Annotated in this window: 45 protein-coding genes; 24 read left to right on the top strand and 21 right to left on the bottom strand. The window is 71.6% G+C overall.

Features of this window, described 5'->3' with window-relative positions:
• Nucleotides 1–118 precede the first annotated feature (118 nt).
• The 5 genes from TSO221_RS01785 to TSO221_RS01765 form a co-directional block, all read right to left on the bottom strand.
• Entirely contained in the window at nucleotides 119–3295 is a 3177-nt protein-coding gene (locus TSO221_RS01785) for a multidrug efflux RND transporter permease subunit (protein WP_109116770.1), read from the bottom strand.
• A 159-nt stretch (nucleotides 3296–3454) separates the two neighbouring features.
• The gene (locus TSO221_RS01780) at nucleotides 3455–4624 is read right to left on the bottom strand and encodes an efflux RND transporter periplasmic adaptor subunit (protein ID WP_109116769.1); all 1170 of its coding nucleotides are present in this window, start codon (nucleotides 4622–4624) and stop codon (nucleotides 3455–3457) included.
• Between the two features lie 4 nt (nucleotides 4625–4628).
• Entirely contained in the window at nucleotides 4629–5390 is a 762-nt protein-coding gene (locus TSO221_RS01775; protein ID WP_109116768.1) for an alpha/beta hydrolase, read from the bottom strand.
• A gap of 143 nt (nucleotides 5391–5533) precedes the next feature.
• Complete coding sequence (locus TSO221_RS01770) at nucleotides 5534–6517, bottom strand: LysR family transcriptional regulator (RefSeq protein ID WP_109116767.1); 984 nt, start codon at nucleotides 6515–6517, stop codon at nucleotides 5534–5536.
• Between the two features lie 73 nt (nucleotides 6518–6590).
• Nucleotides 6591–7367, bottom strand: coding sequence for an NAD(+)/NADH kinase (locus TSO221_RS01765; RefSeq protein ID WP_109116766.1), 777 nt, complete (start codon nucleotides 7365–7367; stop codon nucleotides 6591–6593).
• 189 nt (nucleotides 7368–7556) lie between these two features.
• Here TSO221_RS01765 and TSO221_RS01760 point away from each other — a divergent pair, with 189 nt between their 5' ends.
• From TSO221_RS01760 to TSO221_RS01745, 4 genes are all read left to right on the top strand, one after another.
• Nucleotides 7557–7913, top strand: coding sequence for a Lin0512 family protein (locus TSO221_RS01760; RefSeq protein ID WP_109116765.1), 357 nt, complete (start codon nucleotides 7557–7559; stop codon nucleotides 7911–7913).
• A gap of 87 nt (nucleotides 7914–8000) precedes the next feature.
• Nucleotides 8001–8666, top strand: a complete 666-nt coding sequence (locus TSO221_RS01755; RefSeq protein WP_109116764.1) for a dienelactone hydrolase family protein — start codon at nucleotides 8001–8003, stop codon at nucleotides 8664–8666.
• A 174-nt stretch (nucleotides 8667–8840) separates the two neighbouring features.
• Complete coding sequence (locus tag TSO221_RS01750; protein WP_109116763.1) at nucleotides 8841–10553, top strand: alpha/beta fold hydrolase; 1713 nt, start codon at nucleotides 8841–8843, stop codon at nucleotides 10551–10553.
• 34 nt (nucleotides 10554–10587) lie between these two features.
• On the top strand, nucleotides 10588–11631 hold the full coding sequence (locus tag TSO221_RS01745; protein ID WP_109116762.1) for a putative zinc-binding peptidase: 1044 nt from the start codon (nucleotides 10588–10590) through the stop codon (nucleotides 11629–11631).
• A 27-nt stretch (nucleotides 11632–11658) separates the two neighbouring features.
• Here TSO221_RS01745 and TSO221_RS01740 read toward each other — a convergent pair whose 3' ends face one another.
• Entirely contained in the window at nucleotides 11659–14988 is a 3330-nt protein-coding gene (locus TSO221_RS01740; RefSeq protein WP_109116761.1) for a transglutaminase family protein, read from the bottom strand.
• Nucleotides 14989–15328: 340 nt separating this feature from the next.
• Here TSO221_RS01740 and TSO221_RS01735 point away from each other — a divergent pair, with 340 nt between their 5' ends.
• The 7 genes from TSO221_RS01735 (at nucleotide 15329) to TSO221_RS01705 (ending at nucleotide 21833) form a co-directional block, all read left to right on the top strand.
• The gene (locus TSO221_RS01735) at nucleotides 15329–16312 is read left to right on the top strand and encodes a zinc-dependent alcohol dehydrogenase family protein (protein ID WP_109116760.1); all 984 of its coding nucleotides are present in this window, start codon (nucleotides 15329–15331) and stop codon (nucleotides 16310–16312) included.
• A gap of 13 nt (nucleotides 16313–16325) precedes the next feature.
• Nucleotides 16326–17000: an ABC transporter ATP-binding protein gene (locus TSO221_RS01730; RefSeq protein WP_109116759.1), complete on the top strand. Its 675-nt coding sequence runs from the start codon at nucleotides 16326–16328 to the stop codon at nucleotides 16998–17000.
• Nucleotides 17000–17599: an energy-coupling factor transporter transmembrane protein EcfT gene (locus TSO221_RS01725; RefSeq protein ID WP_109116758.1), complete on the top strand. Its 600-nt coding sequence runs from the start codon at nucleotides 17000–17002 to the stop codon at nucleotides 17597–17599. Before TSO221_RS01730 ends, TSO221_RS01725 begins: the two co-directional genes overlap by 1 nt.
• A gap of 13 nt (nucleotides 17600–17612) precedes the next feature.
• The gene (locus tag TSO221_RS01720) at nucleotides 17613–18167 is read left to right on the top strand and encodes a biotin transporter BioY (RefSeq protein ID WP_348770246.1); all 555 of its coding nucleotides are present in this window, start codon (nucleotides 17613–17615) and stop codon (nucleotides 18165–18167) included.
• On the top strand, nucleotides 18167–19606 hold the full coding sequence (locus TSO221_RS01715; protein WP_109116756.1) for an AMP-binding protein: 1440 nt from the start codon (nucleotides 18167–18169) through the stop codon (nucleotides 19604–19606). Before TSO221_RS01720 ends, TSO221_RS01715 begins: the two co-directional genes overlap by 1 nt.
• Nucleotides 19603–20760, top strand: a complete 1158-nt coding sequence (locus TSO221_RS01710; protein WP_109116755.1) for a thiolase family protein — start codon at nucleotides 19603–19605, stop codon at nucleotides 20758–20760. The genes TSO221_RS01715 and TSO221_RS01710 overlap by 4 nt, the downstream gene beginning before the upstream one ends.
• Nucleotides 20761–20960: 200 nt before the next feature.
• Entirely contained in the window at nucleotides 20961–21833 is an 873-nt protein-coding gene (locus TSO221_RS01705) for a heme-binding protein (RefSeq protein ID WP_109116754.1), read from the top strand.
• Between the two features lie 36 nt (nucleotides 21834–21869).
• Here the strand turns inward: TSO221_RS01705 and TSO221_RS01700 are convergent, their stop codons facing one another.
• The 8 genes from TSO221_RS01700 to TSO221_RS01665 all read right to left on the bottom strand — a co-directional run bounded on the left by TSO221_RS01700 (nucleotide 21870) and on the right by TSO221_RS01665 (nucleotide 32296).
• Nucleotides 21870–23003 carry a tryptophan 7-halogenase gene (locus tag TSO221_RS01700; RefSeq protein ID WP_109116753.1) on the bottom strand — a complete coding sequence of 378 codons (1134 nt, stop codon included), beginning with the start codon at nucleotides 23001–23003 and terminating at the stop codon, nucleotides 21870–21872.
• The gene (locus tag TSO221_RS01695; protein ID WP_109116752.1) at nucleotides 23003–25039 is read right to left on the bottom strand and encodes a LodA/GoxA family CTQ-dependent oxidase; all 2037 of its coding nucleotides are present in this window, start codon (nucleotides 25037–25039) and stop codon (nucleotides 23003–23005) included. The genes TSO221_RS01700 and TSO221_RS01695 overlap by 1 nt, the downstream gene beginning before the upstream one ends.
• A 108-nt stretch (nucleotides 25040–25147) precedes the next feature.
• Nucleotides 25148–26263: a ferritin-like domain-containing protein gene (locus tag TSO221_RS01690; protein WP_109116751.1), complete on the bottom strand. Its 1116-nt coding sequence runs from the start codon at nucleotides 26261–26263 to the stop codon at nucleotides 25148–25150.
• A 338-nt stretch (nucleotides 26264–26601) separates the two neighbouring features.
• Nucleotides 26602–27915: a diguanylate cyclase gene (locus TSO221_RS01685; RefSeq protein ID WP_109116750.1), complete on the bottom strand. Its 1314-nt coding sequence runs from the start codon at nucleotides 27913–27915 to the stop codon at nucleotides 26602–26604.
• A 21-nt stretch (nucleotides 27916–27936) separates the two neighbouring features.
• Complete coding sequence (locus TSO221_RS01680; RefSeq protein ID WP_109116749.1) at nucleotides 27937–28380, bottom strand: response regulator; 444 nt, start codon at nucleotides 28378–28380, stop codon at nucleotides 27937–27939.
• Complete coding sequence (locus TSO221_RS01675; protein WP_146208673.1) at nucleotides 28274–30043, bottom strand: sensor histidine kinase; 1770 nt, start codon at nucleotides 30041–30043, stop codon at nucleotides 28274–28276. The genes TSO221_RS01680 and TSO221_RS01675 overlap by 107 nt, the downstream gene beginning before the upstream one ends.
• Before the next feature lie 8 nt (nucleotides 30044–30051).
• Entirely contained in the window at nucleotides 30052–30495 is a 444-nt protein-coding gene (locus tag TSO221_RS01670) for a response regulator (protein WP_109116747.1), read from the bottom strand.
• A gap of 34 nt (nucleotides 30496–30529) precedes the next feature.
• Nucleotides 30530–32296, bottom strand: coding sequence for a sensor histidine kinase (locus TSO221_RS01665; RefSeq protein ID WP_199229359.1), 1767 nt, complete (start codon nucleotides 32294–32296; stop codon nucleotides 30530–30532).
• A gap of 340 nt (nucleotides 32297–32636) precedes the next feature.
• Here TSO221_RS01665 and TSO221_RS01660 point away from each other — a divergent pair, with 340 nt between their 5' ends.
• The 3 genes from TSO221_RS01660 to TSO221_RS01650 all read left to right on the top strand — a co-directional run bounded on the left by TSO221_RS01660 (nucleotide 32637) and on the right by TSO221_RS01650 (nucleotide 36302).
• Nucleotides 32637–34169, top strand: a complete 1533-nt coding sequence (locus TSO221_RS01660) for a DegQ family serine endoprotease (RefSeq protein WP_109116746.1) — start codon at nucleotides 32637–32639, stop codon at nucleotides 34167–34169.
• A 76-nt stretch (nucleotides 34170–34245) separates the two neighbouring features.
• The gene (locus tag TSO221_RS01655) at nucleotides 34246–34923 is read left to right on the top strand and encodes a response regulator transcription factor (protein ID WP_109116779.1); all 678 of its coding nucleotides are present in this window, start codon (nucleotides 34246–34248) and stop codon (nucleotides 34921–34923) included.
• A gap of 2 nt (nucleotides 34924–34925) precedes the next feature.
• Nucleotides 34926–36302: a HAMP domain-containing sensor histidine kinase gene (locus TSO221_RS01650; RefSeq protein ID WP_247877880.1), complete on the top strand. Its 1377-nt coding sequence runs from the start codon at nucleotides 34926–34928 to the stop codon at nucleotides 36300–36302.
• A 146-nt stretch (nucleotides 36303–36448) separates the two neighbouring features.
• Here the strand turns inward: TSO221_RS01650 and TSO221_RS01645 are convergent, their stop codons facing one another.
• From TSO221_RS01645 to TSO221_RS01625, 5 genes are read right to left on the bottom strand one after another with little or no spacing between them, the layout of a single operon-like run.
• Complete coding sequence (locus tag TSO221_RS01645) at nucleotides 36449–37399, bottom strand: aldo/keto reductase (protein WP_109116745.1); 951 nt, start codon at nucleotides 37397–37399, stop codon at nucleotides 36449–36451.
• A 30-nt stretch (nucleotides 37400–37429) separates the two neighbouring features.
• Complete coding sequence (gene mbfA / locus TSO221_RS01640; protein WP_109116744.1) at nucleotides 37430–38386, bottom strand: iron exporter MbfA; 957 nt, start codon at nucleotides 38384–38386, stop codon at nucleotides 37430–37432.
• 34 nt (nucleotides 38387–38420) lie between these two features.
• The gene (locus TSO221_RS01635) at nucleotides 38421–38990 is read right to left on the bottom strand and encodes an NADPH-dependent FMN reductase (protein WP_109116743.1); all 570 of its coding nucleotides are present in this window, start codon (nucleotides 38988–38990) and stop codon (nucleotides 38421–38423) included.
• A gap of 60 nt (nucleotides 38991–39050) precedes the next feature.
• Nucleotides 39051–39962, bottom strand: coding sequence for a hypothetical protein (locus tag TSO221_RS01630; RefSeq protein ID WP_109116742.1), 912 nt, complete (start codon nucleotides 39960–39962; stop codon nucleotides 39051–39053).
• On the bottom strand, nucleotides 39959–40891 hold the full coding sequence (locus TSO221_RS01625; RefSeq protein ID WP_146208672.1) for a DUF2061 domain-containing protein: 933 nt from the start codon (nucleotides 40889–40891) through the stop codon (nucleotides 39959–39961). Before TSO221_RS01625 ends, TSO221_RS01630 begins: the two co-directional genes overlap by 4 nt.
• Before the next feature lie 169 nt (nucleotides 40892–41060).
• Here TSO221_RS01625 and TSO221_RS01620 point away from each other — a divergent pair, with 169 nt between their 5' ends.
• Together TSO221_RS01620 and TSO221_RS01615 are read left to right on the top strand one after the other, a co-directional pair.
• Nucleotides 41061–41585, top strand: a complete 525-nt coding sequence (locus TSO221_RS01620) for an SRPBCC family protein (protein WP_109116740.1) — start codon at nucleotides 41061–41063, stop codon at nucleotides 41583–41585.
• Between the two features lies 1 nt (nucleotide 41586).
• Nucleotides 41587–42522: a YncE family protein gene (locus TSO221_RS01615; RefSeq protein WP_109116739.1), complete on the top strand. Its 936-nt coding sequence runs from the start codon at nucleotides 41587–41589 to the stop codon at nucleotides 42520–42522.
• Between the two features lies 1 nt (nucleotide 42523).
• Here TSO221_RS01615 and TSO221_RS01610 read toward each other — a convergent pair whose 3' ends face one another.
• A complete protein-coding gene (locus TSO221_RS01610) occupies nucleotides 42524–43303 on the bottom strand; it encodes an SDR family oxidoreductase (RefSeq protein WP_109116738.1) in 780 nt (259 codons plus the stop codon).
• Nucleotides 43304–43411: 108 nt separating this feature from the next.
• Between TSO221_RS01610 and TSO221_RS01605 the strand changes: the two genes are divergently transcribed.
• Both TSO221_RS01605 and TSO221_RS01600 read left to right on the top strand, forming a co-directional pair.
• A complete protein-coding gene (locus TSO221_RS01605) occupies nucleotides 43412–44362 on the top strand; it encodes a GlxA family transcriptional regulator (protein ID WP_109116737.1) in 951 nt (316 codons plus the stop codon).
• Nucleotides 44363–44611: 249 nt separating this feature from the next.
• Nucleotides 44612–45358, top strand: coding sequence for a beta-ketoacyl-ACP reductase (locus TSO221_RS01600; RefSeq protein ID WP_348770245.1), 747 nt, complete (start codon nucleotides 44612–44614; stop codon nucleotides 45356–45358).
• 76 nt (nucleotides 45359–45434) lie between these two features.
• Here the strand turns inward: TSO221_RS01600 and TSO221_RS01595 are convergent, their stop codons facing one another.
• Nucleotides 45435–45917, bottom strand: a complete 483-nt coding sequence (locus TSO221_RS01595; protein WP_109116735.1) for an Lrp/AsnC family transcriptional regulator — start codon at nucleotides 45915–45917, stop codon at nucleotides 45435–45437.
• Between the two features lie 136 nt (nucleotides 45918–46053).
• Here TSO221_RS01595 and TSO221_RS01590 point away from each other — a divergent pair, with 136 nt between their 5' ends.
• From TSO221_RS01590 to TSO221_RS01565, 6 genes are all read left to right on the top strand, one after another.
• Nucleotides 46054–48462, top strand: coding sequence for a transketolase (locus TSO221_RS01590; protein WP_109116734.1), 2409 nt, complete (start codon nucleotides 46054–46056; stop codon nucleotides 48460–48462).
• 792 nt (nucleotides 48463–49254) lie between these two features.
• The gene (locus tag TSO221_RS01585; RefSeq protein ID WP_247877879.1) at nucleotides 49255–50946 is read left to right on the top strand and encodes a type I secretion system permease/ATPase; all 1692 of its coding nucleotides are present in this window, start codon (nucleotides 49255–49257) and stop codon (nucleotides 50944–50946) included.
• A gap of 29 nt (nucleotides 50947–50975) precedes the next feature.
• Nucleotides 50976–52313, top strand: coding sequence for an HlyD family type I secretion periplasmic adaptor subunit (locus TSO221_RS01580; protein WP_158283965.1), 1338 nt, complete (start codon nucleotides 50976–50978; stop codon nucleotides 52311–52313).
• A 238-nt stretch (nucleotides 52314–52551) separates the two neighbouring features.
• Nucleotides 52552–54039 (top strand): matrixin family metalloprotease, encoded by a 1488-nt coding sequence (locus tag TSO221_RS01575; RefSeq protein ID WP_158283964.1) that lies wholly within the window; start codon nucleotides 52552–52554, stop codon nucleotides 54037–54039.
• Nucleotides 54040–54082: 43 nt separating this feature from the next.
• A complete protein-coding gene (locus TSO221_RS01570; protein ID WP_109116730.1) occupies nucleotides 54083–55681 on the top strand; it encodes a calcium-binding protein in 1599 nt (532 codons plus the stop codon).
• A gap of 55 nt (nucleotides 55682–55736) precedes the next feature.
• The gene (locus TSO221_RS01565) at nucleotides 55737–57353 is read left to right on the top strand and encodes a calcium-binding protein (protein ID WP_109116729.1); all 1617 of its coding nucleotides are present in this window, start codon (nucleotides 55737–55739) and stop codon (nucleotides 57351–57353) included.
• Nucleotides 57354–57394: the final 41 nt, after the last annotated feature.

The raw sequence follows: 57394 nt of genomic DNA, 5'->3' as shown, positions 1-57394 counted from the left end.
GGGAGAGGGTGGCGCCGCGAAGCGGCCAAGAACTTTTCTGCGGCTTCCGCCGCCATTCCCCCTCTCCCCAACCCCTCCCCCGCAAGGGGGGAGGGGCTTTATGCCCTACGGGAAGATTTCACTCCGCCGGATGCGCCGCCGCGTGGGCGGGAACCTCAGCCCGCCGGCCGGCTCCGGCCAGATGGCGCAGCAGCACGTAGAACACCGGCGTCAGCACCAGACCGAACAGCGTCACGCCGATCATGCCGGAGAACACCGCGACACCCATGGCGTGCCGCATCTCCGCGCCGGCGCCGGTGGAGGTGACCAGCGGCACCACGCCCATGATGAAGGCGATGGAGGTCATCAGGATCGGCCGCAGGCGCAGCCGGCTGGCCTCGATGGCCGCCTGCACGGACGTGCGGCCGTGGTGCTCCAGCTCGCGGGCGAACTCGACGATCAGGATGGCGTTCTTCGCCGACAGCCCGACCAGCACCATGAAGCCGATCTGCGTGAAGATGTTGTTGTCGCCCCCGGTCAGCCACACGCCGGTCAGCGCCGACAGCACGCTCATCGGCACGATCAGCAGGATGGCCAGCGGCAGCGTCAGGCTCTCGTACTGCGCGGCCAGCACCAGGAAGACCAGCAGCACGCTGATCGGGAACACCCACAGCCCGGCGTTGCCGACCAGGATCTTCTGGTAGGTGAGGTCGGTCCACTCCAGCTTGACGCCGCGCGGCAGCACCTCGGCGGCGATGCGCTCGGCCGCCGCCTCGGCCTGCCCCGACGAATAGCCGGGCGCCGGCCCGCCGTTGACGTCGGCGGCGGTGAAGCCGTTGTAGCGCACCACCATCTCCGGCCCGTAGCCCGGGTGCACGGTGACCAGCGAGGACAGCGGCACCATGGTCCCCGCGGCGTTGCGGGTCTTCAAGAGGCCGATGTCGTCGGCGTGCGCGCGGAACGGCGCGTCGGCCTGCACCCGCACTTGGTAGACGCGGCCGAAGGCGTTGAAGTCGTTGACGTACAGCGAGCCCAGGTAGATCTGCATGGTGTCGAACACGTCGTTCACCGACACGCCGAGCTGCTTGGCCTTCACCCGGTCCAGATCGACGTCGAGCTGCGGCACGTTGATCTGGTAGGCGGAGAAGGTCGGCCCCAGCTCCGGCGTCTGCGCGGCGCGCTTGACGAAGGCGGTCACCGCCCCGCTCAGCGCCTCGTAGCCGAGGTTGCCGCGGTCCTCCAGCTGCATCTTGAAGCCGCCGAGCTGGCCCAGCCCCATCACCGGCGGCGGCGGGAAGATGGCGACGAACGCCTCCTTCAGGCCGGCGTAGCGCTTCTGCAGGTCCATGGCGATGGCGCCGGCCGACAGGTGGGGGTCGCCGCGCTCGGCGAACGGCTTCAGGGTGACGAAGACGATGCCGGCGCTGGACGAGTTGGTGAAGCCGTTGACCGACAGGCCCGGGAAGGCCACCGCGCTCTGCACGCCGGGGCGCTGCAGGGCGATGTCGGTCATCTCGCGGATCACCGCCTCGGTGCGGTCGAGCGAGGCGCCGTTGGGCAACTGCGCGAAGCTGATCAGGTACTCCTTGTCCTGCATCGGCACGAAGCCCGAGGGCACCGTGCGGCCGAGGATCACCGTGGCGCCGATCAGCAGCGCGTAGACCGCCAGGATGGCGCCCTTGTGCCGCACCACCCCGCCGACGCCCCGGCCGTAGCCGTCGCTGGAGCGCTGGAAGACGCGGTTGAACACCCGGAAGAAGCCGCCGAACACCCGGTTCATGGCGCGGGTCAGCCAGTCCTGCGGCTGGTCGTGGCCGCGCAGCAGCACCGCCGACAGCGCTGGCGACAGGGTCAGCGAGTTGAAGGCGGAGATGACGGTGGAGATCGCGATGGTCATCGCGAACTGCTTGTAGAACTCGCCGGTCAGGCCGGTCATGGCGGCCAGCGGCACGAAGACGGCGACCAGCGTCAGCGCGATGGCGATGATCGGGCCGCTGACCTCCTGCATGGCGCGGATGGTGGCGTCGCGGGCCGACAGGCCGGAGGCGATGTTGCGCTCGACGTTCTCGACCACGACGATGGCGTCGTCGACCACGATGCCGATGGCCAGCACCATGCCGAACAGCGAGAGCGCGTTGATCGAGAAGCCGAAGGCCAGCATCAGCGAGAAGGTGCCGACGATGGAGATCGGCACCGCCAGCAGCGGGATGATCGAGGCGCGCCACGTCTGCAGGAAGACGATGACCACCAGCACCACCAGCGCCACGGCTTCCAGCAGCGTGTGCACCACCGCCTCGATGGAGGAGCGGACGAACTGCGTCGGGTCGTAGACGATGGAGTAATCGACGCCGTCCGGCATGTCGGCCTTCAGCTCGGCCATCACCTTGCGCACCTCGTCGGAGATGGCGAGCGCGTTGGCGTCCGGCGTCTGGTTGATGCCGAGCGCCACCGCCGGCTTGTTGTCGAGCAGCGAGCGCAGCCCGTACTGCGCCGCCGCCAGCTCGACCCGCGCCACGTCGCGCAGGCGGGTGACGCCGCCGTCGGCGCCGGTCTTCAGCACGATGTCGCCGAACTCCTCGGCGGTCTTCAGCCGGCCGCGGGCGTTGATCGACAATTGCAGCGGCACATCGGGCAGGCTGGGCGAGGCGCCGATGACGCCGGCCGCCACCTGGACGTTCTGCTCGCGGATGGCGTTCACCACGTCGGTGGCGGTCAGCCCGCGCTGCGCCACCTTGGTGGGGTCGAGCCAGACCCGCATGGCGTAGTCGCCGGCACCCCACACCTGCACCTCGCCAACGCCGGCGATGCGGGTCAGCCGGTCGCGGACGTTGAGCAGCGCGTAGTTGCGCAGGTAGGTCATGTCGTAGCGGTCGCTGGGCGAGAGCAGGTGCACGACCATGGTGAGCGTGGGGGAACTCTTCACCGTGGTGACGCCCAGGCGCTGCACGTCGGCCGGCAGCCGCGGCATGGCCTGCGCCACGCGGTTCTGCACCAGCTGCTGCGCCTTGTCGGCGTCGGTGCCCAGCTTGAAGGTCACCGTCAGCGCCATGTTGCCGTCGCTGTTCGCCTGCGACTGCATGTACAGCATGTTCTCGACGCCGTTGATCTGCTCCTCCAGCGGGGAGGCGACGGTCTCGGCGATGACCTTGGGGTTGGCGCCGGGGAACTGCGCGCGCACCACGACGGACGGCGGCACCACCTCCGGGTATTCGGAGATCGGCAGGCGGAACAGCGCGATCGCCCCCGCCAGGAACAGCGCCACCGACAGCACGCCGGCGAAGATCGGCCGGTCGATGAAGAACTTGGAGATGTTCATGTGGGGTCTCCGTAAACGAATCCCTCTCCCGCCTCGGGAGAGGGTGGCGCCGCAGGCGCCGGGTGAGGGTCATCGCGAGGATCCTTGCAGGCACCCTCACCCTCCCGCCCTGCGGGCGGGCCCCTCCCTCTCCCGGGACGGGAGAGGGTTTTGTTTTGCTTACCGCGCCGCCGTCTGGGTCTTTTCCTCGCCCATGGCAACCATCTTCGGCGTGATCGGCATGCCCGGCCGGGCGCGCTGGATGCCGTTGACGACCACGCGCTCGCCGGCCGACAGACCCGCCGTCACCACGCGCAGCCCGTTCTGCAGGGCGCCGAGCTTCACCGGCCGGTACTCGACCGTGTTCTCCGGCGTCACCACCAGGACGAACTTCTTGTCCTGGTCGGTGCCGATGGCGCGGTCGTCCACCAGCAGCGCGTCGTAGGGCGCGGTGCCGCCCACCTTCACCCGGGCGTACAGGCCGGGCACCAGCAGGCCGTCGGGGTTGTCGAACTTGGCGCGCACGCGGATGGTGCCGGACACGCTGTCCAACCGGTTGTCCACGTGCTCCACCGTGCCGGCGCGCGGGGTGCCGTCCTCGTTGGCGAGGCCGAGGCGCACCGGGATCCCGCCGGAATCCTTCACCGGGGCGATGTGGCGCAGGTAGGTCTGCTCGTCCACGTCGAAGGACGCGTAGATCGGCGACACCGAGACCAGCGTGGTCAGTGCCTCCGCCGCCGCACCGGCGGCGACCACGTTGCCGACCGTGCGCTCCGCCCGCGACACCCGCCCCGCCACCGGGGCGGTTACCTGCGTGTAGCCGAGGTTGAGGCGCGCCAGCTCCAGCGCCGCCTGCGCCGCCTTCAGGTTGGCGGCGGCCTCGCGGGCGGCGTTTTCTTTCTGGTCCATGGTGCTGCGCGAGATGGTGTCGTCGCGCACCAGCTTCTGCGCGCGGTCGAGGTCGGACGCCGTGAAGCGCACCCGCGCCTGCGCCGCGGCGACCTGCGCCTCGGCGCGCGCCACCTCCGCCTCGTAGGGGCGCGGGTCGATGGTGAACAGCACGTCGCCCTGACGGACGAGCGCGCCGTTGCGGAAGTGCACGGCGACGATGGTGCCGGGGACCTGCGGGCGGACGTCGACGCGGTCCACCGCCTCCAGCCGGCCGGAGTAGGACTGCCAGTCCACCACCGGGCGGGCGAGCACGGAGGCGACGTCCACCTCGGCCGGGGGCGGCGCGGGGGCGGCGGTTTGGGCCTCGGCCGGGCTGCGCAGGGTGGCGACGCCGGTGACGGCGGCCACCGACACGCCGGCCGCGAGGAGAAGGGCGAAGGATGTGCGGGACGTGGTCATGGCTTTACCTGTGGCTCGGATGGTTGGGACGGGCGCCGGACAGGCGGCGCCGGAAGAAATCGGCGACGGCCGCGAGGGCCGGCGCGTGACGGGGAAGGCCCGCATGGGAGATTCCGGCGAAGCGCGTGACCTCGGTCGGCACCCCGGCGTCAATCAGCCGGGCGGCGTAGCTCTCGGCCTCCGGCCGCAGCATGTCGTCCTGCGCCGTGGCGACGAGGATCGGCGGCAGCCGGCCGAGCCGGCGCGATTCCAGCGGGGCAGCGTACGGGTGCAGGCGCAGCGCCGCCTCGGGCAGGTAGGCGCGGTAGCACTTCGCGCACTCCGCCACGCCGGCGTCGCCGTCGCGGATCCGCGTCAGGCTGGGGTCGAGCATCGGGCCGAGCAGCGCCTGCGCGGCGATCTCCGGCCCGCCGCGGTCGCGGGCGAGCAGGGTGAGCGACACGGCGACGTGCCCGCCGGCGTCGTGCCCGGCCACACCCAGCGGGCCGGCCCGTTCGGCCAGCCAGCGGGCGGCGGCGTGCGCGTCCTCGATCGCGGCGGGGAAGGGGTGGGCGGGGGCGAGCGCGTAGCCGACCGCCACCACCAGCGCCGGGATGCTCTCGGCCAGCGCCGTGGCCGGCGCCTCGGCCTCGCCCAGCGAGCCGGAGGTGAAGCCGCCGCCGTGGAAGTACAGCACGCCGGGCAGCGGCCCGGTCGCCGCCGGCCGGTACAGACGCAGCGGGACCTCGCGGCCCTCCACCATCAGCGATGCGTGCGAACGATCCATTCCAACCCGGCGCCGAGCGCCCCTCCCGCAATGCAGCGAGAGGGATATTGGTCGAGCCCCCGGGTGGGATAAAGCCGCCGCGGTCGGGAACAGAATTCAGCTGGGATGAACAATCGGGGCGAGGCGGAGGCTTTTGGCCTGCCTCACACCACGCACTCGCACGCGCCCTCGCGTTCGACCGGCGCCGCGCGCTCCACGCACGCGTCCTCCGGCAGGTCCTCGCCCTGGAGCAGCGGGCAGCGCTCGAACAGCTCGGCCACCCAGTCGACGAACACCCGCACCTTCGGCGACAGGTGCCGGTTGTGCGGGTACACCGCGGAGATCGGGATGCGCGCCGGCCGCCAGTCGCGCAGGATCTCGCGCAGGGCGCCGCTGCGCAGGTGCGGCAGCACCATGAAGCGTCCGGGCTGCAGCAGGCCCAGCCCCTCCAGGCCGCAGGTCACGTAGGCGTCGGCGTCGTTGACGGAGACGACGCCCTGCATGGCGATCTCCTCCTCCCGGCCGTCGCGCTGGAAGCACAGCTCGAAATTCCGCCCGGTGCGGCTGCCGAAATAGTTCACCGCCACGTGGCGCTCCAGGTCCTCGAGGGTCCGGGGCTCGCCGTGCTCGGCCAGATAGGCGGGGCTGGCGCAGGTGACCTGCTGCATGGCGCCGATGCGGCGCGCCACCAGGGTGGAATCCGACAGCTCGCCGACGCGGATGACGCAGTCCACCCCCTCCTGGATCAGGTCGATGGGGCGGTCGCCCAGTCCGAGCATCAGGTCGATGTCCGGGTACTTGGCGTGGAACTCGTGGATCGAGGGGATGATGACCAGCCGGCCGATGGAGCCCGGCATGTCCACCCGCAGCCGGCCGCGCGGCGTCTTGCGCGCGCTGGTGAAGGTGGATTCGATCTCGTCGATCTCCGACAGGATGCGGGTGGCGCCCTCCAGGTACGCCGCGCCGTCCAGCGTCAGACTGAGCTTGCGCGTGGTGCGCTGGAGCAGGCGCACGCCCAGCGATGCCTCCAGGTTCTGGATCGTCGTCGTCACCGAGGCGCGCGGCAGGCCCAGCGTGTCGGCGGCCTTCGAGAAGCTGTTCGCCTCGACGACGCGGACGAAGACGCGCATCGCGTGCAGCTTGTCCATGCGGATCCCATCCCTTCCAACGACGGCTTGCGCGAGCAGAGATGGTGTCGCGGACGCCGGGCGGAAAGAAGGCCTATTTCCGCTTGCCCTTGAGGAGGTCGATGCGCCGGCGCGAGAACTCGCCGTCGTTGACGAAGGTCAGCTCCATCCAGCGCGTCTCGTCGCGGCGGATGCGCACGACGCCGGAGCAGTCGAGGTGCCGCGTCTTGTGCGCGTCGAGGAACACCGTGACCCCGCGCCGCGAGGCGAAGCGGATCGACAGGTCGCTGCCGGCGAAGATCTCGCTGAGGTCGCGGTTGGAGACGATGCCGGTGACCGACAGCAGCGGTACGTCGAGCGGCAGCACGACGCCGCGGTTGTTGGCGTTGAACGCGGTGGAGCCGAGCGGCGTGGCGACGCAGACGCCGGTGCCGCGCAGCTCGTACCCCTCGAACTCGCCGTCCGTGCTGTCGAGGTGGAACTGGTGGCAGTCGGCCACCCCGGCGCCGATCACCACGTCGTTGTAGGCGGCGCCGATCAGCTCGCCGTTCGCCTGGACCCACAGGGGGTGGACGCGGTGGCAGGGCATCGCTGCCGGGTCCAGCTCGGCCAGTTGGTCGGCGACCGAGCTGGGGTTCATCAGGAAGTTCAGGTTGCCCCGCCCGACGCCGAGGAAGCGGATCGGCCGCGCCGGCTGGTCCGGCGGCGGGGTGCGGCGGTGCAGCGCGCGCAGCATGGCGCCGTCGCCGCCGACGACGACCACAATGTCCGGGTGGTCGTTGTCGATGAAGCGGGCGTAGCGCTCCTTGAGCGCGGCGATGAAGCCGGACTGCCGGGGATCGTCCGGTTCGTACTCGAAGGTCAGGCGCATGGACTCATACCCCTGCTGGCGGCCAGACGGCAGTCAGGATAGCGCCGCGCCGCCGGGTCTCGTCCAGCGGCACCCCCGGGTTTTCCGCATGCCGGAAGTGCTTCCGGAGGATGAAAATCCGGTGGCGGGGCGGTTGGTGCCGTGCAAGCTGGATGCGAGGCCGCCCTCGAAGCACCAGAGGAGAGCACCATGAAGCAAGTGATGTTCGTCGAACTCGGCATGGGCGTCGACCTGCACGGGCAGGACGTCACCAAGGCCGCCGTCCGCGCTGTGCGCAACGCCATCGAGCGCAACTCCATGCCCGGCATGCGCGCGCTGGTGGACGGCGACACCAGCCGCATGCAGGTGCGCGTCCACCTCGCCGTCCCCGCCGACGCTGACCAGCTGGACGTCGAGGCGGTGCGCGCCGTCTTCCCCTACGGGCAGGTCAGCGTGCAGGTCGGCCCCGGCGGCATGCTGGCGCCGAGTGGAATCTTCCTCGCCGACAAGAACGACCGGAACGAGATGATCTACGTCGTCAACGCGGCGATCGAGGTCGGGGTCTGACGACGCGGCTTTGATCCCGGCGCCGTTGCGCTTAGCTTTACCGGGCGACGGCCCAAGGCCGGGCGGACACACGGGGAGAGAAACGACATGGCAGGCGAACTCATCACCTTGCAGGCCGAGGACGGCCACGACTTCGGCGGCTATCTGGCGCGGCCGGACGGCGCGGCGCGCGGAGCGGTGGTGGTGGTGCAGGAGATCTTCGGGGTCAACCACCACATCCGCTCGGTCTGCGACCGCTACGCCGCCGCCGGCTGGACGGCGCTGGCCCCGGCGCTGTTCGACCGCGTCGAGCGCGGGGTGGAGCTGGCCTACGACCAGCCGGGCATCGACCGCGGCCGGGCGATCATGGGGCAGGTGAGCATGGACGCGGCGCTCTCCGACGTCGGGGCCGCGCTGGGGCATCTGGGTACGCCGGGCTCGGCGGCGGTGGTCGGCTTCTGCTGGGGCGGCACGCTGGCGTGGTTGGCCGCGGCCCGCCTGCCGGTGCGCGCCGCCGTCGGCTATTACGGCGGCCAGATCGCCAAGCACGTCCATCTGACGCTGCGCGCCCCGGTGCTGCTGCACTTCGGCGAGAAGGACACGGCGATTCCGCTGTCCGTCTCCGAGGAGGTGCGCGCCGCCCGCCCCGAGGTGATGGTCCACCTCTACCCCGCCGGGCACGGTTTCAGCTGCGACGAGCGGGCGAGCTATGACGCCGACAGCGCCCGACGCGCCTGGACGCGCACCCAGGGGCTGCTGGAGGCGGCGTTCTAGCGGGGCGTGCATTCCCTCCGATGCCCCGGCCCCCAACTTGGACGGGGCGCCGGAGCATTGGAGGTATCCTGCTCGTGGTGAGAGACGGGGCAAAAGGATAATCGCTGCGGGCTGCCGTCCCATCGCCGCGCAAAAGCGTTATTACAAGGATTCGTTGCAATCCTTGAGTGGCGCATGAGACCGGTCGTCTTCGATGAGTGCTTCGGCTGGCTGCATCCGGCGGCCGGTCGCCGTGGCGTGGTGCTGTGCAGTCCCATGGGGCTCGAGGCGTACTGCACCCACCGCGCTTGGCGGGCGTTGGCTAAACGCCTTGCCGCAGCCGGGCTTCCGACGCTGCGCTTCGATTACCCGGGCACCGGGGACTCGCGCGGTGGCGACGACGATCCTGGCCGGGTGCGGGCCTGGATCGATGGCGTGCACGCCGCCGTGCGCTGGATAACCAACACGCTGGAGTTGCAGGAGGTGGCGCTGGTCGGCGCGCGCCTCGGCGCCGCGCTGGCCGCCGCAGCGGCGGCCGAGCGGGGCGGGGTGGACCGGCTGGTGCTGCTGGCGCCGTGCTCCGGCGCCGCCTTCGCCGCCGAGGTCCGGGCCATGGCCCGGCTGGCCGGCGCGCCGCAGCTGGATCCGGACGCGCTGGAGTTCAATGGCTTCCGCCTCACCGCGCAGACGCTGGCCGACCTGACGGCGCTCGATCCTGCGCGACTGGCCGCCGCCCCGGCGGCGCGCACGCTGCTGCTGGCCCGCACCGACGTGCGCGGCGCCGCCTCGCTGGCCGGGCGCCTGTCGGGGCTGGGCGCGGCGGTGGAGGAGGAGCCCTTCGCCGACTACGCCGCGCTGATGCGCAGCGTGGAGCGCGGTGTGGTGCCCGTGGCGCCGCTGGAACGCGTCGCCGCGTGGCTGGCCGCCGACGCGCCCACCGCCCGCGCCGAACCTGCACCGCGCCCCGCCGAGCCGGCGCGGCTCGCGCTGCCTTCGGCGGTCGAGACGCCGGTGCTGTTCGGCCCCGGCGGCGGGCTGGCCGGGGTGTGGAGCGAGCCGGCGGGCTTCGCCCCGGCGGACCGGCCGGCACTGCTGCTGCTGCCGAGCGGCGCGTGGCACCACGTCGGTTTCGCCCGTCTGTCGGTGGAGATTGCCCGTCGGCTGGCGGCGCATGGCTACGCCTCACTGCGCATGGACTTGGCGGGCCTGGGCGACAGCGCGTCGGCGGCGGGGCAGCCGGACGGGCTGATCTACCGCCGCGGTTCGATCGCCGACACGCGCGCCGCGCTCGACTGGCTGGAAGCGCGCGGGCGGCGGCGTTGCGTCGTGCTGGGGGTGTGCGCCGGTGCGGCGCTGGCGCTGCACACGGCGCTGGAGGACGAGCGGGTGGCCGGGCAGGTGATGATCAATCCCGGCCTCTTCACGCTCGGCGACGGCGCCACCGCGGAGGCGCTCGGCCGCGACGAGAGCCACCCCGCCGCCTTCTATCTGGCGCAGCTCGGTGACCCCGCCAACTGGCCGCGCGTCGTCCGCGAGGCCGCCCGGCGGCCGGGGCGCCTCCTCGACGTTCCCGTGGCGCTGCTGCGCCGCGTTCGACGCCGCTTCGGCGGATCGGCGCCGCACGCGGCGTTCCGCCGGCTGGGCGCGCGCGGCGTGCGGACGCTGCTGGTCTACAGCGCCCACGACGTCTCGCTGGGCGAGCTGGAGGCGCATTTCGGGCCCGGCGGCGCGTGGTTCGCCGGCCAGCCCGGCGTGCGGCTGGAGACGCTGCCCGACGCCGACCACAACCTGACCGGGGGTGCGGCGCGCGACGCCTTCCACCGCCTGCTCGACGCCTATCTCGCCGGCGATCCGGACGGCGACGCCGTCGGGGCGATCGACGGCACACCCTGCGCCGAGCGGGCGTGAGGAACCGCGCGCGGCGGGGGGCGTTGGGAACGGCATGAGGATCTTCACCTGCCAGCGGTGCGGCCAGCGCGTCTATTTCGAGAACGTCCGCTGCGAGCGCTGCGGCGCCGACCTCGCCTACCTGCCCGACCGGATGGTGGTCGCCGCCGTGACCGTCGCGGCGGACGGCACCGTCACGCCCATGGACTCGGAGACGGGCGGTTACCGGCTGTGTGGCAACGCGCAGCACGGCGCTTGCAACTGGCTGCTGGAGCCGGGCGACGGCCAGCCGCTGTGCCGCGCCTGCCGGCTCAACCGCGTCATCCCCGACCTGTCGGTGCCGGACAACCTGCGGCGCTGGCAGAGGATCGAGCTGGCCAAGCACCGCGCCGTGCACAACCTGCTGCGCTTCGGCCTGCCGGTGGAGCCCAAGGCCGGCGCTGCGCCCGAGGGCATCGCCTTCGAGTTCCTCGCTCCCGAGGCGGCACCCGCGCCGGTGATGACCGGGCACGCGGGCGGCGTCATCACCCTCAGCATCGCCGAGGCCGACGACGCCGAACGCGAGGCCCGGCGGGTGGCGATGGGCGAGCCCTACCGCACGCTGCTCGGCCATTTCCGGCACGAGCTGGGGCATTACTACTGGGAGCGGCTGGTCGAGGGCACGCCGCTGATCGACGGATTCCGCGAACTGTTCGGTGACGAGCGGCAGGACTACGCCCAGGCGCTGCAGTGCCATTACGGCCAGGGGCCGCCGGCGGACTGGAACGGGCACTTCATCAGCGCCTACGCCTCGTCCCACCCCTGGGAGGACTGGGCGGAGTGCTGGGCGCACACCATGCACATGGTCGGCACGCTGGACACCGCGGCCAACCTGAAGCTCGTGGTGATCGGCGTCGACGCCAAGCGCGAGATCGGCGGCGACGCCTACCGCTGCACCGACTTCGAGGCGCTGCTCGACACCTGGTACCCGCTGACCGAGGCGCTGAACGCGCTGAACCGCAGCATGGGCGTGAACGACCCGTACCCGTTCGTGGTGAACGCCCCGACCACGGGGAAGCTGGCGTTCATCCACCGGGTGATCCATGGGAAGCGCCCATAAAGCCCCTCCCCCCTCGCGGGGGAGGGACTATGCCCCCCACCGCAGGTCCAGGCACAGCGGCAGGTCGGGGTTGCCGGCATCCAACGGCGCCGCCAGACGCCCGTGGCTGTGCCCGTGGTTGAAGAAGCGCGCCCGGCGCCGCGCCTCCGCCTCGAAGGCGTTGACCGGGAAGGTGTCGTAGTTGCGGCCGCCCGGATGCGAAACGTGGTAGGCGCAGCCGCCGACCGCGCGCTCCGACCAGCCGTCCACGATGTCGAACACCAGCGGTGCGTGCACCGGGATCGTCGGGTGGAGCGCCGAAGGCGGCTGCCAGGCGCGGTAGCGCACGCCGGCCACGAATTCGCCGGGCACGCCGGTCGGGTGCAGCGGCACGCGGCGGCCGTTGCAGGCCACCCAGTGCCGGCCGCCGATCAGGTTCGACACCCTGACCTGCAGGCGCTCGACCGAGGAATCCACGTAGCGCACGGTGCCGCCGCCGCCCGGCTCCTCGCCCATCACGTGCCAGGGTTCCAGCGCCGTGCGCAGCTCGAGCGCGATGCCGTCGCTCTCGACGCCGCCGACGCGCGGGAAGCGGAACTCCAGGTGCGGGGCGAACCAGTCGTCCTGGAAGGCGAAGCCGGCGCGGCGCATGTCGGCCAGCACGTCCTTCAGGTCCTCCGCCACGAAGTGCGGCAGCAGGAAGCGGTCGCGCAGCGTGTTGCCCCAGCGTACGGTGGGCCGCGTGTAGGGCTCGTCCCAGAAGCGCGCGATCAGGCCGCGCAGGAGCAGCTGCTGGGCGAGGCTCATGCGCGCGTGCGGCGGCATCTCGAAGGCGCGGAACTCCACGAGGCCGAGGCGCCCGGTCGGGCTGTCGGGGGAGAACAGCTTATCGATGCAGATTTCGGTGCGGTGGGTGTTGCCGGTGACGTCGATCAGCACGTTGCGCAACGCCCGGTCGACCAGCCAGGGCGGCATCGGCCGGCCGGTCGGGTTGAGCTGCCGCAGAGCGATGTCCAGCTCGTACAGGGAATCGTCACGCGCCTCGTCGACGCGCGGCGCCTGGCTGGTCGGGCCGATGAACAGGCCGGAGAAGGCGTAGGACAGCGCCGGATGGTTCTGCCAGTAGCGGATCAGGCTGGCCAGCAGGTCGGGGCGGCGCAGGAACGGGCTGTCCGGCGGGGTCTCGCCGCCGACCACGATGTGGTTGCCGCCGCCGGTGCCGGTGTGCCGGCCGTCCAGCATGAACTTCTCGGTGCCGAGCCGCGTCTGCCGGGCGTCCTCGTACAGGCCGGACGTGATGCCCTTCAGCGTGTCCCAGTCGGCGGCCGGGTGGATGTTGACCTCGATCACGCCGGGGTCGGGCGTCACCTTGATGACGTTGATGCGCGGGTCGTAGGGCGGCGGGTAGCCCTCGACCTGCACCGGCGCGGACAGCTCGCGCGCCGTGTCCTCGATCGCGGCGACGAGCTCGAGGAAGTCGTCGATGCGCTCCACCGGTGGCAGGAAGACGCGCAGCTGGCCGTCGCGCGGCTCGACGCACAGCGCGGTGCGCACGCCCTCGGCCACGAGGCCGCGCGGCCCCGGCTTCGGGTCGAGCGCGCCGGCCCGGCGCTGCTCGTGCAGGGCGCCGGACACCGGTTGCGGCGGGCCGTGGCGGTAGCGCTGGCCGGACTCGTCGGGGTTCGGCAGCGGCGGCAGCTCGTCCATGGGGTCGGCGGGCACGATGTGCGGGTAGTCCGCCGGCGCGATCCACGGCAGCGAGGGCAGCGGCAGGCGGAAGCCCATTGGCGAATCGCCGGGCTGCAGGTACATGCGCTCGCGCCGCAGCGGCCACGGCCCGGTCACCCAGACGCGGCCGTCGACGGCGTTCCAGCGCTGGACCGGCAGCGTGTAGCCGGTGACGCTGGTCAGCCCCTTGGAGAACACGTAGGCCAGCCGTGCCCGCTCCTCCGGGTCGTCGAGGCGGGAATCGAAGGGATCGACGTTGGTCGGCAGCGCCTGTTCGCGCAGGATGTAGTGCACCGGGTCCTCGTAGCCCGGCACCGCGTAGGCGGGATCGACGCCGAGGCGCCCGGCCAGCGTGCGGACGAAGCGCTCGGCGGTCTCGGCCGTGGGCCGGTGGTTCTTCGCCTCGTCGCCGACCAGCGCCGGGTCGCGCCACACCGGCACGCCGTCCTTGCGCCAGTACAGCGCGAAGGCCCAGCGCGGCAGCTGCTCGCCCGGATACCACTTGCCTAGGCCGAAGGTCGGCAGCGCCCCCGGCGCAAAGCGGTCGCGCAGCCGGCCGAGCAGCCCGGCGCCGAGGCGCCGCTTGTTCGGCCCCATGGCGGCGGTGTTCCATTCCGGGTCGTCGACGCTGTCGATGGACACGAAGGTCGGCTCGCCGCCCATGGTCAGGCGCACGTCGCCGGCCTTGAGGCGTTCGTCGATGGCGTGGCCGAGGGCGTCGATGGCGGCCCACTGGTCCTCGGTGTAGGGCTTGGTGACGCGCGGCGCCTCGCGGACGCGGGTGACGTGCATGTCGTGGCCGAACTCGACCTCGCACTTCTCGACCGCGCCGGAGATCGGCGCGGCGCTCGACGGGTCGGGGGAGCAGGCGAGCGGGATGTGCCCCTCCCCGGCGAACAGGCCGGAGGTCGGGTCGAGGCCCACCCAGCCGGCGCCGGGCAGGTAGACCTCGGCCCAGGCGTGCAGGTCGGTGAAGTCGGCGGATGGCCCCTCCGGCCCCTCCAGCGGCTTCTGGTCGGGCACCAGCTGGATCAGGTAACCGGAGACGAAGCGCGCCGCCAGCCCCAGGTGGCGCAGCAGCTGGACCAGCAGCCACGCGCTGTCACGGCAGGAGCCGCTGAGCTTCTCCAGCGTCTCTTCGCAGGTCTGCACGCCGGGTTCCAGGCGGATGGTGTAGCGGATCGCCTGCTGGAGCTTCTGGTTCAGGTCGACCAGGAAGTTGATGGTCTGCGTCGTCTTGCGGTCTACGGTGGCCAGGTAGTCCGCGAACAGCGGCCCGACATCCGGGTCGCGCAGCAGGTAGGGGGCGAGCTCGTGCGCCAGTCCCGGATCGTAGGCGAAGGGGATGTGCTCGGCCTCCGGCTCCAGGAAGAAGTCGAAGGGGTTGATGACCGCCATGTCGGCCACGAGGTCGATGGTGACCGAGAACTCCCGCGTCTTCTCCGGAAAGACCAGCCGCGCCAGATAGTTGCCCTGCGGGTCCTGCTGCCAGTTGATGAAGTGCTCCTTGGGAGACACGTCCAGCGCATAGGACAGGATCGGCGTGCGCGAATGGGCCGCCGGGCGCAGCCGCACGATCTGCGGCGACAGCGTCACCGGGTGGTCATACCGGTACACGGTCTTGTGGGTGAGGGCGACGTGAATGGTCATGTCCGGATCCCGGGTGGCGGAAAGGCTGGGCGGGAGGCGCGCTTTGCAAATCGCAGGCCGGCCGGGGCGGCGGACGCAGCGGCGTTTTGGGCGGACGGGTGAGCAAAGACTGTGCAGGGCGCCCAATCGGCGGGCGGCAGGGGTGTTGCGACAGCCTCTATCGCGCGGCCCGGGCACGCAGGCAGGATCGTGGCCGGCACCATGGTTCGCAGTCTTCGCAACTTCATTCGTATTCCGGCGAATCTCCTTGCAGATTGGCACGATTCCGCAACGCGCCCCCTTGTGGCGGTGCGAAGCTTGCGAATAAATGCGACGGCGCCGTCACCAAGGGAGTCCCGCCATGGCCCGTGTCCTCCGTTACGACCGCTTCGGCGAGCCGGCGGAGGTGCTGTGCCTGACCAAGGCGCCGCCTCCCGAACCCGGTCCCGGCGAGCTGTTGGTGCGCGTGCACGCGCGCTCCATCAACCCCTCGGATCTGCTGACCATCCGCGGCACCTACGCGAAGCACACGCCGCTGCCCTCCGTCCCCGGCTGGGAGGGGGTGGGCACCGTGCTCGCCGCCGGCCCCGGCGCGCCGTCGGACCTGATCGGCACGCGCGTGCTGCCGCTGCGCGGCGCTGGGACGTGGCAGGAGCTGGTGACCGCCCCGGCCCAATGGGCGGTGCCGGTGCCGGACGCGGTGACGGACGGTGCGGCGGCGCAGCTCTACATCAACCCCGTCGCCGTCTGGCTGATGCTGACGGAGGAGTTGCGGCTGCCGCCGGGCGGCGTGCTGCTGGTCAACGCCGCCGGCTCGGCCTGCGGGCGCCTCGCCGCCGGACTGTGCCGGGAGCTGGAGCTGCGCATGGTCGCCCTGGTGCGCAGCGGCGCCTACACCGACGAACTGCTGGCCCTCGGCGCCGCCGCGGTGGTCGATACGACGCGCGAGCCGCTGGCGCCGGTGTTGGCCCGCCTTGGCGCGGCGGAGGGGGCGGCGGCCGGGCTGGACGCGGTCGGCGGGACGGAGGGGGCGGCGCTGCTCAACCATCTGGCGCCGGGCGGGGTGCTGCTGTCCTACGGCCTGCTGTCCGGGGCGCTGCTGCGGCCCGACCCGGCGGACCTCTCGCGGCGGGGGCTGCGCGCCTCCGACTACTGGCTGCGCCGCTGGGTCGACCGGTGTTCCGTCGCCGAGTGGCGGGCGGCGTTCGACGCGGTGGTCGCGCGGGTGACCGACGGGCGGCTTGCGTTGCCGGTCGCGGCGACCTACGACCTTGCCGACGCGGCCGAGGCCGTGCGCGCCGCCGAGGCTTCGGGGCGTCGCGGCAAGGTGCTGCTGGTCGGCTGAGGAGGACAGGCGTTTGATCGAGCTGCGCAACGTGCGGCACCGGTACGGCGAGCGGGAGGTGCTGCGCGGCATCGACCTGACCCTGGCCGAACGGCGCGTCGCCATCGTCGGCAGCAACGGCTCGGGCAAGAGCACGCTGGCCCGTCTGCTCAACGGGCTGATCGTGCCCAGCGAGGGGCAGGTGCTGGTGGACGGCCTCGACACCCGCAAGGATGCGAAGGCGGTGCGGCGCCGCGTCGGCTTCGTCTTCCAGGACCCGGACGTGCAGATCGTCTACCCGACGGTGGAGGAGGACGTCGCCTTCGGCCTGAAGAACCTGCGCCTGCCGCGCGACGAGATCACCCGGCGGGTGGACGCGGCGCTGGAGCGCTTCGGCCTGACCGGGCACCGCACGTGGCCGGCGCACCTGCTGAGCGGCGGGCAGAAGCAGCTGCTGGCCATCGCCTCGGTGCTGGTGCTGGAGCCGGCGCACGTGGTGTTCGACGAGCCGACCACGCTGCTCGACCTGCGCAACCGCCGCGCCATCGCCCGGGTCATCCGCGACCTGCCGGAGACCGCCATCGTCGTCTCGCACGACCTCGACCTCGTCGCCGAGGCGGAGCGGGTCATCGTGTTGGACGAGGGCCGCGTGGTCGCCGACGACGCGCCGGGGCCGGCGATCGCCGCCTACGTGGCGAGGATGGGCTGATGCTGGGGCTGTACCTGCACCGCGAGTCCCCCGTGCACGCGCTGCCGGCCGGCTGGAAGCTGGCGGGGCTGGCGGTGGCGGCGACCGGGGTGTTCTTCGTCACCGGCCCGGCGCCGCTGGGGGCGGCGCTGCTGGCGTGCCTGGGGCTGTTCGCGCTGGCCTGGCTGCCGGCGCGCACCGCGGCCGACCAGCTGCGCCCGCTGCTGCCCATCCTGCTGGTGCTGTTCGCGGCGCAGGCGGCCTTCGCCGATTGGGAAACCGCGGTGGTGGTGACGGCGCGGGTGTGCCTGCTGGTGCTGCTCTCGGCCCTGGTGACGCTGACCACCCGTGCGTCGGAGATGATCGAGACGCTGGAGCGGGTGCTGGGCGTGCTGCGGCCCCTGGGGGTGAACGCCGGGAAGCTCAGCTTGATGCTGGCGCTGACCATCCGGCTGATCCCCGTGCTGTTCGACCTGGTGCAGGAGATCCGCATGGCGCAGCGCGCCCGCGGCGTGGAGCGCAGCGCGCTGGCGCTGCTCGTCCCGCTCCTGGTGAAGACCCTGCGCATGGCCGACACGCTGGGCGATGCGCTGGAAGCCCGCGGGTATGATCCGCGATGAAGGAGAAGCACACGTGACCACCCTGTCCACCCGAGACCTCGTCCACTGCGCCCTGTTCGCCGCCATCGTCGCGGCGCTCGGCCTGCTGCCGCCGATCCCCCTGGCCTTCATCCCGGTGCCGGTCACCGCGCAGACGCTGGGCGTCATGCTGGCCGGCGCGCTGCTGGGCGCCAAGCGCGGCGGGCTGGCGCTGGTGCTGTTCGTGCTGCTGGTGCTGGCGGGGCTGCCGCTGCTGGCCGGCGGGCGCGGCGGCTTCGGCGTCGTGCTGGGGCCGACCGGCGGCTTCCTGCTGGGCTTTCCGCTGGGCGCCTTCGTCATCGGCTGGCTGGCCGAGCGGCTGCCGCGCGGCGGCAACGTGCTGACGCTGTTCGTCGCCTGCGCGCTGGGCGGCATCGGCGCGGTGTACGCGCTGGGCGTGCCGTGGCTGGTGCTGGTCGGCGGCCTGCCGGTCGAGAAGGCGCTGTACGGCTCGCTCGCCTTCGTTCCCGGCGACCTGATCAAGGCCGGCGTCGCCGCGTTCGCTGCCGCCGCGGTGCGGCGCGGCTACCCGACGCTGGCCGCGCACTGATGTCCTTCGCCGCCCCCTTCGTTACTTTCGCCGAACGGCATCCGGACAAGCCGGCGCTGTGGGTCGGCGGCGAGGCCGTGACCTTCGGCGCGCTGCTCGACCGGGCGCGCCGGGTGGCGGTGGGGGTGCCCCAACGAAGAGATGGGGAGGGGGCGCGGGTCGGCCTGCTGCTCGGCAACGGGGCGGAGTTCCTGGCGCTGTTCCTCGGCACCGTGCTGGCCGGCGGCGTGGCAGTGATCCTCGACCCGAAATGGAGCCCGCCGCAGCGCGCCGCGGTGCTGGACTCCCTGCCGCTCGACCGGCTGTTCGACGACGCGGACGCCGCAAGCACCTGGATCGCGGCGCAGCCGGCGGCGGCTCTGCGCCCGGTGCCGCCGGACCGGCCGTTCCTGATCGGCTTCACGTCGGGCACCACCAGCCGGCCGAAGGCGTTCACCCGCGACCAGAGCTCCTGGGCGGCGACGCTGGAGGCGGGGTGGGCCGAGTTCGGCGTCACCGCGGACGACCGCATCCTGGTGCCGGGGCCGCTGGTGCACGGCCTGGGCCTGTACGGCGCGGTGGAGGGGCTGGCGGCGGGCGCCTCGGTGCACCTGCTGCGCAAGTTCGACGCGGCGGAGGCGGTGGACGCGCTGGCCCGGCACCGGCTGACCGCGGTGGTGGCGGTGCCGACCATGCTGGTGGCGCTGCTGCGCGCGGCCGGCGGGGCGCGCTTCCCCGAGGTGCGCCGCATCGTCTCGGCCGGCGCCAAGCTGTCGCCGCAGCTGCGCGCGGAGCTGGCCGGGGTGTTTTCCGGGGCGGCCGTCTACGAATACTACGGCGCGTCGGAGCTGAGCTTCGTCAGCGTCGCCGCCTCGACGGAGGCGTGCCCGCCGGAGTCCGTCGGCCGCGCCTTCCGCGGCGTGGAGATTGACCTGCGCCGCGATGACGGCGCCCCGGCCGAACCCGGCGAGCCCGGCACGGTGTGGGTGCGCAGCGCTATGCTCAGCCGCGGCTATGTCGGCCCGGCGGACGGCGCCGGCTTCCGCACGGAGGGCGGCTGGGCGACGGTGGGCGACCGCGGCTGGCTGGACGGGCACGGCTTCCTGCACCTGATCGGGCGGGAGGGCGACATGCTGATCTCCGGCGGCCTCAACGTCTACCCGGCGGAGGTCGAGGCGGCGCTGAAGGCCCACCCGGCGGTCGAGGAGGCGCACGTCTTCGGCCGCCCCGACCCGTACTGGGGGCAGGAGATCTGCGCCGTGCTGCGCGGACGCGGGGATGCTCCGCCGTCGCTGGCGGAGCTGCGCGCGTGGTGCCGCGGCCGGCTAGACGTCCACAAGTGCCCGCGCCATTTTTACGCCGTGCGGGATCTGCCGCTGACCACCAGCGGCAAGCTGGCGGGCACCACCCTGCGCACCTGGATCGAGACCGGCGACCCGCGGGTGGAGGAGATCCGATGAGCCAGCGCCGCGCCGTCATCGTCGCCGCCCGCCGCACCCCCATCGGCCGCATCGGCGGCAGCCTGCGCGACCTGCCCGTGGAGGAACTGGCCGCCCCGGTGATCCGCGCCGTGCTGGCCGACGCCGGCCTGGAGCCGGGCGAGGTGGACGACGTGCTGCTGGGCAACGCCGTCGGTCCCGGCGGCAACGTGGCGCGGCTGTCGGCGCTGGCCGCCGGGCTGCCGGTGGAGGTGCCGGGCGTCACCGTCGACCGGCAGTGCGGCTCCGGCCTGGAGGCGATCAACATGGCCGCCCGCCTGATCGAGGCCGGGGCCGGCGAGGTCTATCTGGCCGGCGGCGTCGAGAGCACCAGCACCGCCCCCTGGCGCGTGGAGAAGCCGGCCACCCCCTGGCGCTCGCCGCGCTTCTACGACCGTGCGCGCTTCGCGCCGGACAGCGTCGGCGACCCGGAGATGGGCGTGGCGGCGGAGAACGTCGCCCGCGCCTGGGGCATCACCCGCGAGCGCCAGGACGCCTTCGCGCTGGCCAGCCACCGCAAGGCGGTGGAGTCCCAGGCCACCGGCCGCTTTGCCCGCGAGATCGTGCCGCTGGTGCTGCCGGACGGCCGCGTCGTCGACCGCGACGAGTGCCCGCGTCCCGACACCAGCGCGGAGAAGCTGGCCCGCCTGCCGCCGGTGTTCATGCCCGGCGGCACGGTGACCGCCGGCAACGCCTGCCCGGTCAACGACGGCGCCGCGGTGGTCGCGGTGGTGTCGGAACGGCGCTTCGCCGCCATGGCCGGCGCCCGCGGCCTGCGGGTGGCGGACTCGGCCGCCGCCGGCGTCGACCCGAACCTGCTGGGCACCGGCCCGATCCCGGCGGTGCGCCGGCTGCTGGCGCGCAACCCCGGTCTCCGCCTCGACGCCATCGACCTGGTCGAGTTCAACGAGGCGTTCGCCGCGCAGGTGCTGGCCTGCCTGGACACCCTCGGCATCCCCGAGGACACGGTCAGCGTCGGCGGCGGCGCGCTGGCGCTCGGCCACCCCTACGGGGCGTCGGGCGCGGTGCTGGTGACCCGGCTGTTCAGCGAGCTGGCGCCCGGCCAGCGCGGTCTGGCGACGCTGGGCATCGGCGGCGGTCTGGGGCTGGCGACGCTGCTGGAGCGGGTGGCCTGACCGAGGCGCGTGCAAAGAATTGCCGCATATCGCCACAGCATTCCCGACAATTTGCGTTGCTTCCCGTCGGTTGTATCCATAGCATTCAACTCGCGCTATCCGAAAACGACGTCAACGGCGCCACCGGTACTGCTCTTGCGGGCCGGAACGGGGACGGCTGTTCCTGGCGCGTCCAATAATCAAGGCGAGGAGAACACGGCATGACTTTGGTTATAGAACTCGACGAGGGGCTCCGCCGTCCGCTGCGCGCCAGCCCGCCGCCGGCCATCCAGGCCGACCAGTTGGGCCTGCTGGCCGACCTGCCGGGCACCTGGGTCGGCGGCGGCTTCAACGTGGTGGCGTTGCCCACCGGCAACGGTGGCTTCCGCCTCAAGCTGAACGCCACCATCGAGACGCTGAGCTTCACCCCGGTCGGCGGCGCCATCCCGAACCGCGGCTCGGTGCAGGGCGACATCAGCCTGTTCGGCCTGCACTACCTGCAGCAGGTCAGCGACGCCACCACCTTCGAGGGCCTGCACGTCGAGCCCGGCCTGTGGCTGAACGTGCCGGCGACCACCGATCCCGAGGCGCCGGCCACCATCGTGCGCCAGTCGACCATCCCGCACGGCGACTCCCTGCTGGCGCAGAGCACCTTCCTGAAGGACGTCGTCGGCGGCCCGACCATCGACGAGGTCAGCACCATCCCCACCGGCGACGACCCGAAGCTGAAGCGCGCCGGCTACATCGACCCGTACACCAACCCGGCGCTGCCCGCCGGCATCCCGCGCGGTGCGCAGATCAACCCCAACATCCTGCTGAGCAACGCCCTGGAGGCCCAGGCGGAGAAGGGGATGAAGGTGGTGCGCACCCAGGTGATCCAGGTGTCGACGCAGCCGGTCGGCGGCATCGTCAACATCCCGTTCGTCACCGCCAACGCCAACGCGACCAAGCTCGACGCCATCTTCTGGATCGAGACGGTCGAGCAGGCCGACGGCACGCAGTTCCAGCAGCTGCAGTACACCCAGACCGTCATCCTGAACTTCGACAACATCGACTGGCCGCACATCTCGGTGGCGACGCTGGTCAAGCAGTAAAGCGAGAAGCCCCTCTCCCTCGACGGGAGAGGGGCTTTAGGCCCGCCCCGCGGCCGGCCGCAGCTCCGTGCGGGCGCGGCGGTTGCACCAGAAGGAGGCATCGGGCCAGCGCGCCTCGGTCGCGTAGAAGCGGTTGCGGTTGTACAGGTAGTCGGCGAAGCGGCCGTTCACCGCGTGCGGATAGTGCGTGCCGAGGTCCGTCCCGCCGCCCAGCCTCGCGGCGATGGCGTCGGCGGCGTCCACCGCGTCGGTCAGTGCCTTCTGGATGCCCTGCGAGGACAGCGGGTCGTAGCCCGAAGCCGCGTCGCCGACCGCCAGCCAGTTGGCCCCCGCCACCCGCTCGCGTAGGTAGGAGACCGCCACCCAGGTCGCCACGCTGCCATCTTCCAGGCCCGAGCCGTCGAGCGCCGGCAGCAGGTGGCGGGTGCGGCGCAGCCGGTCCAGGAACGCGTCGGGCCGGGTCAGGCCTGATGCCCGCACCTCCTCCGCGTCGGCGGCGAGCGCCACCACGCAGCGCGTGTCCGGCAGGCGGGCGGCGTACCACCAGCCGTGCTCCGCTGCCTCCAGCATGGTCTGTCGGGTGAGTGGTCCGCCTTCCGGCAGGCCGAAGAAGCCGGCGACGAACACCAGCCGGTCGAGTGGCCGCGCCCGCGCCCCCCGAAGGCGCGCGAAGCGCCCCCGCGGCCCGGTGGCGTCGACCACGATGCCGGCCTCCACCACGGCCGCGCTGCCGTCGGCGCCGGACAGGTGCAGGCGGTGCCCGCCCCCTTCCAGCTCCTCCGACCCGGCGAAGCGGACGCCGGTGGCCACGGCGATCCCGCCCTCCGCCGCCTGACGCGCCAGGAACGCGTCGAAGCGGCGGCGGTCGAGGTGCCAGCCGTGGCCGTGCGGGTTGAACAGGAAGTCGTTGAAGCCCAGCACGTCGCTGCCCCAGGCCGAGCGGCTGCCGAAGCAGGGCTCGTGCCCCTCGGCGAGGAACGCGTCCCACAGGCCGAGGTCCCCGCCGAGGACGGCGCGGATGTCGGGCGGCACGCTCTCGCCGATGCGCACCGCGCCGTAGGTGCCGGCCTCGACGACCAGCACCCGTTCAACGCCCCGGCGCCGGAGGGCCAGCGCGGTTCCGCACCCCGCCGGCCCCCCGCCCAGGACCACCACGTCCCAGCGGGACATCAGACGGTCGGCTCCAGCTCGTTCATCGGCCACGGCTCGACGGCCGGGTCGGGCAGGCCGTCCAGGCGGCTCTCCGCCTCCAGGAAGGCGTTGGGCGGCATCGCCTTGCCCGGCACCGTGTCGATGGCCGAGCCCTGCAGCACCACGCCGATGCTCGACCAGTTCGGGATGATCTGGCCGCGGTCCTGGTAGCGGCCCTGGTTCGCCGGATCCGGGTCGCCGGTGCCGGTGCCGCGCACCGAGTAGCGGTAGGGCCCGAGTTCGCCGTCCGGCTGCACCTCTGCGGCGACCCGGACGTGGACCGGGCGCTGCGCCGGCCACGACCAGTACAGCGTCGTGATGTTGCGCACCGACGGCGAGGTCGGGTGCGTGGCGCAGGAGTTGTAGTCGGTGTGCCAGGGCACCGACATGAACTTGGTCATGTCGCCCGGCTCCACCGTATCGTGCCCGCTGTTCAGCGGCACGTAGCCGCCGGTCAGGAACGGCTGTCCGGGGACGGCGCGGGAATAGCTCAGCGGCCGGGCGGCGATGCGGAACGGCCCGACCTCCCACCAGTCCATCTGATAGACGTCGGGCTGGCGCACCGTGAAGGTCAGGTCGATACCCGGGCTGAAACGGCCGCCCAGGCAGGCCGACAGCGCCGCGCGGTCCAGCCGCTCGCCGGCGCCCAGCGGGCGCGACGGCTCCGCCTCGAAGCGGCCCTTGTCCCACTGCTCCAGGAAGAAGTACTGCGTGTAGGTGGGCGACAGGAACGCCTTGCCGGAATCGCCGAGACCCAGCGGCATCAGCGGCGCGCCGAGGTTGGACTGGGTCGGCAGGTTCGGGTCGCGCACGAAGGCGAGGCCGGCCATGATCGTCCGCGCCGGGTCGTCCTTGGCCGAGATCTCGCCGACCATCCTGTGCGCCTGACGCGCCATGCCCGGCAGGTTGGTGGTCCACTCCTGCAGCGAGGCGGCCTTGAAGACCGGCTCGACATGGTCGGGGAAGGACGGCGCGTAGTCGCGCTTGTAGCCGTCCTGGCGGGTGTACAGCTCCGGCTGCAGGTCGAAGGAGCGCACGAAGGTGTCGTACAGCTCGTCCCACAGCGAGACGGTGTTGAGGATTTGCGGCGCGTAGGCCGGGTCGGCGGTCACCACCCAGGCCTGCCCGGCGTCCACGTGCACGAGCGCGCCGTCCGCGCCCTGCAGCACCAGGGTGGCGGTCACCGGGCCGTCGCTGGTGTCGTCGAACCAGCCGTCGTTGTCCACGTCGGAGCCGAGCACCTGGTAGCCGTTGACCGAGCAGGCACGGCCGTAGCCGCCCAGCACGATCAGCCGGCCCTGGTCGTCGGTCTCGATGTGGCCCAGCGTGTCGATGGCGCCGCGCGGCGCGTAGACCGTGTTGGGGTCGCCAGCCGGGAACAGCTTGGTATAGCCGGGCAGCGCGGTCGTGCCGGCGCGCGCCTCGGTGGCGGCGTCGAAGGCGGCCTTGCGCAGGTCCCTGCCGACGGCGCGCGGGCCGGGGTCGGTGGTCCAGGCCTTGACGCGCTCCGGGTCGTTGACGTTGGGCACCTGGACGGTCAGCGAGGTCTGGCCCACCTCGCTCTGAACGTTGCGCAGCGGCGGCGTGCGGCCGTCGGCATAGCGCTCGATGATCGAGCCGTCGTAGCCCGGCACGTCGAGCACGTAGGCGTTGCCCTTCTTGTTGGCGACGTGGACGGTCCAGATGATGTCGACGACGGTCTTGTCGCCGACCCGGTCGCCGAGCTTCACCTCGGTGCCGCCGCCGGCCGGATAGGCGGCGGCCCCATCGGCCGGGTAGGCGAAGACGCGGAAGCGGGCAGCCTGCCGCTTCAGCCGGCCGTCGGCGTCGCGCAGGTCGCTGGCGGTGATCGGCTCGTCCTCGGTGCCGGGCTTGACGGGCAGGCCGCCGGTCAGGCCGGGCTTGCCGGGCACCGGCATGCCGGCCATGGTCTCCGGCGCCAGATAGTACTCCTCGCTGTCGCCGACGCGGGCGAACCCGATGGCGGGGTGGATGCGGAAAACGCTCGACGTCATGCTCGTCTCCGTGAACTCATGCGTGTCGAAGCGGGGTGCCGGCACGCGCGCCCTGAGCGCGCCGCATCCGGGTCCCCGGCCGGGATCGGGTGGGGCAGAGCGCGCCGCTCAGGCGGACACCACCGCCTTGCGCGGCGCCGTGCGGATCGGCGGCAGCCCCCTGGCGATGCGGTCCTGCGGCGGGTACTGCCGCCGGCCGGCCGCGGCGGCGAGGCCGACGCCGGCGCCGATGGGCAGACCGAAGCGCGGCACCGCGCCGTTCTTCCAGCAGTTCAGGATGTTGCCGCCCAGCGCGAACATCTGCGTCATGAACGCCTTCGGGTCGCCGCCGGAGAACATGGCGTCGAGGCCGTCGAGGAACGCATCGAAATTCGCCTCCAGGATCAGCTGCGCCTTGTGTCCGGCGCTGCCGGCGGCCGGGCTCGTCACCGCCTCGTAGGTCTCCGGGTAAGTGTCGGCGTTCCACAGCGTCATGAACTTCTGGAAGTGCGACCAGTTCGGGTCGGTGTCGTCCGCGGTGTTCTGGTACGCCTTCGGCACGCTGTGCTGCGTCCACGAGACGCCCTGGTCACTACGCCCCTCGCCCTGGTCGCAGATCGCCGTGACGATGTTGGCCACCTGCGGAAAGCCGGCGGCACCCGCCTCGGTGATCGTCATGCCCTTGAAGTGGTTGTAGAAGCGGGCGAAGTGGTTGACTTGGTTGATCGGCCGGATGTGGTCCTTCAACTGCGCGGCGCCGACGGCGACGGCGCTGTAGAACTCGCCGATCGAGCCGTAGGTGGCGACGTCCGGGTTGCCGCGCGGCGTCTCGGTGCCGATCCACATCGGGTACTCGATCAGGCAGAAGGTGTTCAGCCGCTCCTGGTCGTATGGCCCGATCTCCGCCGAATAGGGCGAGAACGTCGCGCGCGGGTCGGGGTGATCCAGGTCGAAGTCCAGGTGCGGGATGTGCTGCCCGTAGTAGACCGGCTGCGCGAAGCGCGGCGACAGCCCGTAGGCGTTCGCCAGGTTCGCCGCCAACTGCACGTGCAGCATTTCCTGGTTCACCACCGACAGGATGGCCTGGTAGGCCGCGGTGCCCGCGTCCTTGATCGAGTACATGGCCGACATGTAGAAGGGGATCGTCCAGAACTCGAGGTCCACCGCCGCCTGCAGGTGGTCCCGCAACTGTTCGATCGTCCAGGTCGGCTCGCTGGTCTGTTCCGCCGCGCCGGCATTGGTCATGAAGAAATCTCCCTTGCGATGCGCTGATTTGTTGTCCGTCGGGGCTGCAAACGCCCACAACTTTCCCGTTCCCCCAAGTCGCAGGACCAGGGGAGTGAACGCCTGCATATGTAGAATCACACGATCGTATAGTGAGGTTGCTAAGTGCTACCGCCTCATTTGCTACACTGATTTTGAGGGTATTGACGCAATATTCTCGTTTCCAGATTTATTTTCGATCAAAATGCAACCTTATGCCCGGCCAAACGGCGTAGCCCGTGAACGCTCCGCGTTGCGGACGCCGGCCGAGCAAAAACAGGACAAGGTGCAGGAAGGGGACGGGGCGGCTTTCCGCCCCGTCACGACGCCGCCGACAGGATGGGGATCTCGCATTCGATGCGGTTGCGGCCGGCGTCCTTGGCGCGGTAGAGCGCGCGGTCGGCGCGGCCGAGCGCCTGCTCGACGCTGGCGTCGCGCGGGTCGCACACCGCCACGCCGATGCTGGCCGTCAGGTGGAAGCCGCCCCCCGACGGCAGCGGCACCGGCGCCCCCGCCAGTGCGGCGCGCAGCCGCTCCGCCACCTCCAGCGCCGCCGGTGGCTCGGTTTCGGGCAGCAGCACGCCGAACTCCTCGCCGCCCAGGCGGCCGATCAGGTCGGTGGTGCGCAGCAGGTCGCGCGCGGTGGTGGCGACGGTCTGCAACGCGCCGTCGCCCACGGCGTGGCCGTGCGTGTCGTTGATGCGCTTGAAATGGTCGATGTCGAACATCAGCACCGCCGCCAGCCGGCCGTAGCGGCGCACGCGCGCCAACTCGCGCTCGGCGGCGGCCAGGAAGGCGCGGCGGTTGGCCAGCCCGGTCAGCGGGTCGGTGGTGGCGAGGATGCGCAGGTCGTTTTCGAACCGCTTGCGCTCGGTGATGTCGCGCACCATGGCGGTGAGCAGCAGGCCGTCCTGCTGGATGTCCTTGGAGATGGAGATCTCCACCGGGAACTCGCGGCCGTCCTTGGCCAGCCCGGCCAGCTCGCGGCGGTGGGCGAGCGACAGCGACGCCGGCCCGCCGGTGGCGTAGGCGCCGGCGTGCGCGTCGTGCCCCGTGCGGAAGCGCTCCGGCAGCAGCGCCGCCAGCGGCCGGCCGAGGATCTCGTCCGCCGCGTAGCCGAACATGCGCTCCGCCGCCGGGTTGAACAGGATGATGCGCATCTGCTGGTCCACCGAGACGATGGCGTCCTGCGCCAGGGTGATGATGCCCTGCAGGCGCTGCTCCGACTGGCGCAGCTTCTCCTCCAGCTGCTTGCGGGCGACGGCGTAGCGGATGGCGCGCTGCAGGCCCTGGCCGTCGGTGTTGCCCTTGAACAGGTAGTCCTGGGTGCCGGCCGCCACCGCCTGCATGGCGAAGTCGTCGTCGTCGTGCCCGGTCAGCACGATCACCGGCATGGCCGGGCACGCCTCGCGCACCCGGCGGATGGTGTCGAAGCCCGCGGAATCCGGCAGCGTCAGGTCGAGCAGGACGATGTCGCAGCGGTTGGCCGCCGCCCACTCCAGCCCGTCGGCCAGCGTCATCCGGTGGGTCAGCGCGAAGCGGCCGCCCAGCGAGCGCAGGGCGTGGCGGACCAGCCCGGCGTCGGCCGGGTCGTCCTCGATCAGCAGCGCGGATATGGCGGGGCGGTCGGGCATGGTCGTCTCGATTCGGGCAGTCTACTTCGGTAACTTGACGGTGCGGAACCAGTAGCTCTCGACGGTGCGGATCAGCGCGAAGAAGTCCTCGACGTCCATCGGCTTGGTGACGAAGCTGTTGGCGCCGCGCAGATAGCTCGCCTCGATGTCGCGCTGGACGTCGGAGGTGGTCAGCACCACCACCGGGATGCTCTTCAGCTCCGGGTCGGTCTTCATCTCGCTCAGCACCTCGCGGCCGTCCTTGCGCGGCATGTTGAGGTCGAGCAGCACGAGGTCCGGCCGCGCCGCCGCGGCCCAGCGCTCGCCCTGGCGGCGCAGGCACTCCAGCGCCTCGACACCGTCGCGGGCGTGCAGCACCTCACACGGAATCCGCCCCTGCTTCAGCGCGCGCCTGGCCAGCGTGGCGTCCGCCGGGTCGTCTTCCACCAGCAGGATGGTGAAGGGCCTGTCGTCCTCGTTGCTCATCATTCGCCTCGTGCAGGGTGGTCGGCAGGTGGAGGGAGAAGGTGCTGCCCGCACCGGGGATCGAGGCGACTTCCACATGCCCGCCCAGGCGTTGTGCCATCTTGCGGACGATGGCGAGGCCCATGCCGGTGCCCGGGTGCTCGCCCCGGCCGTGCAGGCGCTGGAAGACCTCGAAGATGCGCTCGACGTACTGCGGCTCGATGCCGATGCCGTTGTCGATCACGTCGATCACGTCGAAGCCGCCGTCGCGGCGGGCCTGGATGCGGACGTGCGGCACCCGCCCGGGTGCGCGATATTGCAGGGCGTTGGCCAGCAGCACCGTGAAGATCTCCGTCAGCCGCCGAGCGTCGGCGGCCAGGGCGGGCAGCGGCTGCGCGTCGATCTCCGCCGCCGAGGCGGCGACGGCGGGGGCCAGCTTTGCCAAGGCGGCGGCGAGCGCGGCGTCGGCCGGGGTCGGCGCTTCGGGCAGCGGCAGCGCCTTCTCGGCCAGATAGAACTGGATGTCGCGCAGCAGCAGCTTCATGCGGGTAGCCCCGCTCACCACCTCGGCCAGCCATTCGCGCCCTTCGTCGTCCAGACTGGGCCCGTGGGTGGCGGCAACCAGCTGGCTGTAGCTGGTGATGGCGCGCAGCGGCTCCTGCAGGTCGTGCGCGGCGACGTAGGCGAAGCGCTCGATCTCCTCGTTGGCTTGGTGCAGTTCCTCGGCGTGGCGGCTGAGTTGGCGTTGCGCCCGCTCGCGCCGTTCCAGCAGATGGCCGGCCCCGGCGGCCCCGGCGAGCAGCACCGCGGTGACCAGCGCGCCGACGATGGCGAGGCTGCGTTCCACCGGGCGGCTCTGCGCCAGCACATCCTCGTCGGCAACCTGTGCGGCGACCACCAGCGGGTAGCCGCCGACGCCGCGCCAGCCGGAGATGCGGTCGATGCCGTCCACGAAGCTGGCGACGCTGGCCACACCGGCCGGCCGCTGCGGGTCGAAGAACGGGTAGCTTTCCGGCAGCGTCTCGCCCAGGCCCTTGGCGTCGGCCGACTGGCGGCTGAAGCGGGCGCGCAGCACGCGGTCGGTGCCGGCCAGCAGCGTGACGCCGTTCGGCCCGGTGTCGATCGCCTCGAAGTTGGCGACGAAGTAATCCGGCTCCACCGACAGCACGACGACGCCGGCGAACGAGCCGTCCGGGTTGGACAGCCGTCGGGTGAACTGGAGCGACCAGCGCTGCGAGACGCGGCCCAGAACCGGCCTGCTGATGAACAGCTCGTCCCGGCCGGACTCGCGGTGCACGCGAAAATGCTCGCGGTCGCTGAGGTCGACCGGCTGGGTGACGGGCGTCAGGTTGGAGTAGCGTATCATCCCCTGGGCGTCGATCACCCCCCGCTGGAAGGCGCCGCCCTCCTTCAGGTAGGCGTCGCGCCAGCCCTCGCTGGGCGCCGCCTGCGGGTCGGAGCGGTGGAAGTCGCGGTAGTCCTGCAGCGCCAGGTCGATCATGGTGACGCTGCGGCGGACGTGCTCGGCGAAGACGCGCGCCATGTTGCCGGCGTCGACCTCCGCGTTGGCGCGCAGCGCCGCACGGTTGTGGTCGACGATGACCAGGACGGCGCCCCACAGCGCGGCCACCATCGCCAGCCCCACGGCCATCGCCCAGACGGTGTTGTGCAGGTCCCGCCGCATGCCGCCCCCTACTTCGGCAGCTTCACGACGTGGAACCAGTAGTCGCTGACGCATCGGATCACGTCGACGAAGTCCTGCATTTCCATCGGCTTGGTGATGAAGCTGTTGGCGCCTTGCAGGTAGCTGGCCTCGACGTCGCGCTCGATGTCGGAGGTGGTGAGCACCACCACCGGGATGGTCTTCAGCTCCGGCGCGCCCTTCAGCGCGGCCAGCACCTCCCGCCCGTCCATGCGCGGCATGTTGAGGTCGAGCAGGATCAGGTCGGGCCGCGGCGCGTTCTGGAAGCGCTCGCCGCGCCGGTGCAGGAAGTCCAGCGCCTCGACGCCGTCGGTCGCGTGGTGGACCTCGCACAGGATCTTGCCGTCGCGGATCGCCCGCTTGGCCAGCCCGGCGTCGGCCGGGTCGTCCTCGACGAGGAGCACCTGGAAACGCGGCTGGAGGGGAGCGTTCATGCCGTTGGTCCTTGCTGATGCGCGGGAAGCCGCCTCATGCGCCCTGCTCCTCATGGCGCGGCAATGCCACGTGGAAGACGCTGCCCTCGCCGGGCTCCGAGGTGATCCAGATGCGGCCGCCGTGGTGCTCGACGATCTTCTTGCACACCGCCAGCCCGACGCCGGTGCCCTCGTAGGCGTCGCGGCCGTGCAGGCGCTGGAAGATGCCGAAGACGCGCTCGAAGTCGCCGGGCGCGATGCCGATGCCGTTGTCCTGTACGGTGAAGTGCCATTCCGCACCCTTCGCCCGGCAGTCGATGCGGACCAGCGGGGCGCGGTCGGCGGCACGGTACTTCACGGCGTTGCCGATCAGGTTCTGGAACAGTCGGGTCAGTTCGCCGGCGTCGCCCCAGATGGCCGGCAGGTCGCCGGCGACGGCGACGGTGGCCTGCGCCTCGCCGATGGCCGCCTCCAGGTTCCCGACGGCGCCATCGATGATGTCGGCCGCCGGGTGCGCGGCGAACGGGCGGGAGCGGCGGCCGACCCGGCTGTACTCCAGCAGGTCGACGATCAGCCGGTCCATGCGCTGCGCGCCGGTGCGGGCGAAGGCCATGTACTCGCGCGTTTCGTCGTCGAGGCGGTCGGCGAGGTCCTGCTCCAGCAGCGCCAGATAGCTGTTGATGGTGCGCAGCGGCTGGCGCAGGTCGTGCGAGGCGGCGTAGGCGAAGGCCTCCAGCTCGGCGTTGGAGCGCTGCAGCTCGGCCGTCCGGCGCTCCTCGGTCCGCGCCAGCTGCGCCTGTGCGGCGACCAGCCAAGCCTGCTGGCGCGCCTGCCGCTGGGCCAGCCACGCCACCGCGAACACCGCCGCCAGCACCACCGCCGACACCAGCGCCTCGGCCTGCCGCACGGCGGCGCTCCGCTCCACGAACGCCGCCATGGCCTCCGCCTCGCCCAGCGCCACGAGGGCGATCAGCGGCTGCTCCTTCAGCCGTCGGTAGGCGACGATGCGCGCCACGCCGTCGATGGCACTGACCGAGTGGAAGACGCCCTGCGGCTGCGCAGGGTTGAAGAACGGCCGGTCGGGATGGACGCTGCCGACCACCGGCGTCGGCGCCGGCATCACCGCCTGCCGCGCCCGCACCACCCGGTCGAAGCCCACCAGCATCACCGAGCCGGTCAGCCCGACCTCGGCCCTGCCGTAGTAGCCGGCCAGCTTATCCGGGCTGACCGACAGGATCATCACGCCGTTGAAGGCGCCGTCGGGGCGGCGCAGGCGGCGGGTGAACTGGATGGTCGTCTGGCCGGAGACCCGCCCGACCAGCGGCGTGCTGATGTACAGCCGGTCCTCGCCGTCGTCGCGGTGGGCCTGGAAGTAGGCGCGGTCGCTGAAGTCCATGACCGGCGCCTCGGAGGCCAGGCTGGACAGCACCAGGCGCCCCTCGGCGTCGGTCACGACGATCTGGAAGGCGAGGTCGGCGTGCAGCGGCGAATGCCAGCCGGCGCGGAAGGAGAACTCGCGCGGGTCGTGCTCGTACTCGTCGCGCAGGTGGGACAGCGCGTGGTCGAGCCGGCGGACCACCTGGTAGACGTACTCCTCGTAGGCGCGGGCGAGGCTGGAGGCGTCCTTCTCGGCGGCGGTCACGGCCAAGGTGCGCTCGTGCTCCAGCATGTGCTCGGCGATGGTGAAGCCGGCGGCGACCAGCAGCACGCCGAGCGCCGCGATGGCTTGCGGTATCCGCGGCTGGAACACCCGCACGGCGGCGCGCAGCATGCCGAAGGCCGCGCCGATGCCGTCCGCCTCTGGCTGCGCCGACGCCGTCATTCCGATCCCCCGTGTCCCGTCAGCCGGTGCCGCGCCATGGCCCCGTACGAGCAGTCAGTATATGACAAATCTCATATATTTGCCGTCTGATCAAATTGTCGCAATTCCCCAAGGCTTCCGCGGGACGGGCATGAACGCCTTGCCGTGATCGGGTCGGCGTGACGGTGGATACGTATGGCCTTCGGTGAGGGCTTCGCATGCCGACGAGCGTTTGTCCGGACGAAGCCGCGCGCATGAAATTCATTTCATCCGGCCGCAAGGCGGCTGTCAGGGCGGGTCCGGTACTCCTCACCGTCGGAAGGCGGGCTCCGCCCCGCGACGCTTCGAAGGAGATCTTGCCATGACCACGGCCCCCCACACCGACCGCGGCGCGCCGAAGCGCCGGCTGCGCCATGCGGTCGCCGCCGTCCTGCTGGGCACGACCATGCTGGCGGGAACGGCGGTGGTTTCCATCCCGCCGCACGCCGTCGCGGCGCCCATCGAGGCGCAGGGCCAGAGCCTGAGCCCGTTGCAGAGCTTAGCGCCGCTCGCCGAGCGGGTCTCGCCGGCGGTCGTCACCATCTCCGCCTCCCACCCGGCCAAGGGCGAGGGCGAGGGTGCAGCGATGCGGCGTCTGCCGTTCCCGCCGGGCTCGCCGTTCGAGGAGTTCTTCCGCCAGTTCGGCCAGCCGGATCAGGACCAGCAGGACGAGGACGGGCCGCCGGCGCGCGGAGCCACCTCGCTGGGCTCGGGCTTCATCATCGACGGCGCCGGCTACGTGGTGACCAACAACCACGTCATCGACGGCGGCAAGGACATCACGGTCACGTTGAACGACGGCAGCGAGCTGCCGGCCACCCTGGTCGGGCGCGACGCCAAGACCGACCTGGCGCTGCTCAAGGTCAAGGCGGACAAGGACCTGCCGCACCTGGCGTTCGGCGACAGCGACGGCACCCGCGTCGGCGACTGGGTGGTGGCGATCGGCAATCCGTTCGGGCTGGGCGGCACGGTGACCGCCGGCGTCGTCTCGGCGCGCGGTCGCAACATCAACGCCGGCCCGTACGACGACTTCATCCAGACCGACGCCGCCATCAACCGCGGCAACTCGGGCGGGCCGATGTTCAACATGAACGGCGAGGTGATCGGCATCAACACGGCGATCTATTCACCCTCCGGCGGCTCGGTCGGCATCGGCTTCGCCATCCCGTCGAACATCGCCAGGCACGTGGTCGCCGACCTGAAGGCGCATGGGTCGGTGGAGCGCGGCTGGCTCGGCGTGCGCATCCAGCCGGTGACGCCGGACCTCGCCGAGAGTCTCGGCCTCGACAAGGCGCACGGCGCCCTGGTCGCCGAGGTGACGCCGGACAGCCCGGCGGCCAAGGCCGGCCTCCGCCAAGGCGACGTGGTGACCGGCTTCGACGGCAAGCCGATCGACAGCGCCCGCGACCTCTCCCGCCGCGTCGCCGACACCACGGCCGGCAGCGAGGCGACGATCGACGTGCTGCGCAAGGGCAAGCCGACGACGCTCGCCACCCGGATCGAGAAGCAGGCGGACGAGCAACGCGTGGCCGCCGCCGACCCGGGCCAGGAGCCGGCGGCGCACCCGGCGCTGCAAGGGCTGAAGCTCGCCGCGCTGACCCCGGAGCTGCGCACGCAACTCGGCCTGGAGCGCGGGACGAAGGGCGTGGTGGTGCTGGGCGTATCGAAGGCGGGCGCGCTGCCGGTGAAGCCCGGCGACCTGATCCAGGCGGTCGGCGACGAGCCGGTCGCCACTCCCGCCGAACTGGCCCGCAAGGTCGCCGAGGCCGGCAAGGAGGGCCGGAAGGCGGTGCTGCTGCTGGTCAACCGCCAGGGCACCGAGAGCTTCGTGGCGCTGAAGTTGGTTCACGCGTGAACCGTTCAACAGCCCCTCTCCCGGCAAGGGGGGAGGGGCTTTCCTTCGAGCCCGCCCGGAGCGTAGCATGACCCCCATGAAGGTTCTGGTCATCGAGGACGACCGCACGGCCGCCGCCTACCTCGCCAAGGGGCTGAAAGAGGCCGGGCACGTGGTGGACGTCGCCAACGACGGGCGCGAGGGGCTGTTCCTCGCGGGCTCGGAGCATTACGACGTGATGGTGGTCGACCGGATGCTGCCCGGCCGCGACGGGCTGTCGCTGGTCGAGGTGCTGCGCGCCGCCGGCAACGACACGCCGGTGCTGTTCCTCTCCGCGCTGGGCAGCGTCGAGGACCGGGTCAAGGGATTGCGCTCGGGCGGCGACGACTACCTGACCAAGCCCTTCGCCTTCTCCGAGCTTCTGGCCCGCATCGAGGTGCTGGCGCGCCGCCGCAGCGCCGCCCAGCCGCAGACGAAGCTGGCCGTCGGCGATCTGGAGATGGACCTGCTGACCCGCACCGTGACGCGCGCCGGGCGGGAGATCGACCTGCTGCCGCGCGAGTTCACGCTGCTGGAGTACCTGATGCGCAACGCCGGCAGCGTGGTGACCCGCACCATGATGCTGGAGAATGTCTGGGACTACCACTTCGACCCGCAGACCAACGTGATCGACGTGCACATCGCCCGGCTGCGCCAGAAGATCGACAGGGACTTTCCCACGCCGCTGATCCACACGGTGCGCGGCGCCGGCTACAGCCTGCGCGCGGCGGGCTGAGCGTGTCCGTGCCGCGGCTGCTGCGCACCACCACCTTCCGCGTGGCGCTGCTGTACCTGTGCCTGTTCCTCGGCTCGGTCGGGGTGGTGCTGGGGGTGGTCTACCGGTCCACCGCCGGCTTCGTCGAGCGCGAGCTGAACGACGCCATCGCCGAGGACGTCGGCGCGCTGCGCGACCGCTTCGAGCGCTACGGCCTGTCCGGGCTGGTCGACGAGGTGCGCCATCGCAGCGCCGACCCGCACACCAACTCCTTCTACCTGGTGGCCACGCCGGCCGGCGTGTTGCTGGCCGGCAACCTGTCGGGCTGGCCGTCCGCCACGCCGGACGACCAGGGCTGGCTGCACTTCAAGGTGTCGGAGACCGGCGGCCCGGCCGGCAACCCGGCGACGGCGCAGGCGGTGGTGTTCGCGCTCCCCGGCAACCTGCGCCTGCTGGTCGGCCGCGACATGACCGAGCTGGACCTCGTCGCCAAGCAAATCATCGGCTCGCTGGGCTGGATCGCCGCGGTGGTGGCGGCGCTCGGCGTTTCCGGCGGCGTGCTGCTCAGCCGCAGCGTGTTGACCCGGATCGAGGGGATCAACCGCACCACCCGCCGCATCATGGACGGCGACCTGTCGGAGCGGGTGGCGCGCAGCTGCAACGGCGACGAGATCGACCGCCTCGCCGGCAACCTGAACGCCATGCTGGACCGCATCGAGGCGCTGATGGCCGGTATGCGGCAGGTCACCGAGAACATCGCGCACGACCTGCGCACGCCGCTCAGCCGCCTGCGCTCGCGCATCGAGCTGGTGCTGCTGCACCCGGAGGAGGACGCCGAGGCCTACCGCGCCGCCCTTCAGGACGCGCTGGTGGAGGCCGACCGGCTGCTCGCCACCTTCAAGGCGCTGCTGTCCATCGCGCAGGTCGAGGCGCACGCCCAGCGCGACGACTTCCGCCCCGTCGACCTCGCCGCGATGGCGGAATCCGCTGCCGAACTGTACGAACCGCTGGCCGAGGAGAAGGGGCTGGCCTTCGCCGTGGAGATCCGCGCCCGTCCGTCAGTAGCGGGCAACGCGCAGCTGCTGGCGCAGGCGGTGGCCAATCTGCTGGACAACGCGGTGAAGTACACGCCGGAGGGTGGGCGGGTGGTGCTGAGCGTCGAGGCCGAGGGGCCGGAGGCCCGCGTCACCATCGCCGACAGCGGCCCCGGCATCCCGGCGGACATGCGCGAGGCGGTGCGCCAGCGCTTCGTCCGCCTCGACGCCGCCCGCGCCACGCCGGGCAACGGCCTGGGCCTCAGCCTCGTCGAGGCGGTCGCCCGCCTGCACCGCGCCCAGCTGCGGCTGGAGGACAACGCGCCCGGATTGCGGGCGAGCCTAGTGCTGCCGACGGGGGCGTAGGATGGCGACGACGTTCTTGTGCGACCCCCACCCCATCCCTCCCCCGCTGGGCGGGGGAGGGGGCATTGCGACCACCTTCCCGCAAAACAGCGGAGTTCCCTCCCCCGTCCAGCGGGGGAGGGTTAGGGTGGGGGTTCGGTCTCTCCCTACGCGCTGGCCGCGTCCAAACGCTCCACATCCTCCGCGTCCAGCCGCAGATGCGCCGCTGAGATCAGGTCCTCGAGTTGGTCGGGCGTGGTGGCGCTGGCGATGGGCGCCGTCAGCCCCGGCCGCGCCATCAGCCACGCCAGCGCCACCTGCGCCGGCGCCGCCGCATGCCGCGCCGCCACCGCGTCGAGCGCCGCGAGGATCGCCTGCCCGCGCGGGTTCAGGTACTTGGCGACCACCCCCTGGCCGCGGGCGCTCTTGCCGGCGTCGGCCACCGAGCGGTACTTGCCGCTGAGGAAGCCGCTGGCCAGCGAGAAGTAGGAGATCGCGCCCAGCCCATGCTCCCGGCACAGCCCCTCCAGTTCCGCCTCGTAGCCGGCGCGGTCGTAGAGGTTGTATTCGGGTTGCAGCGTCTCGTAGCGCGGCAGATCCTCGCGGGCGCTGACCGCCAGCGCGTCCCGCAGCCGTGGGGCCGCGATGTTGGAGGCGCCGATGGCCTGCACCTTGCCGGCGGCGATCAGATCCTGGAAGGCGCCCAGCGTGTCCTCGAACGGCACGGTCGGGTCGTCCACGTGCGCTTGGTAGAGGTCGATGCGGTCGGTCTGCAGGCGGCGCAGCGACTCGTCCACCGCCGTGCGGATGTAGGCGGGCGACAGGCCCTTGCGGTCCGGCGCCAGCTCCCAGCCGACCTTGGTGGCGATCACCACGCGGTCGCGGGTGCCGCGCGCCTTCAGCCAGGAGCCGATGATCGTCTCCGACTCGCCGCCGTGGTTGCCGGGCACCCAGGCCGAGTAGACGTCCGCCGTGTCGATGAAATTGAACCCGGCCCCGACGAAGGCGTCGAGCAGCCGGTGCGAGGTCGCCTCATTGGCGGTCCAACCGAACACGTTGCCGCCGAAGCAGAGCGGGGCCACCGTCAGTCCGGACCGGCCGAGCGGGCGCTGTTCCATGGCGTGTGTTCTCCTTTGCGAGCGAGGGGGCTACGAACTGCCGATGGCGATGCCGGCGCCGAACACCAGCAGGCCGCCGACCACCACCTGGAAGGCGGCGGCGAGCAGCGGCGTGTCCATGTAGCGGTTGCGGATCCAGGCGATGGCCGCCAGTTCCAGCACTACGACGCCGGCCGCCACCGCCGTTGCCGTCCAGAAGTCGCGGATCAGGTAGGGCAGGGCGTGCCCCAGGCCGCCCACCGCCGTCATCACCCCGCTCGCCACGCCGCGCAGCCACGGGCTGCCGCGTCCGGTCAGCGAGCCGTCGTCGGACAGCGCCTCGGCGAAGCCCATGCTGATGCCGGCGCCGACCGCCGAGGCGAGGCCGACCAGGAACGTCTCCCACGTGTCGTGGGTGGCGAAGGCGGCGGCGAACAGCGGCGCCAGCGTCGACACCGAGCCGTCCATCAGCCCGGCCAGCCCCGGCTGCACGAACTGCAGGACGAACAGCCGGCGCTCCGCCTCGCCCTCCTTCTGGATGGCCTGCGGGGTGATGCGGGCCTCCAGCCGCTCGGCCGCCGCTTCGTGCCGCCGCTCCTCGGCGGCGAGGTCGCCGAGGAGCTGGCGCACCGCCACGTCCTGCGAGCGCCGCGCGGCGCGGGCGTAGAAGCGCTTGGTCTCCGCCTCCATCAGCTCGGCCTGGGCGCGCACCTTGTCGAGGCCGAGCGGGCGCGACAGCCACACCGGCTTGCGCTGCACGAAGCCCTTCACGTCCTGCCGGCGGATCAGCGGGATGTGGTCGCCGAACCGCGACCGGTAGAGGTCGAGCAGGCGGTGCCGGTGCCCGCTCTCCTCCGTCGCCATGGCGCGGAACATGGCGGCGGTGTCGGGATAGCTCTCGTGCAGGGCGGCGGCGAAGTCGTCGTAGATGCGCTCGTCCTCCTCCTCCAGCGAGATGGCCAGCGCCAGCAGCTCCCGCTCGGTCAGGTCGGAGAAGTTGAGGCTCATGGCGTCCTCGCGTCGGTGGTGCCCGTGCGCGAATCTACACCGCGCCGGCCGCGCGCAGCATGCGGATTTCGGCCAGCAGGTCGTCGATGGCGGCCAGGGCGAAGCTGATCGCCGCCGCGTCGGTCAGGCGGCCGTCCTTGATCTTCTCGTGCACGCTGGCGATCACCACCTGCGGCCGGGCGATGACGCGGCCCATCATGCCGGCCAGCGTCTCGCGCATCTCGTGCTGGGCGCGCACACCGCCGGTGAAGGCGGGCGACGCGGTCATGATGAGGATCGCCTTGCCCTTGACCGGCGCCTGCATGGCTGGCCGCGAGGCCCAATCCAGCGCGTTCTTCAGCACGCCCGACATGCCGTAATTGTACTCCGGCGAGATGACGACCAGCCCGTCGGCCGCCGCTATCGCCTTGCGCAGGGCGACGGCGGAGTCCGGCGTGTTCTCGGCGTCCAGATCCGGGTCGTAGGGCGGAATGTCGTGCAGCGGGAAAAGGTCGAGCGACGCCTTGCCGCCCAGGCCTTCGCCCAACGTCTGCAGCACCGCCGTGCAGTAGGAGTTGCGGCGGATGCTGCCGGAAATGCCGAGGAGGCGGACGGATTCGGTCATGGCGGGGCTCCTGCGGAAGACGGGGACACAGCCCAAGCAACCGGCGGGAGCCTGTATCCGTCACGTCCCCGCGCGCTCCTCGCCGATCCCCGGCAGGTCGAGTTGCCGCTGCGGCGGCGCGCCGTAGTGGTCCCAGGCCAGCTCGTGCGCCAGATAGACCCACGGGCCGGTCAGCGTCGCCCAGGCCGACAGCAGCGCCGCGGTCATGACGTTGCCGATGACGAGGACGTTGGTGGTGAAGTCCAGCGTCGTGATGATCCCGCGGAAGGTCAGCGTCTTCCACACCGCGCGCGGCAGGCCGCCGCCCGGCGGCTCGGCCGCGGGGGCGGGGATGGTCAGCGTGTCCAGCGGCGGCAGCGCCGCCGTGCCGTCGAGTTGATCAAGCTGGTTGAGCTTGCCGCGCTCCACCCGCTCCCACGCGCCCTCGGTCCAGCCGTCGAAGCCCGGCGGCAGCGGCGCGCCGGCGTCGAGCGGTGTGGCGTAGCGGACCTGCACCGCGGCGACCGGGTCGCTGACCCGGACGGCGGCCTCGCCCCAGCGTTCCGGCACCGTCCAGCCCTGGGCGCCGGCGAAGGCCTGCGCCGCCGCCCAGGCCGGGTCGACCGCCATGCCCGTGCCCTCGACCACCGCGGCCCAGGCGCAGGAGCCGTCGTGGTCGGAGGCGTAGCGGACCCGCGCGAAGGGCAGGTCGCCGCGCCCGCACGCCGGGGCGGTGCCCCAGCCGGCGGCGTCGCTGTCGGCGCGGTTCGCCTGCACCAGCAGCGCTCCGGTGACGCGTCCGCCCCGCACCTGCAGCAGCGCCACGCTGGCCACCCCGGCCACCGGCTCACCGGCCCCGGCGGGCACCCAGGGGCCGACGGGCAGCGGCACCTGCTTGCCCTCGACGACGATGCGGTCGCGCAGTTCCGCCGGCTGCGCCGTGGCGGCGAGCGGCGCCAGCAGCGCGGCGGCGAGCGGGAGGAGGCGCCTCATGGCGTCTTCTCCGCGATGCGGGTGGCGTCGAGCGGCCACGGCGTCTCCTCGCCCAGCCCGGGCAGCGCGGTGCGCAGGCCTGCCGGCGCGCCGTAGTGCTCCCAGGCCAGCTCGTGGCCCAGGTAGACCCACGGTCCGATGACGATCGGGAAGGCCGACAGCGTCGCCGCCGTCGCCACGCTGCCGCTGGCGATCAGGTTGGCGGTGAAGTCGAGCGAGGTGGCGATGACGCGGAAGGTGAGGGTCTTCCACACTGCCCGCGGCAGCGACCAGCCGTCCGCCTCCGGCGTCGGCGCCGCGGCCGCCGGTTCGGGAAGGCCGCGCAGCGCCGGCAGCGGCGCGGCGGCGTCCAGGTGGTTGCGCAGGCCGTGCTCCACCGCGGTCCAGGCGGGCTCCGCCCACGCCGCCAGCGCCGCCGGGCCGGGGCTGCCCGCCGGGTCAAGCGCCGCGGCGTAGCGGACCTGCACCGCCGCCAGCGGCTGCGCCACCCGCACGGCGACCACGCCCCACGCCGCGGGAACCGTCCAGCCCTGCGCCGCCGCGAAGCGCCGCGCCTCCGGCCACGCCGCGTCCACCAGTTCGGCCGTGGCGTGGCCGGCGACATGCGCGACGTAGGCGCAGGACAGGTCGTGGTCCGACTTGTAGCGGGTCCTGGCGAAGGGCAGGTCGTGGCGCTCGCAGTGCGGCGGCTCGCCCCATTTCGGCCGCGCGTCCCGCCGGCTGGCCTGCACCAGCACCGCCCCGGCCACCCGCGCGCCGTGCGGGTGCAGCAGGACCACGCTGACCATGTCCGGCTCCTCGGTGCGGGCGGCGGGGATCCAGTCACCGTCCGGCAGCGGCACCTGCTTGCCCTCCAGCGCGAACACGCCGCGCTGCACCGCCTGCGCGGCGACCGGCGGCGCGGCCAGGAGCAGGAGGGCCGCCAACAAGGGACCGAACCGTCGCACCGCACCGCTCTCCCATGTCCGCCGGACCGCTCTTCAAGCTAGAGGGGAGCCGTCCGCCGGGCAAGCGCCGGCGCGGCTTGTCCGTAAGTTGAATTGTCGGCCCTCCACGCCGATGCACAATGGCAGGGCTTTGGGCAGGGGAGGATGAGCGATGGTCCATCGGGTGTTGCTGGCCGTGCTTCTGGTGTTCACCGCGTCCGCCGCCGACGCGCACGGCCCGACGCGCCAGAAGGTCACCAGGACCGTCGTGCTGGCCGCACCCCCGGCCGTCGTCTGGGCCCTGGTGAAGGACTTCGGCAACATGGGCTGGCATCCCGCCATCGCGAAGACGGTGGCGGAGGGCGGCAACGCCGTCGGCGTCACGCGCACGCTGGAACTGCAGGGCGGCGGTGCCATCAAGGAGGCGCTGGAGAAGTACCAGGACGACGCGATGAGCTATTCCTACCGCATCACCGACGTCAGCATCGATGTGCTGCCGGTGGCCAACTACAGTTCGACCATCACGGTGAAGCCGGAGGGCGACGGTTCCGTGGTGGAGTGGCGTGGCGCCTTCTACCGCGGCTACATGAACAACGACCCGCCGGAGAAGTACAACGACGCGGCGGCGGTGAAGGCGGTGTCGGCGGTGTACGAGGGCGGCCTCGCCAACCTCAAGGCGCTGGCCGAGAAGAAGTAGCGTGCGCGCCGCGGCGCTCCTGCTGCTGCTGGCCGCCGCCCCGGCGGCGGCGCAGACGGCGTGGATCACCAACCAGTCGGACGGGACGGTGTCGGTGCTGGACACGGCGCGCCAGGCCGTCGTCGCCACCCTGCCGGCGGGCAGCCGGCCGGCCGGTGTCGCCGCCGCGGCGGACGGCCGGCACGCCTTCGTCACCAGCCCCGACGACCGCCGGGTCTACCGGATCGGCGCGTCGGGCGGCACCGCGCTCGACCGCGCGGTCGGCGATTCGCCGCTGGGCATCGACGTGGATCCTAGTGGAGGGCGCGTCTACGTCGCCGACTGGTACGGCCGCCGCCTGTTCGTGCTGGATCCGGACAGCCTCGGCACGCTGGCCGTGGTGCCGGTGGGCGCGACGCCGGCCGGCGTGACGGTGGCGGCGCGCCGCGGCCTCGTGCTGGTGGCGCAGCGCGACGAGGATTCCGTCGCCCTGGTCGATGCCGCCGCCAACCGCGTGGCCGCGTCGGTCGCTGTGGGCGCCCATCCCTTCGGCATCGGCGTCGATCCCGCCGAGGCGCTGGCCTACGTCGCGAACGTGATGAGCGACGACGTCTCGGTGATCGACCTCGACACGCGGCGCGAGGTGGCGCGGGTGCCGGTCGGCAGGACGCCCTACGCCGTCGCCGTGACAGCGGACGGGCGGCGCGCGTTCGTCACCAACCAGCATGACGGCACCGTCTCGGTCATCGACACCGCGCGACGCGCCGTGACCGCCACCATCCCGGTCGGCGAGTACCCGGAGGGCATCGCCGTGCACCCCGACGGTCGCCGGGTGTTCGTTGCCAACTGGTTCAGCAACGAGGTGTGCGTCATCGACGCCGACGGCCTCCAGGTCACCGCCCGCATCCCGACCGGCGACGGCAGCCGCGCCTTCGGCCGCTTCATCGCGCCGCGGTGACTCAGGCCGCGCGGTAGCGCGGCGCGGCGTGGGCCTGGATCAGGTTCGGCAGCATCGCCTGCCGCGCCGCGTCGTACGCCGCCCACTGCCCGGCCTCCGGCAGCGGCGGGATGGTGACCGTCTCGCGCCGGTCGAAGCCGACCAGGGCGGCGTCCACCAGTTCGCCGGTGTCCATGGCGGCGGGAAGCGCGTCCACGTCCCGTCCCGCCTTTTCCCAGATCTCGGTCCGCGTCGCCGAGGGCAGCACCGCCTGCACGTAGACGCCCTTCGGCCCGAGTTCCAGGTGCAGCCCCTGGCTGAGGAACAGCACGAAGGCCTTGGTGGCGCCGTAGACGCTCATCCCCAACTCCGGCGCGAAGCCGACGACGGACGCCACGTTGATAATGGCGCCCGTGCCGGCCGCGGCGAAGCGCGGCGCCACCGCGGCGGCCAGCCGGGTCGGCGCGGTGGCGTTCAGGGCGATGAGGTTGCCCATCTGCTCGGCGCCCTGGTCGAGGAAGCCGCCGGGCAGCGCAGCGCCGGCGTTGTTGACCAGCAGGCCGATGCGCGCGTCGCCGCGCAGCCGCTCCTCGACCGGCTCCAGGTCGGCCGGCGCGGTGAGGTCGGCGCGGATCGTCTCGACCGCGACGCCGGCCTCCCGGCGCAGCCGCGCCGCCAGGGCGTCCAGCCGGGAGACGTCGCGCGCCGCCAGGACGAGGTCGTGGCCGCGCCGCGCGAGGCGGTCGGCGTAGACCGCGCCGATGCCCGACGACGCGCCGGTGACGAGGGCGGTGGTGCTCATCTCTGTCCTCTTTCGATGCAGGGTTTGTTGGGGACGGAGCCTAATGCCCTTGCCATCTGGCGCAAATGTCGTATATGCCACCTTTCAGGACATAGTCGGAGAAACGCCATGCACCGCGTCGGACTGGTCGTGCTGCCCGGCTTCCAGATGATGAGCTTCGCCGCGCTCTCGGTGTTCGAGTTCGCCAATGTGACCCTCGGACGCCCGGTCTATGAGGTGCGCGTCCTCTCGGAGACGGGAGGGCTGGTGCGGACGTCGCTCGGCATGGCGGTGGACACCGCGCCGTTCGGCGACACGCCGTACGACACCGTTCTGTTCGGCGGCGGGATCGGGCACCTGGAGCCGAGTGACGGGCTGCTCGCCTTCGTGCGGCGGTCGATGGCCGGGGCGCGGCGGGTGGCATCGATCTGCATGGGGGCCTACGTGCTCGCCGCGGCGGGCGTGCTGGACGGGCGCAGGGCGACGACGCACTGGGCCGCGGCGCGCGACCTGCAGGCCCGCTATCCGCGGATCCGGGTGGAGCCGGACCCGATCTTCATCGTCGATGGCCCGGTGTGGACCTCGGCCGGGGCGAGCGCCGGCATCGATCTCGCGCTCGGCATGGTCGACCAGGATTTCGGGCCGGAGGTCTGCCGCGCGGTGGCGCGCAAGCTGGTCGTCTACCACCGCCGCGCCGGCGGGCAGTCGCAACACTCGGCGCTGCTGGAACTCGACGCCAAGTCCGACCGCGTCCAGTCGGCGCTCGACTACGCCAAGCGCAACCTGGACAAGCCGCTCGGCGTCGAGGATCTCGCCGGGGCGGCGCGCCTGAGCCCGCGGCAGTTCAGCCGCGTCTTCCGCGCCGAGACCGGCCAGTCGCCGGCCAAGGCGGTCGAGTCGCTGCGCGTCGAGGCGGCCCGCCTGCTGATGGAGCAGTCCAGCCACCCCATCGAAGTCATCGCGGCGCAAACCGGCTTCGCCGATCGCGAGCGGATGCGGCGCGCCTTCCTCCGCGCCTTCGGCCAGCCGCCGCAGGCCATCCGGCGCCTCGCCCACGGCATCTCCCATGGGGCCGCGTGAGGCGGCGGCGCATTGTTGCATCGCAATGAAAATGCCTTCACCTCTAACGAAGGATTAACTTCTCGCATATGCAATATGACCTTCGTGGATCGAGCGTCGGACTCGGGTATGACCCGCACGATGGCGCGCATCCATGCGAAGGGCGGAACACGGTGCGGCGGCAACGCTCTCCTGACACACCACCTTCTTCGTCTTGCATACAACTTAAAGCCGATTAAGCGTTGGCTTTAACATATCATCAGTGGAGAAATGGTAATGTCTCAGAAGATCGCGCTCGTCACCGGGGCCATGGGCGGCCTCGGCACCGCCATCTGCCAGGCGCTGGCCAAGGACGGCTTCGCCGTTGCCGCCAACTGCCTGCCCAACTACGAGCCGGCCGCGGTGTGGCTGGGCCAGCAGGAGGCCGCCGGCTTCAAGTTCTACATGGTCGAAGGCGACGTGTCCGATTTCGAGAGCTGCAAGGCGATGGTCGCGACGGTCGAGGACCGGCTCGGTCCGGTCGATGTCCTGGTGAACAACGCCGGCATCACCCGCGACAAGTTCTTCCCGAAGATGGACAAGGGGCACTGGGACGCGGTGATCTCCACCAACCTCAGCAGCCTGTTCAACGTCACCCAGCAGGTGTCGGCGAAGATGGCTGAGCGCGGCTGGGGCCGCATCATCAACATCTCGTCGGTGAACGGCGTGAAGGGGCAAGCCGGCCAGACGAACTACTCGGCCGCCAAGGCGGGCGTCATCGGCTTCACCAAGGCGCTCGCCGCCGAACTGGCGGCCAAGGGCGTCACCGTCAACGCGATCGCGCCCGGCTACATTGGCACCGACATGGTCATGGCGATCCGTGAGGACATCCGCCAGGGCATCATCGACTCCGTTCCGATGAAGCGCCTGGGCAAGCCGGAGGAGATCGGCGGCGCCGTGTCGTACCTCGCGTCCGAAATGGCGGGCTACATCACCGGCACGACGCTGAACATCAACGGCGGCCTGCACTATCAATAACGCGCGCCGCGCGTTCGATTCGGGTGTGAAGAACGCCCGCCTTTCCGGCGAAGAGAGCCGGGAAGGCGGGCGTTTCTCATTCCGCCAGATGCCCGAGCGGCAGCGCCGTGCGGTAGCGCACCTGCTTGAGCGCGAAGCTGGAGCGGATGCTGGCGACGCCGGGGATGCGGGTCAGGTGCTCCTTCAGGAAGCGCTCGTAGCTGGCGAGGTCCGGCACCACCACACGCAGCAGGTAGTCGGCGTCGCCGGTCATCAGGTAGCACTCCAGCACCTCCGGCCGGTTCATCACCGCGTTTTCGAAGGCGTCGATGCGCTCCTCGACCTGCCGTTCCAGGCTGACGCTGATGAAGACGTTGACCGGCAGGTCGACCGAGGCTGGGGCGACCAGCGCCACGTAGCCGGTGATCACCCCGGCGTCCTCCAGCGCCTTCACCCGGCGCAGGCACGGCGACGGCGACAGGCCGACGCGTTCGGCCAGTTCGTTGTTGGGCTGGCGGCTGTCCTGCTGGAGCAGCGTCAGGATCTTGCGGTCGACGCGGTCGAGTTTGGCTTTTGGCATCCGATGCCGTTTCTCCGGAAAATTCGCAATCGGATGCTAAACCACGCGCGTTTCCGGCACCACTTCGCAAGCATCTGCCCCGTCACAGATGATAGGCTGGACCAATCATTCCCGGCCTTCCGCGAAAGGGTATCCCATGGCCACGACCGTCCCGCACCACGCCGACCTCGCCTGTCTGCAGGAGCTGGAGCGCAAGGTCCTCTGGCTCGCCTCCTGGACCATCCACCACGCCAACCACGTTCGCCCGAACGTCGACGGGTTGAAGATCGGCGGGCACCAGGCGTCGTCCGCCTCGTTGGCGGCCATCATGACGGCGCTCTACTTCTCCGCCCTGCGGCCGGAGGATCGGGTGGCGGTGAAGCCGCACGCCAGCCCGATCTTCCACGCCATCCAGTACCTGCTGGGCAACCAGACGCGTGAGAAGCTGGAGAACTTCCGCAGCTACAAGGGGGCGCAGTCCTACCCGTCGCGCACCAAGGACATCGACGACGTGGACTTCTCCACCGGCTCGGTCGGGCTGGGTGTGGCGCAGACGCTGTTCGCCTCGCTGGTGCAGGACTACCTGAAGGCCAAGGGGCTGGCCAAGGACCTGCCGGAGGGCCGCATGGTGTCGCTGGTCGGCGACGCCGAGATGGACGAGGGCAATATCTTCGAGGCCCTGCTGGAGGGCTGGAAGCACGGCCTGCGCAACACCTGGTGGATCGTCGACTACAACCGCCAGAGCCTGGACGCGGTGATCCGCGAGGGCCTGTGGGAGCGGTTCGAGAACATCTTCCGCGCCTTCGGCTGGGACGTGGTGATCCTGAAGTACGGCACCCTGATGCGGGAGGCCTTCCGGGAGCCCGGCGGCGAGCGGCTGCGCGACTGGATCGACCGCTGCCCGAACCAGCTCTATTCGGCGCTGACCTATCAGGGCGGGGCCGCGTGGCGGAAGCGGCTGATGGACGAGCTGGGCGACCAGGGTGCGGTGTCGGCGCTGATCGGGCGGCGCAGCGACGCGGAGCTGGCGCGGCTGATGGGCAACCTGGGCGGCCACGACCTGCCGTCGCTGCTCGACGCCTTCGCCGAGGCGCGGACGCACGACCGGCCGGTCTGCTTCATCTGCTACACCATCAAGGGCGCCGGCCTGCCGCTGGCCGGGCACAAGGACAACCACGCCGGCCTGATGACGCCCGCGCAGATGGAGGCGTTCCAAGCCGCCAACGCCGTCCGCCCCGGCCACGAGTGGGACCGGTTCGAGGGCACGGCTCTGCCGGCGGCAACGCTGGAGGCGTTCCTGAAGCGGGTGCCCTTCGCTGCCAGGGGGCGCCGCCGCTACACCGCGCCCGCCGTGGCGGTGCCGGCGGCGCTGCCGGCGCCGGCGCAGAAGAGCATGTCCACCCAGGCGGCCTTCGGCCTGATCCTGAACGAGCTGGGGCGCGAGCGCTCCGACTTCGCCGACCGCATCGTGACGACGGCGCCGGACGTCACCGTCTCCACCAACCTGGGCGCCTGGGTGAACCGGCGTGGGCTGTTCGCCAAGGCGGAGATGGCCGACCTGTTCAAGAAGGAGCGCATCCCCTCCACCTACAGCTGGGAGTTCTCGCCGAAGGGCCAGCACCTGGAGCTGGGCATCGCGGAATCGAACCTGTTCATCCTGCTGTCGGCGCTCGGCCTGTCGCACTCCGTGTTCGGGGAGCGGCTGCTGCCCATCGGCACGGTCTACGACCCGTTCATCATGCGCGGGGCGGACCAGCTGAACTACGCCTGCTACCAGGACGCCCGCTTCCTGCTGGTGGCGACGCCGTCCGGCGTGACGCTGGCGCCGGAGGGCGGGGCGCACCAGTCCATCGCCACGCCGCTGGTCGGCATGGCGCAGGACGGGCTGGCGTACTTCGAACCCGCTTTCGCCGACGAACTGGCCGTGGTCATGCGCTGGGCCTTCGACTACATGCAGCGCGATGGCGAGGGCGCACCCAGCGAGCAGACCTGGCTGCGCGACGAGACCGGCGGCTCGGTCTACCTGCGCCTGTCGTCGCGCACGCTGGAGCAGCCGACCCGCTCCCTTGACGCCGATCTCGAGCGCGACGTCGTGCTCGGCGCCTACTGGCTGCGGCGGCCGGGGCCGAACGCCCAGGTGGTGATCGCCTACACCGGCGCGGTGGCGCCGGAGGCCATCGAGGCGGTGGGCCTGATCGGCGAGGACCGGCGCGATGTCGGGCTGCTGGCCGTCACCTCCGCCGACCGCCTGCACGCGGCGTGGAGCGCCGCGCAGCGCGCCCGCGAACGCGGCCTGACCCACGCGCGCTCGCACGTCGAACGCCTGCTGGGCGGCTTGCCGCCGCACTGCGCGTTGGTGACGGTGGTGGACGGCCATCCGGCGACGCTGGGCTGGCTCGGCTCGGTCGAGGGGCACCGGACGCGGGCGCTGGGCGTGGAGCACTTCGGCCAGACCGGCACCATCGCCGACCTGCACCGCCACTACGGCATCGACGCCCAGGGCATCGCGCGGGCTGCCGAGGCGCTGTCGCCCGGCCGGCCGGTGCGGCACCTGCGCGCCGTGTAGGGAAGAACTATTTGCGCCCATACGGGAGTATGCACTCTTGCATTGTGACAATAGCAGAGTTGCTCAACCATGACTCGACTTCCCGAACCCGCCGGCCGTAGCGTGGTCGGAGGCAGTGACAGGGCTTCGGTGTTCTTCGATGTGCAACGCAATCTGCGGTCCGACGTGCCGGGCGATCACGGCGGTCCGGGGACTCTCCCGCCAGCGGGTCGGATTGGAGACGAGGGAGTATCTGCTGCGCGTGGAACGCCACCTGCTGACGCTGTTGAGCGCCGGACGGGTGGGCGGCCCCGGTGCCCGCGACAGAAGATGTCCCTAATATTCGCGCCGTTTGACTTCAGTCAACGCGACGCCGGCTCGCCGGCGCTATCAAGAGGGTGTCTCAACCCTCCCTGAAGAACACTGGGCCGCTCTCAGCGGCCCTTCTTTTTGGGGACTTGCCCTTACTAGGGAAAGGGGCTTACCCTTCGCGGCGAGGCCAGGGAGGGATAAAGAAGACCGGCCCTCAAGGGGATGCCCCGTGCACGCACACGGGGCATCCTGCTTTCAGCTCCCCCCGGCTCTGTCGATCCCGCGCCCTGACGCGACGGCGCGGGCAAAGCACCGGAAGTGTGAGGCGGCCAACAGTCCGCGGGAGAATCCTCGGGTAGGGTCACGCTGCCGACGCCCAGGCGGGGCCGGCATGCCATTCCCCCTGGAGGCTTTCCGCATGGTCTGCACCCCATCGCTTTCCGCGTCCGCCACCATCCCCCGCGGCAAGGGAACGGCACGATGAGGGGAACTCCATCGGAGATGTGGCGGAACCTGGGATCGTGCCGGGGCGCGTTGCTGGTCGCCGGGCTGCTGAGCGTGTTCGTCAACCTCCTGCAGCTCGCCTCGCCGCTCTACATGATGCAGGTCTACGACCGGGTGCTGAACAGCCGCAGCGAGGGCACGCTGGCGATGCTCACGCTCATCACGCTGGGCATGATGCTGGTGTCCGCCCTGCTGGAGCTGTGCCGCGCGCGGGTGCTGGTGCGCACCGGGGCGATCCTCGACGAGGAGCTGAACGTCCGGCTGTTCGACGCCCAGTTCGAACGGCGGCTGCGCGCGCCCGGCGCCCCCCGGACTCAGCCGTTGCAGGACCTGACCACGCTGCGCCAGTTCCTGACCGGGTCGGGGCTGTTCGCCTTCTTCGACGCGCCGTGGGCGCCGGTCTTCATGGCGGTGCTGTTCCTCTTCCACCCGCTGCTCGGCGGCATCGCGCTCGGCGGCGGGGGCCTGCTGTTCCTGCTGGCGCTTGCCAGCGAGGCCGCCGCCCGCGCGCCGCTGCGTCTGGCGAACGCCGAGGCCGCCGCCGGCCTGCACGCCGCCGAGGTCGCCCTGCGCCACGTCGAGGTGGTGGAGGCCATGGGCATGCTGCCGGGCCTGCGCCGCCGCTGGCAGCGGCGCCACCGCAGCATGCTGGGCTATCAGGCGCAGGCCAGCGACCGCTCCGCCCTGCTCGCCGCCGCCAGCCGCTTCACGCGCATCGCCTTGCAGACGGCGCTGCTCGGCACCGGTGCCTACCTCGCCATCGTCGGCGCGATCACGCCGGGCATGATGATCGGCGCCTCGATCCTCGGCGGCAAGGCGCTGGCGCCGGTGGATGCCGCGGTCGCCGGCTGGAACGGCCTCGTCGGCGCCCGCATGGCGTGGCGCCGGCTGGCGGAGCTGCTGGAGGCGGCGCCGCCAGCCCCGGCGCGCATGGCGCTTCCCGCCCCCACCGGCCGCATCGCGTTCGAGGGCGTGGCGGCCGTGCCGCCGGGCGCCACGGTGCCGACGGTGCGGGCCCTGTCCTTCACCATCGCGCCGGGCGAGGCGGTGGGCATCGTCGGCCCCAGCGCCGCCGGCAAGTCGACGCTGGCCCGGCTGCTGGTCGGCGTGTGGCACCCCCGCGCCGGCACGGTGCGCCTGGACGGCGCCGACGTGGCGGCGTGGCCGCGCGCGGCGCTCGGGCCGCACGTCGGCTACCTGCCGCAGGACGTGGCGCTGCTGGACGGCACCGTCGCCGAGACCATCGCCCGCTTCGGCGACGTGGATCCTGGCGCGGTGGTGGCGGCGGCACGCCGGGCCGGCGTGCACGACATGATCCTGCGCCTGCCGCAGGGCTACGACACCCTGGTCGGCGATGGCGGTGCCGCGCTGTCCGGCGGGCAGCGGCAGCGCCTGGGGCTGGCGCGGGCGCTCTACGGCGACCCGGCGCTGCTGGTCCTGGACGAGCCGAACGCGAACCTGGACGAGGAGGGGGAGGCGGCGCTGCTCGCCGCCATCGCCGCGCAGAAGGCCGCCGGCCAGACCCTCGTCGTCGTCACCCACCGGCCGAGCGTCCTGACGGCCATGGACACGGTGATGGTGATGCGCGACGGCATGATCGCGCTGCACGGCCCGCGCGCCGAGGTGCTGGCCAAGGTGACGCGCCCCGTCGCCGCCCGCCCACCGCTGGCTGCGGCCTGCCCGGCATGACCCGCAACCGATCGGACTGGAGAGGATCCATGGAACGCTTCCCAATGGGGGCTGTCGCCCTCGACCGGCCGGCGCCGCCGGTGCCGGCCAGTGTGCGCGGGCCAGCGTTGGCCGGGCTGCTGGTCATCGCCACCGCCTTCGGCGGCTTCGGCGGCTGGGCGGCGCTGGCGCCGCTGAACAGCGCCGTCGTCGCCCAGGGCACGGTGACCGTCAGCGGCAGCCGCCGCGATGTGCAGCACCTGGAGGGCGGCATCGTCCGCGACCTGCTGGTGCGCGACGGCGACGTGGTGGCGGCCGGCGACGTGCTGCTGCGCCTGGACTCGTCCCGCGCCGCCGCCAGCCTGGGCGTGCTGCGCGCGCAGCTCGACGCCGATCTGGCGCAGGAGGCCCGTCTGCTCGCCGAGCGCGGGCAGCGCGACGAGCCGGCCTTCCCCGACGAACTGCTGGCCCGCGCCGAGGATTCCGGGGTGGCCGGCATCCTCGCCGGGCAGCGGCTGTTGATGGAGACGCGGCGGCAGGCGCGCGACGGGCAGGTGTCGATCCTGCGCCAGCGCGTTGCGCAGTACCAGGAGCAGATCGGCGGCCTGAACAGCCAGATCCTGGAGAAGCGGCGGCAGCTCGCCCTGCTCGGCGAGGAGTTGGCTGACAAGCGCTTCCTGTTCGGCAAGGGCTATTCGCCGAAGGCGCAGGTCCTGGCGCTGGAGCGCGAATCGGCGCGCCTGAACGGCGAGAACGGCGAGCACGGCGGCGATATCGCCCGCGCCCGGCAGGCGATCGGCGAGGCCGAATTGCAGGTCCTCCAGGTCTCCCGCACCTTCCAGGACGAGGTGGCGCAGGAGCTGCGCAAGGTGCAGGTGGAGATCGCCGACCTGCGCGAGCGCTTCGCCGCGACCGGGGACATGGTGCGCCGGCTGGACGTGCGGGCGCCGGTGGCGGGCACGGTGGTCGGGCTGACCGCCCACACCGAGGGCGGCGTCATCGCCCCCGGCTCGGTGGTGATGCAGATCGTGCCGCAGCACGAGCCGCTGGTAGTCGAGGCGCAGGTGGCGCCCAACGACGTCGGCCACCTGCACCCGGGCCAGGAGGCCGGCGTGCGCTTCCCCGCCTTCGCCGGCCGCACCACGCCGCCGGTCTTCGGCAGCGTCGAGCAGGTCTCCGCCGACCGTATGGTGGACCAGCGCAGCGGGCTTCCCTACTACCTCGTGCGCGTCACCGTGCCCGATGGCGAGCTGAAGCGGCTTGAGGACCGGAAGGTCATCGCCGGCATGGCCGCCGACGTGATGATGACCACCGGCGAGCGCACGGCGCTGCACTACCTGGTGTCGCCCCTGCTGGACATCCTGGAGAAGTCCATGCGGGAGCGGTGAGGGGGAGGGCTCCGCTCCCCGGACAGGACCGATCCGCCGGCCGCCTCCGCGCAAGCGGAGGCGGCACCGGCGGGTTTTGTCTTTTGCGTTTATTTGCGCATAGCGCTCCTGCCTTTAACGTCAACTGTGGATGACTGCAAAAATGTGGCCCAGCTCACAGTTGGGTGGCCGTGAAGCCCCTATTGTCGGGAGTCTTGGACAAGCCCTGCACAGCCCCGGATCGGATAGGAGACTTCCCATGGCCCTGAACGCACTTTGCAGCACGCAGGTCGCCACCGGCGACAACGTCTACGTCAAGTCCCTGCTCAACGGGGGCTGGCGGTGGGACACCTTCAACCAGACCGGCGACACCAACATCGTCCGCTGGGACATCGACGGCGCCGGCTGGACCCCCGACCAGGTCGCCGCGCTGCGGGCGGCGGCCGAGCAGTCGTTCCACGCGTGGTCCGACGTCGCGCACATCGAGTTCCAGCACGCGCCCAACGCCGGCAGCGCCGAGATCCTGCTCCACATCGCCCACTCCAGGGACATCGCGAATTACGGCGGCTATGCCGGCACACCGGGGGAGGCGACGGCGCAGCACTCCGTCCCAGGCAACAGCGCGCTGGCGCTGACCGACGTCGGGCGCGCCCACGTCTACGTCGCCATCGACGGGACCGGCGGGGCCAACGTGCCGATCTGGAGCACCAGCGGCGGCAAACCGGTCATCTCCGAGTCCGGATGCGAGCTGATCACCCACGAGATCGGCCACGCCATCGGTCTGGCGCACCCGCACGACAAGGGCTCGCAGGGGCAGTCGGAGCTGTTCCCCGGCGTCGACGGCAAGACGCCGGCCGGCGCGTCCACCCCCATCCAGAACGACCTGGGCGACAACGCGCTCAACCAGAAGCTCTACACGATCATGTCCTACAACGAGGCGCAATCGCCGGTGTCGAGCCCGGCCGGCGGCCCGCAGGGCGGCGCGCTGACCACGCCGATGGCCTTCGACATCGCCGCGAGCCAGAAGATCTACGGCGCCAACACCGACCACCAGGGCGGCAACGACACCTACGTCCTGCCGGAGCCCGGCTCGGCGGCCGGCGCGACGTGGCAGTGCATCTGGGACACCGGCGGGCACGACCGCATCATCTACGAGGGCACGGCCAACGCCGTCATCGACCTGCGGCCGGCGACGCTCGACAATTCGCCGACCGGCGGCGGCATGGCCTCCTACACGTGGCGGTCGACCTCCACCGACCTGCAGTTCGGCCGCGGCGGCACCATCGCCGCGGATGTCACCAACGTCCTGCCCGACGAGGGCGGCGTCACCGGTGTCGTCATCGAGGACGCCTGGGGCGGCGCCGGCAGCGATTCGATCTGGGGCAGCGCCGGCGACAACCTGCTGCACGGCGGCGACGGCAACGACGTGCTGTACGGGTTGGAGGGCAACGACATCTTCAACGGCGACCCCGGGAACGACGTGATGGACGGCGGCCTGGGCAACGACAAGTTCGTCTTCGAGCTGAATTTCGGCGCCGACCACATCGACTCCTTCGACGCCGACCCGACCGACGGCCAGGACCTGCTGGACATCGCCGAGACCGGGGTGACCGAGGCCAGCTTCAGCGCCGAGGTGGGGATCACCCAGACCGGGAGCGACACCGAGATCCACATCGGCGGCAACATGATCACGCTGGTCGGGGTGGACGCCCAGACGATCGACCAGAGCGACTTCGTGTTCGTGTGATCCCGACGCATCCCCCGCGCCACCCCAGCACATGGAGGCTTCCATGGCCGCGACCTTCACCGTCAACAACTGGACCGTCACCACCCTGGGCGCGGAGAGCGCCGACCCGGTCGTCAACGTCACCGGCACATCCGGCAGCGTCAGGCTGTCGCCGTCGTTCGTAGACTCCGCGCCTGTCACCTACGTGTTCCAGGACAATCTGCCGAACGACATCGTGTCGAACGACCTGCGCTTCGACCTGGACCTCAGGGTCCGCAACGCGTCGGACTTCGCCGTCAACCAGCTGACGGTCGACACCCTGACCATGCCGCCGACGACCTACATCGTGAACGACGTCGGGGCGCTGCACCCGACGCTGGCGCATTTCCACCCGGCGGCGGCGCCGACGCCCGGCACCTATTTCGACCACGCCGGCTACAAGACCGGCACCAGCGAGAACACCGGCACCAACCTCAACGGCGCCAACCACGTGTACCTGACCGGCACCCAGGCGGGCTGGGACGAGAACACCGGCTGGGGCGCGGCCAAGGTGCACCATTGGGACGGCCAGTTCGCGCTGATCACCACGCCGGTGCCGATCGGCGACTTCGGCGGCATGTTCGACGGGCTGAAGGGCGGCCAGCACTTCACCTGGAAGTCGGCATGGTATGCCAAGACGGACGGTGAGTCCTACACCGGCGAGACCTTCGAGGATCTCGCTTACGGGCAGGCCGGCAACAACCTGATGGCCGGCGGCTACGGCCGCGACGGGCTGGTCGGCGGCGAGGGCAACGACACCCTCAACGGCGAGCAGGACGCCGACTTCCTGTGGGGCCAGACCGGGGACGACAGCCTCAACGGCGGTGTCGGCAAGGACTGGCTGGACGGCGGGGCCGGCAACGACACGCTCAACGGCGACTACGACGGCGACTGGATGGCCGGCGGGCCCGGCGACGATCTCTACTATGTCAACGACGCCGCCGACGCGGTCCAGGAGTTCATCGGCGGCGGCTACGACCGCGTGATCGTCAGCACCCTCTACTACAGCATGTCGAACGGGGTGGAGGAGGCGACGCTCGAGCACTCGGCCGGCCGCGACGTGTCCGGCAACGAGTACGACAACGTCATCAACGGCAACGGCTTCAACAACACGTTCTACGCCCTGTCGGGCAACGACCGGATGCTCGGCGAGGACGGGGCGGACTGGATGGAGGGCGGCTTCGGCAACGACGCGCTGGTGGGCGGCCCCGGCGACGACACGCTGGACGGCGGCGACGACGCTGACACGCTGGAGGGCGGTTCCGGCAGGGACCAGCTCACCGGCGGGCTCGGCACCGACCAGCTGAGCGGCCACGAGGACGCCGACCGCTTCGTCTTCCTCCGCGCCGACGAGATCGGCAAGGGGCTGGAGGGCGACACCATCGCCGACTTCTTGCAGGCTCAGGGCGACACCATCGAACTGAAGGGCATCGACGCGAACACCGCGAACGTCGAGGACGACGCCTTCACCTACATCGGCGAGCAGGCGTTCGGCGGCGTCGCCGGGCAGCTGCGCCTGGTCGATGGCACCCTCCAGGGCGACGTCGACGGCGACAGTGCCGCCGATTTCGACCTGCACCTGGTCGGGGTGTCCTCGCTGGCGGAGGCGGACCTGATCCTGTGACCGGACCGCCCGTCCGCACACCCCCACACCGCGCCAACCCCACAGGAGGCCACGCATGACGACCTCGACCTTCACGCTGAAGGACTGGACGGTTTACGCCCTGTCCGGCGAGACCGCCCCGGCCAGCTTCGACGCGGCGAGCAACACGCTGACGCTGTCGCCATCGCTCACCGACACGGCGCCCATCGTCTACCAGTTCTACGACAACCACTTCGACATCGGCAAAACCACGGCCGAGGTGCAGAACGACCTGCGCTTCGACATGAAGCTGAACCTCGCCAACGACGGCCGCTCGGCCTTCTCCGACTTCATCGTCGATGCGGTGACGATGCCGCCGGTGAACATCGTCGGCAACGACGGTCACCCGACGCTGGCGCACTTCCACCCCTCGGCGATCACCACGCCGGGCAGCCTGACGCAGTCCAACGCCTACCGGCTCGAAATGGAATCGAGCTACGCGACCACGAAGCCGAACCTGCACGGCGCCACCCGCGCGCACCTGTTCGGCGACCTCGTGGAGCCCGGCGAGACGGCGAACTGGACCGCCGCCAAGGTGCACCACTGGGACGGCGTCTTCTCGCTGGTGATCACCCCCATCACCTCGGCCACCTACTACGCGCCGTACGGCGACGCCGGCAACCGCCTGCAGGGGTTGAGCACCACCAATCCGGCCAGCGGCTCGCAGGTCGCCTACGAGAACGTGGTGAACCAGCACTACTCGCCCGACGTCATCGGCACCGCGCGCAGCGACCTGCTCGTCGGCGCCGACGGCGACAGCAGCATCACCGGCGGCGACGGGCGCGACACGGCGCTCGGGCGCGACGGCAACGACACGCTCGCGGGCGGGAACGACGGCGACTTCCTGTACGGTGGGAACGGCACCGACACGGTCCTGGGCGGCGACGGCAACGACGTCGCCGACGGCGGGGCGGACGCCGATTCCCTGGACGGCGGGACGGGCGACGACCTGCTGCTCGGCGGGGCCGGAAACGACACGCTGGTGGACGGCGCCGGCAACGACACGATGGACGGCGGGCTGGATGACGACACCATGGACGGCGGGTTCGGCGACGACGTGATGACCGGCAACTACGGCATCGACCACGTCAACGGCGGCGGCGGCAACGACCAGATCAGGGGCGACATCGGCGACGACCAGATGCAGGCCGGCGACGGCGACGACACGGCGAACGGCGGCGAGGGGGCGGACTGGGTGACCGGCAACGCCGGCAACGACGTGGTCTACGGCGGCTTCGGCATCGACACGCTGAACGGCGCCGACGGCAACGACACGCTCGACGGCGGCCCCGACGCCGACCTGGTGATCGGCGACGGCGGCCTCGACCACCTGACCGGCGGCGAAGGGGCCGACCGCTTCGACTTCAACCGCGTCAGCGACAGCCGCGCCGGTGCCGAGCACGACCTCATCGAGGACTTCGGCATCGGCACCGGCGACCGCTTCGACGTGGCCGGCATCGACGCCAAGTCGGGCAGCGGGGCGGCCAACGACGCCTTCACCTACATCGGCGACGAGGCGTTCCACGGCCGCGCCGGCGAGCTGCGCTACGCTGGCGGGCTCGTGCAGGCGGACGTGAACGGCGACGGGACGGCCGACTTCGAGGTGGAGATCGTCGGCGCCCCGGCGCTGGACGTGGATCACTTCATCCTGTAGCGGCGCGGCGGCCGCCCCCCCCCCCCCCCCCCCGGCCGGGA

It is taken from the genome of Azospirillum sp. TSO22-1 (assembly GCF_003116015.1).
Taxonomy (GTDB): Bacteria; Pseudomonadota; Alphaproteobacteria; order Azospirillales; family Azospirillaceae; genus Azospirillum.
Note: the sequence above shows the minus strand (reverse complement) of the source record. Positions and strands in the feature narration are given on the sequence as shown.

Coding starts and splice junctions, on each gene's coding strand:
- mbfA (WP_109116744.1), bottom strand. CDS start 38,386: ATGAGCCTCAACTTCTCCGACCTGACCGAGCGGGAGCTGCTGGCGCTG.
- TSO221_RS01745 (WP_109116762.1), top strand. CDS start 10,588: ATGAGGATCTTCACCTGCCAGCGGTGCGGCCAGCGCGTCTATTTCGAG.
- TSO221_RS01585 (WP_247877879.1), top strand. CDS start 49,255: ATGTGGCGGAACCTGGGATCGTGCCGGGGCGCGTTGCTGGTCGCCGGG.
- TSO221_RS01735 (WP_109116760.1), top strand. CDS start 15,329: ATGGCCCGTGTCCTCCGTTACGACCGCTTCGGCGAGCCGGCGGAGGTG.
- TSO221_RS01770 (WP_109116767.1), bottom strand. CDS start 6,517: ATGGACAAGCTGCACGCGATGCGCGTCTTCGTCCGCGTCGTCGAGGCG.
- TSO221_RS01595 (WP_109116735.1), bottom strand. CDS start 45,917: ATGCCAAAAGCCAAACTCGACCGCGTCGACCGCAAGATCCTGACGCTG.
- TSO221_RS01590 (WP_109116734.1), top strand. CDS start 46,054: ATGGCCACGACCGTCCCGCACCACGCCGACCTCGCCTGTCTGCAGGAG.
- TSO221_RS01740 (WP_109116761.1), bottom strand. CDS start 14,988: ATGACCATTCACGTCGCCCTCACCCACAAGACCGTGTACCGGTATGAC.
- TSO221_RS01695 (WP_109116752.1), bottom strand. CDS start 25,039: ATGACGTCGAGCGTTTTCCGCATCCACCCCGCCATCGGGTTCGCCCGC.
- TSO221_RS01620 (WP_109116740.1), top strand. CDS start 41,061: ATGGTCCATCGGGTGTTGCTGGCCGTGCTTCTGGTGTTCACCGCGTCC.
- TSO221_RS01690 (WP_109116751.1), bottom strand. CDS start 26,263: ATGACCAATGCCGGCGCGGCGGAACAGACCAGCGAGCCGACCTGGACG.
- TSO221_RS01665 (WP_199229359.1), bottom strand. CDS start 32,296: ATGACGGCGTCGGCGCAGCCAGAGGCGGACGGCATCGGCGCGGCCTTC.
- TSO221_RS01600 (WP_348770245.1), top strand. CDS start 44,612: ATGGTAATGTCTCAGAAGATCGCGCTCGTCACCGGGGCCATGGGCGGC.
- TSO221_RS01605 (WP_109116737.1), top strand. CDS start 43,412: ATGCACCGCGTCGGACTGGTCGTGCTGCCCGGCTTCCAGATGATGAGC.
- TSO221_RS01575 (WP_158283964.1), top strand. CDS start 52,552: ATGGCCCTGAACGCACTTTGCAGCACGCAGGTCGCCACCGGCGACAAC.
- TSO221_RS01765 (WP_109116766.1), bottom strand. CDS start 7,367: ATGCGCCTGACCTTCGAGTACGAACCGGACGATCCCCGGCAGTCCGGC.
- TSO221_RS01715 (WP_109116756.1), top strand. CDS start 18,167: ATGTCCTTCGCCGCCCCCTTCGTTACTTTCGCCGAACGGCATCCGGAC.
- TSO221_RS01675 (WP_146208673.1), bottom strand. CDS start 30,043: ATGCGGCGGGACCTGCACAACACCGTCTGGGCGATGGCCGTGGGGCTG.
- TSO221_RS01760 (WP_109116765.1), top strand. CDS start 7,557: ATGAAGCAAGTGATGTTCGTCGAACTCGGCATGGGCGTCGACCTGCAC.
- TSO221_RS01655 (WP_109116779.1), top strand. CDS start 34,246: ATGAAGGTTCTGGTCATCGAGGACGACCGCACGGCCGCCGCCTACCTC.
- TSO221_RS01660 (WP_109116746.1), top strand. CDS start 32,637: ATGACCACGGCCCCCCACACCGACCGCGGCGCGCCGAAGCGCCGGCTG.
- TSO221_RS01750 (WP_109116763.1), top strand. CDS start 8,841: ATGAGACCGGTCGTCTTCGATGAGTGCTTCGGCTGGCTGCATCCGGCG.
- TSO221_RS01630 (WP_109116742.1), bottom strand. CDS start 39,962: ATGAGGCGCCTCCTCCCGCTCGCCGCCGCGCTGCTGGCGCCGCTCGCC.
- TSO221_RS01565 (WP_109116729.1), top strand. CDS start 55,737: ATGACGACCTCGACCTTCACGCTGAAGGACTGGACGGTTTACGCCCTG.
- TSO221_RS01570 (WP_109116730.1), top strand. CDS start 54,083: ATGGCCGCGACCTTCACCGTCAACAACTGGACCGTCACCACCCTGGGC.
- TSO221_RS01785 (WP_109116770.1), bottom strand. CDS start 3,295: ATGAACATCTCCAAGTTCTTCATCGACCGGCCGATCTTCGCCGGCGTG.
- TSO221_RS01645 (WP_109116745.1), bottom strand. CDS start 37,399: ATGGAACAGCGCCCGCTCGGCCGGTCCGGACTGACGGTGGCCCCGCTC.
- TSO221_RS01705 (WP_109116754.1), top strand. CDS start 20,961: ATGACTTTGGTTATAGAACTCGACGAGGGGCTCCGCCGTCCGCTGCGC.
- TSO221_RS01680 (WP_109116749.1), bottom strand. CDS start 28,380: ATGAGCAACGAGGACGACAGGCCCTTCACCATCCTGCTGGTGGAAGAC.
- TSO221_RS01580 (WP_158283965.1), top strand. CDS start 50,976: ATGGAACGCTTCCCAATGGGGGCTGTCGCCCTCGACCGGCCGGCGCCG.
- TSO221_RS01725 (WP_109116758.1), top strand. CDS start 17,000: ATGCTGGGGCTGTACCTGCACCGCGAGTCCCCCGTGCACGCGCTGCCG.
- TSO221_RS01755 (WP_109116764.1), top strand. CDS start 8,001: ATGGCAGGCGAACTCATCACCTTGCAGGCCGAGGACGGCCACGACTTC.
- TSO221_RS01710 (WP_109116755.1), top strand. CDS start 19,603: ATGAGCCAGCGCCGCGCCGTCATCGTCGCCGCCCGCCGCACCCCCATC.
- TSO221_RS01610 (WP_109116738.1), bottom strand. CDS start 43,303: ATGAGCACCACCGCCCTCGTCACCGGCGCGTCGTCGGGCATCGGCGCG.
- TSO221_RS01685 (WP_109116750.1), bottom strand. CDS start 27,915: ATGCCCGACCGCCCCGCCATATCCGCGCTGCTGATCGAGGACGACCCG.
- TSO221_RS01775 (WP_109116768.1), bottom strand. CDS start 5,390: ATGGATCGTTCGCACGCATCGCTGATGGTGGAGGGCCGCGAGGTCCCG.
- TSO221_RS01635 (WP_109116743.1), bottom strand. CDS start 38,990: ATGACCGAATCCGTCCGCCTCCTCGGCATTTCCGGCAGCATCCGCCGC.
- TSO221_RS01700 (WP_109116753.1), bottom strand. CDS start 23,003: ATGTCCCGCTGGGACGTGGTGGTCCTGGGCGGGGGGCCGGCGGGGTGC.
- TSO221_RS01780 (WP_109116769.1), bottom strand. CDS start 4,624: ATGACCACGTCCCGCACATCCTTCGCCCTTCTCCTCGCGGCCGGCGTG.
- TSO221_RS01670 (WP_109116747.1), bottom strand. CDS start 30,495: ATGAACGCTCCCCTCCAGCCGCGTTTCCAGGTGCTCCTCGTCGAGGAC.